56 protein-coding genes and 1 tRNA gene (1 of these 57 running past the window's edge) are annotated in these 55,994 nt (G+C 74.3%); 21 read left to right on the plus strand and 36 right to left on the minus strand.

All coding sequences use genetic code 11. From position 1 onward, the window contains the following. Together ABEA04_RS00005 and ABEA04_RS00010 are read left to right on the plus strand one after the other, a co-directional pair. A partial coding sequence (locus tag ABEA04_RS00005; protein ID WP_345455570.1) for an integrase core domain-containing protein occupies positions 1–132 on the plus strand: 132 nt, incomplete at its 5' end. Positions 133–153: 21 nt separating this feature from the next. After that, positions 154–708 carry a hypothetical protein gene (locus ABEA04_RS00010; protein WP_345452928.1) on the plus strand — a complete coding sequence of 185 codons (555 nt, stop codon included), beginning with the start codon at positions 154–156 and terminating at the stop codon, positions 706–708. On the opposite strand, the gene rplI is transcribed toward ABEA04_RS00010, so the two are convergent. The 4 genes from rplI to rpsF form a co-directional block, all read right to left on the minus strand. Next, the gene (gene rplI / locus ABEA04_RS00015) at positions 695–1,141 is read right to left on the minus strand and encodes a 50S ribosomal protein L9 (RefSeq protein WP_345452931.1); all 447 of its coding nucleotides are present in this window, start codon (positions 1,139–1,141) and stop codon (positions 695–697) included. The two genes, ABEA04_RS00010 and rplI, sit on opposite strands and share 14 nt — an antisense overlap. 14 nt (positions 1,142–1,155) lie before the next feature. Next, positions 1,156–1,392, minus strand: a complete 237-nt coding sequence (rpsR, locus tag ABEA04_RS00020) for a 30S ribosomal protein S18 (RefSeq protein WP_345452934.1) — start codon at positions 1,390–1,392, stop codon at positions 1,156–1,158. A gap of 88 nt (positions 1,393–1,480) precedes the next feature. Beyond that, positions 1,481–2,092, minus strand: coding sequence for a single-stranded DNA-binding protein (locus ABEA04_RS00025; RefSeq protein WP_345452937.1), 612 nt, complete (start codon positions 2,090–2,092; stop codon positions 1,481–1,483). A gap of 150 nt (positions 2,093–2,242) precedes the next feature. Beyond that, positions 2,243–2,545 (minus strand): 30S ribosomal protein S6, encoded by a 303-nt coding sequence (gene rpsF, locus ABEA04_RS00030; RefSeq protein ID WP_345452940.1) that lies wholly within the window; start codon positions 2,543–2,545, stop codon positions 2,243–2,245. Between the two features lie 237 nt (positions 2,546–2,782). On the opposite strand from rpsF, the gene ABEA04_RS00035 reads away from it, so the two are divergent. Beyond that, positions 2,783–3,745 carry a serine/threonine-protein kinase gene (locus ABEA04_RS00035; RefSeq protein WP_345452942.1) on the plus strand — a complete coding sequence of 321 codons (963 nt, stop codon included), beginning with the start codon at positions 2,783–2,785 and terminating at the stop codon, positions 3,743–3,745. 186 nt (positions 3,746–3,931) lie between these two features. Further along, the gene (locus ABEA04_RS00040; protein ID WP_345452944.1) at positions 3,932–4,456 is read left to right on the plus strand and encodes a hypothetical protein; all 525 of its coding nucleotides are present in this window, start codon (positions 3,932–3,934) and stop codon (positions 4,454–4,456) included. A 3-nt stretch (positions 4,457–4,459) separates the two neighbouring features. Here the strand turns inward: ABEA04_RS00040 and ABEA04_RS00045 are convergent, their stop codons facing one another. Then, on the minus strand, positions 4,460–6,763 hold the full coding sequence (locus ABEA04_RS00045) for an FHA domain-containing protein (protein ID WP_345452947.1): 2,304 nt from the start codon (positions 6,761–6,763) through the stop codon (positions 4,460–4,462). A 127-nt stretch (positions 6,764–6,890) separates the two neighbouring features. Between ABEA04_RS00045 and ABEA04_RS00050 the strand changes: the two genes are divergently transcribed. After that, the gene (locus ABEA04_RS00050) at positions 6,891–7,694 is read left to right on the plus strand and encodes a deoxyribonuclease IV (protein ID WP_345452950.1); all 804 of its coding nucleotides are present in this window, start codon (positions 6,891–6,893) and stop codon (positions 7,692–7,694) included. A 15-nt stretch (positions 7,695–7,709) separates the two neighbouring features. Here ABEA04_RS00050 and ABEA04_RS00055 read toward each other — a convergent pair whose 3' ends face one another. The 5 genes from ABEA04_RS00055 to ABEA04_RS00075 are packed head-to-tail and all read right to left on the minus strand — an operon-like array spanning position 7,710 to position 13,000. Continuing rightward, positions 7,710–8,942, minus strand: a complete 1,233-nt coding sequence (locus ABEA04_RS00055; protein ID WP_345452953.1) for an AAA family ATPase — start codon at positions 8,940–8,942, stop codon at positions 7,710–7,712. Positions 8,943–8,969: 27 nt separating this feature from the next. Continuing rightward, positions 8,970–10,037 carry a hypothetical protein gene (locus ABEA04_RS00060; RefSeq protein ID WP_345452955.1) on the minus strand — a complete coding sequence of 356 codons (1,068 nt, stop codon included), beginning with the start codon at positions 10,035–10,037 and terminating at the stop codon, positions 8,970–8,972. Between the two features lie 39 nt (positions 10,038–10,076). Further along, positions 10,077–11,168: a hypothetical protein gene (locus tag ABEA04_RS00065; RefSeq protein ID WP_345452958.1), complete on the minus strand. Its 1,092-nt coding sequence runs from the start codon at positions 11,166–11,168 to the stop codon at positions 10,077–10,079. Between the two features lie 18 nt (positions 11,169–11,186). Next, positions 11,187–12,074: an LLM class flavin-dependent oxidoreductase gene (locus ABEA04_RS00070; protein ID WP_345452961.1), complete on the minus strand. Its 888-nt coding sequence runs from the start codon at positions 12,072–12,074 to the stop codon at positions 11,187–11,189. Beyond that, positions 12,050–13,000: a hypothetical protein gene (locus tag ABEA04_RS00075; protein WP_345452964.1), complete on the minus strand. Its 951-nt coding sequence runs from the start codon at positions 12,998–13,000 to the stop codon at positions 12,050–12,052. The genes ABEA04_RS00070 and ABEA04_RS00075 overlap by 25 nt, the downstream gene beginning before the upstream one ends. 111 nt (positions 13,001–13,111) lie before the next feature. Here ABEA04_RS00075 and ABEA04_RS00080 point away from each other — a divergent pair, with 111 nt between their 5' ends. From ABEA04_RS00080 to ABEA04_RS00090, 3 genes are read left to right on the plus strand one after another with little or no spacing between them, the layout of a single operon-like run. Next, complete coding sequence (locus tag ABEA04_RS00080) at positions 13,112–14,350, plus strand: Tm-1-like ATP-binding domain-containing protein (protein ID WP_345452968.1); 1,239 nt, start codon at positions 13,112–13,114, stop codon at positions 14,348–14,350. Next, complete coding sequence (locus ABEA04_RS00085; protein ID WP_345452970.1) at positions 14,347–15,168, plus strand: phosphoenolpyruvate hydrolase family protein; 822 nt, start codon at positions 14,347–14,349, stop codon at positions 15,166–15,168. The genes ABEA04_RS00080 and ABEA04_RS00085 overlap by 4 nt, the downstream gene beginning before the upstream one ends. 38 nt (positions 15,169–15,206) lie before the next feature. After that, a complete protein-coding gene (locus ABEA04_RS00090) occupies positions 15,207–15,623 on the plus strand; it encodes a cupin domain-containing protein (protein ID WP_345452973.1) in 417 nt (138 codons plus the stop codon). A 12-nt stretch (positions 15,624–15,635) separates the two neighbouring features. On the opposite strand, the gene ABEA04_RS00095 is transcribed toward ABEA04_RS00090, so the two are convergent. Together ABEA04_RS00095 and ABEA04_RS00100 are read right to left on the minus strand one after the other, a co-directional pair. Continuing rightward, entirely contained in the window at positions 15,636–17,783 is a 2,148-nt protein-coding gene (locus ABEA04_RS00095) for a RecQ family ATP-dependent DNA helicase (RefSeq protein WP_345452976.1), read from the minus strand. Between the two features lie 65 nt (positions 17,784–17,848). After that, a complete protein-coding gene (locus ABEA04_RS00100) occupies positions 17,849–18,364 on the minus strand; it encodes a hypothetical protein (RefSeq protein WP_345452979.1) in 516 nt (171 codons plus the stop codon). A gap of 87 nt (positions 18,365–18,451) precedes the next feature. Here ABEA04_RS00100 and ABEA04_RS00105 point away from each other — a divergent pair, with 87 nt between their 5' ends. Beyond that, positions 18,452–18,664: a hypothetical protein gene (locus tag ABEA04_RS00105; RefSeq protein WP_345452981.1), complete on the plus strand. Its 213-nt coding sequence runs from the start codon at positions 18,452–18,454 to the stop codon at positions 18,662–18,664. Between the two features lie 36 nt (positions 18,665–18,700). Here the strand turns inward: ABEA04_RS00105 and ABEA04_RS00110 are convergent, their stop codons facing one another. Beyond that, positions 18,701–19,219 carry a hypothetical protein gene (locus ABEA04_RS00110; RefSeq protein ID WP_345452983.1) on the minus strand — a complete coding sequence of 173 codons (519 nt, stop codon included), beginning with the start codon at positions 19,217–19,219 and terminating at the stop codon, positions 18,701–18,703. Between the two features lie 37 nt (positions 19,220–19,256). Then, a complete protein-coding gene (locus ABEA04_RS00115) occupies positions 19,257–19,682 on the minus strand; it encodes a nuclear transport factor 2 family protein (RefSeq protein ID WP_345452986.1) in 426 nt (141 codons plus the stop codon). A gap of 101 nt (positions 19,683–19,783) precedes the next feature. Here ABEA04_RS00115 and ABEA04_RS00120 point away from each other — a divergent pair, with 101 nt between their 5' ends. Continuing rightward, entirely contained in the window at positions 19,784–20,428 is a 645-nt protein-coding gene (locus ABEA04_RS00120) for a hypothetical protein (RefSeq protein ID WP_345452989.1), read from the plus strand. Positions 20,429–20,453: 25 nt separating this feature from the next. Here the strand turns inward: ABEA04_RS00120 and ABEA04_RS00125 are convergent, their stop codons facing one another. From ABEA04_RS00125 to ABEA04_RS00160, 8 genes are all read right to left on the minus strand, one after another. After that, complete coding sequence (locus tag ABEA04_RS00125; RefSeq protein ID WP_345452992.1) at positions 20,454–21,602, minus strand: alkaline phosphatase family protein; 1,149 nt, start codon at positions 21,600–21,602, stop codon at positions 20,454–20,456. A gap of 40 nt (positions 21,603–21,642) precedes the next feature. Beyond that, positions 21,643–22,992 (minus strand): NAD-dependent malic enzyme, encoded by a 1,350-nt coding sequence (locus ABEA04_RS00130; protein WP_345455573.1) that lies wholly within the window; start codon positions 22,990–22,992, stop codon positions 21,643–21,645. 106 nt (positions 22,993–23,098) lie between these two features. Beyond that, entirely contained in the window at positions 23,099–23,581 is a 483-nt protein-coding gene (locus ABEA04_RS00135; protein ID WP_345452995.1) for an SRPBCC family protein, read from the minus strand. Between the two features lie 16 nt (positions 23,582–23,597). Continuing rightward, on the minus strand, positions 23,598–24,074 hold the full coding sequence (locus tag ABEA04_RS00140; protein WP_345452998.1) for a glutathione peroxidase: 477 nt from the start codon (positions 24,072–24,074) through the stop codon (positions 23,598–23,600). 25 nt (positions 24,075–24,099) lie between these two features. Beyond that, entirely contained in the window at positions 24,100–24,741 is a 642-nt protein-coding gene (locus ABEA04_RS00145) for a nitroreductase family protein (RefSeq protein ID WP_345453000.1), read from the minus strand. A gap of 4 nt (positions 24,742–24,745) precedes the next feature. Continuing rightward, entirely contained in the window at positions 24,746–25,747 is a 1,002-nt protein-coding gene (locus ABEA04_RS00150; protein ID WP_345453003.1) for an SDR family NAD(P)-dependent oxidoreductase, read from the minus strand. 219 nt (positions 25,748–25,966) lie between these two features. Further along, entirely contained in the window at positions 25,967–27,175 is a 1,209-nt protein-coding gene (locus ABEA04_RS00155) for a sensor histidine kinase (RefSeq protein WP_345453006.1), read from the minus strand. A gap of 112 nt (positions 27,176–27,287) precedes the next feature. Continuing rightward, a complete protein-coding gene (locus ABEA04_RS00160) occupies positions 27,288–28,643 on the minus strand; it encodes a DUF2254 domain-containing protein (protein ID WP_345453009.1) in 1,356 nt (451 codons plus the stop codon). Positions 28,644–28,800: 157 nt separating this feature from the next. On the opposite strand from ABEA04_RS00160, the gene ABEA04_RS00165 reads away from it, so the two are divergent. Further along, complete coding sequence (locus ABEA04_RS00165; protein WP_345453012.1) at positions 28,801–29,118, plus strand: sigma-70 family RNA polymerase sigma factor; 318 nt, start codon at positions 28,801–28,803, stop codon at positions 29,116–29,118. 143 nt (positions 29,119–29,261) lie between these two features. Here the strand turns inward: ABEA04_RS00165 and ABEA04_RS00170 are convergent, their stop codons facing one another. Continuing rightward, positions 29,262–29,954 (minus strand): hypothetical protein, encoded by a 693-nt coding sequence (locus tag ABEA04_RS00170; protein ID WP_345453015.1) that lies wholly within the window; start codon positions 29,952–29,954, stop codon positions 29,262–29,264. A 298-nt stretch (positions 29,955–30,252) separates the two neighbouring features. Further along, positions 30,253–30,338: transfer RNA gene (locus tag ABEA04_RS00175), tRNA-Leu, on the minus strand. Positions 30,339–30,619: 281 nt separating this feature from the next. On the opposite strand from ABEA04_RS00175, the gene ABEA04_RS00180 reads away from it, so the two are divergent. From ABEA04_RS00180 to pknB, 7 genes are all read left to right on the plus strand, one after another. Then, the gene (locus ABEA04_RS00180) at positions 30,620–31,372 is read left to right on the plus strand and encodes an FHA domain-containing protein (RefSeq protein WP_345453018.1); all 753 of its coding nucleotides are present in this window, start codon (positions 30,620–30,622) and stop codon (positions 31,370–31,372) included. Then, positions 31,365–31,856, plus strand: coding sequence for an FHA domain-containing protein FhaB/FipA (locus tag ABEA04_RS00185; protein WP_345453020.1), 492 nt, complete (start codon positions 31,365–31,367; stop codon positions 31,854–31,856). The genes ABEA04_RS00180 and ABEA04_RS00185 overlap by 8 nt, the downstream gene beginning before the upstream one ends. Further along, positions 31,853–33,451 (plus strand): PP2C family protein-serine/threonine phosphatase, encoded by a 1,599-nt coding sequence (locus tag ABEA04_RS00190; RefSeq protein ID WP_345453023.1) that lies wholly within the window; start codon positions 31,853–31,855, stop codon positions 33,449–33,451. The genes ABEA04_RS00185 and ABEA04_RS00190 overlap by 4 nt, the downstream gene beginning before the upstream one ends. 98 nt (positions 33,452–33,549) lie before the next feature. Beyond that, positions 33,550–34,929, plus strand: a complete 1,380-nt coding sequence (locus ABEA04_RS00195) for an FtsW/RodA/SpoVE family cell cycle protein (RefSeq protein ID WP_425576985.1) — start codon at positions 33,550–33,552, stop codon at positions 34,927–34,929. Next, a complete protein-coding gene (locus tag ABEA04_RS00200) occupies positions 34,926–36,398 on the plus strand; it encodes a peptidoglycan D,D-transpeptidase FtsI family protein (protein WP_345453029.1) in 1,473 nt (490 codons plus the stop codon). Before ABEA04_RS00195 ends, ABEA04_RS00200 begins: the two co-directional genes overlap by 4 nt. After that, positions 36,395–38,119 (plus strand): serine/threonine protein kinase, encoded by a 1,725-nt coding sequence (locus ABEA04_RS00205; RefSeq protein WP_345453031.1) that lies wholly within the window; start codon positions 36,395–36,397, stop codon positions 38,117–38,119. Before ABEA04_RS00200 ends, ABEA04_RS00205 begins: the two co-directional genes overlap by 4 nt. After that, the gene (pknB, locus tag ABEA04_RS00210; protein WP_345453034.1) at positions 38,116–39,966 is read left to right on the plus strand and encodes a Stk1 family PASTA domain-containing Ser/Thr kinase; all 1,851 of its coding nucleotides are present in this window, start codon (positions 38,116–38,118) and stop codon (positions 39,964–39,966) included. The genes ABEA04_RS00205 and pknB overlap by 4 nt, the downstream gene beginning before the upstream one ends. Before the next feature lie 28 nt (positions 39,967–39,994). On the opposite strand, the gene ABEA04_RS00215 is transcribed toward pknB, so the two are convergent. Continuing rightward, positions 39,995–40,798: a DUF881 domain-containing protein gene (locus ABEA04_RS00215; RefSeq protein ID WP_345453037.1), complete on the minus strand. Its 804-nt coding sequence runs from the start codon at positions 40,796–40,798 to the stop codon at positions 39,995–39,997. Positions 40,799–40,849: 51 nt separating this feature from the next. On the opposite strand from ABEA04_RS00215, the gene ABEA04_RS00220 reads away from it, so the two are divergent. Beyond that, the gene (locus tag ABEA04_RS00220) at positions 40,850–41,368 is read left to right on the plus strand and encodes a cell division protein CrgA (RefSeq protein ID WP_345453040.1); all 519 of its coding nucleotides are present in this window, start codon (positions 40,850–40,852) and stop codon (positions 41,366–41,368) included. A gap of 355 nt (positions 41,369–41,723) precedes the next feature. Here ABEA04_RS00220 and ABEA04_RS00225 read toward each other — a convergent pair whose 3' ends face one another. Next, positions 41,724–42,656: a rhomboid family intramembrane serine protease gene (locus ABEA04_RS00225; protein WP_345453043.1), complete on the minus strand. Its 933-nt coding sequence runs from the start codon at positions 42,654–42,656 to the stop codon at positions 41,724–41,726. Positions 42,657–42,659: 3 nt separating this feature from the next. Further along, complete coding sequence (locus tag ABEA04_RS00230) at positions 42,660–43,154, minus strand: peptidylprolyl isomerase (RefSeq protein WP_345453046.1); 495 nt, start codon at positions 43,152–43,154, stop codon at positions 42,660–42,662. A 237-nt stretch (positions 43,155–43,391) separates the two neighbouring features. On the opposite strand from ABEA04_RS00230, the gene ABEA04_RS00235 reads away from it, so the two are divergent. Further along, the gene (locus ABEA04_RS00235; protein WP_345453048.1) at positions 43,392–44,165 is read left to right on the plus strand and encodes a DLW-39 family protein; all 774 of its coding nucleotides are present in this window, start codon (positions 43,392–43,394) and stop codon (positions 44,163–44,165) included. A 20-nt stretch (positions 44,166–44,185) separates the two neighbouring features. On the opposite strand, the gene ABEA04_RS00240 is transcribed toward ABEA04_RS00235, so the two are convergent. The 9 genes from ABEA04_RS00240 to ABEA04_RS00280 all read right to left on the minus strand — a co-directional run bounded on the left by ABEA04_RS00240 (position 44,186) and on the right by ABEA04_RS00280 (position 53,714). Further along, the gene (locus ABEA04_RS00240; protein ID WP_345453051.1) at positions 44,186–45,223 is read right to left on the minus strand and encodes a 1-acyl-sn-glycerol-3-phosphate acyltransferase; all 1,038 of its coding nucleotides are present in this window, start codon (positions 45,221–45,223) and stop codon (positions 44,186–44,188) included. After that, positions 45,220–46,065, minus strand: a complete 846-nt coding sequence (locus ABEA04_RS00245; protein ID WP_345453054.1) for a patatin-like phospholipase family protein — start codon at positions 46,063–46,065, stop codon at positions 45,220–45,222. The genes ABEA04_RS00240 and ABEA04_RS00245 overlap by 4 nt, the downstream gene beginning before the upstream one ends. Before the next feature lie 50 nt (positions 46,066–46,115). After that, positions 46,116–46,451 carry a DUF3817 domain-containing protein gene (locus ABEA04_RS00250; protein WP_345453057.1) on the minus strand — a complete coding sequence of 112 codons (336 nt, stop codon included), beginning with the start codon at positions 46,449–46,451 and terminating at the stop codon, positions 46,116–46,118. Next, entirely contained in the window at positions 46,448–47,218 is a 771-nt protein-coding gene (locus ABEA04_RS00255; protein WP_345453060.1) for an SURF1 family protein, read from the minus strand. The genes ABEA04_RS00250 and ABEA04_RS00255 overlap by 4 nt, the downstream gene beginning before the upstream one ends. Positions 47,219–47,290: 72 nt before the next feature. After that, a complete protein-coding gene (locus ABEA04_RS00260) occupies positions 47,291–49,057 on the minus strand; it encodes a dipeptide ABC transporter ATP-binding protein (protein ID WP_345453063.1) in 1,767 nt (588 codons plus the stop codon). Next, a complete protein-coding gene (locus ABEA04_RS00265) occupies positions 49,054–49,908 on the minus strand; it encodes an ABC transporter permease (protein ID WP_345453066.1) in 855 nt (284 codons plus the stop codon). The genes ABEA04_RS00260 and ABEA04_RS00265 overlap by 4 nt, the downstream gene beginning before the upstream one ends. Next, positions 49,905–50,867 (minus strand): ABC transporter permease, encoded by a 963-nt coding sequence (locus ABEA04_RS00270; RefSeq protein WP_345453069.1) that lies wholly within the window; start codon positions 50,865–50,867, stop codon positions 49,905–49,907. The genes ABEA04_RS00265 and ABEA04_RS00270 overlap by 4 nt, the downstream gene beginning before the upstream one ends. Position 50,868: 1 nt before the next feature. Beyond that, on the minus strand, positions 50,869–52,473 hold the full coding sequence (locus ABEA04_RS00275; RefSeq protein WP_345453072.1) for an ABC transporter substrate-binding protein: 1,605 nt from the start codon (positions 52,471–52,473) through the stop codon (positions 50,869–50,871). A gap of 89 nt (positions 52,474–52,562) precedes the next feature. Beyond that, entirely contained in the window at positions 52,563–53,714 is a 1,152-nt protein-coding gene (locus ABEA04_RS00280; protein ID WP_345453075.1) for an ROK family protein, read from the minus strand. Positions 53,715–53,999: 285 nt separating this feature from the next. Here ABEA04_RS00280 and ABEA04_RS00285 point away from each other — a divergent pair, with 285 nt between their 5' ends. Then, positions 54,000–55,994, plus strand: partial view of an arylsulfatase gene (locus tag ABEA04_RS00285; RefSeq protein WP_345453077.1) — the 5' portion only. 273 nt of this gene lie beyond the right edge of the window; the window shows 1,995 of its 2,268 coding nt (coding positions 1–1,995); its start codon is at positions 54,000–54,002; its stop codon lies off the right edge, out of view.

Consider the following 55,994-nt stretch of genomic DNA (forward strand, 5'->3'; position numbering starts at 1 on the left):
ACGTCCGAAAACGCCCGCCGAGCAGCCCTGGCAGGATGGCTGCACCAGTACAACCACCACCGGCCCCACTCAGCCCTCGCAGGCCAACCACCCATCAACCGGTTGAACAACCTGGCTGGGCATCACACCTAGCCTGGGCCGGGTGAGGTGCCGGTGAGGCCGCTGCAGGCGATCGCGATGGGCGTCGTCGTGCTGCTGCTCGAGGCGCCGGCCGGCGGGTTCGACCTGCTGGCCGACCCGTTGGGGTGGCTGCTGGTGTTGCTGGGCGTGCGCGACCTGCCGCGCGCGATGCCGCTGCGGGGTGCACTCCGCGCCGTGAGCGTGGTGGCGGCCGTGGCGTCGGTGCCGCTGTGGTTGCCCGTGGTCGTCGAGGCGCTCGAGGACGCCGACGAGTCACTGGCCTGGGCGGCGAACCTGCCGCGCCTGGGGTTCTTCGTGGTGCTGGGCCTGGGCCTGGCCGGCGCCGCGACGGCGGCCGGCGACCGGGTGGCGGGCACCTGCTGGCGGGTCGTCGCCGGCGGTGGCCTGGTGGTGGTGCTGCTGCCCGCCCTGGTCTTCGGAGGGGGCCTGAACCAGCTCGACGACGCCGCCGGCGCGGCGGTGGCGCTCGTGCCGACGGTCGTCGTCGTGCTGGGCTTCTGGCACTCCGGGCGGAGGTGGGCCGGCGGTGAGCCGGCCCCCTCGCCGGACGACGTCAGCTCGGGATGACGTTGAGGGCGACGGTGGCCGCGACCTCGTCGTGCAGCCGCACGGTGACGGTGTGCGCCCCGAGCGTCTTGATCGGGTTGGTGACCACGATCGTGCGCTTGTCGACCTGCTCGCCGGCACGCTCGGTGAGCGCCTGGGCGATGTCGCCGACGGTGACGGCGCCGAACAGGCGGCCGCCGGCACCGGCGCGGACCTTGACGTCGACCGGCTCGCCCTCGAGCTTGGCCACGAGGGCCTCGGCGTGCGAGGCGTCGCGCACCGCGCGGCTCGCGCGGGCTGCCTTGATCGAGTCGACCTGCTTCTGACCGCCACGGGTCCAGCGGACCGCGACGTTGCGCGGGATCAGGTAGTTGCGGCCGTAGCCGTCCTTGACCTCGACGATGTCACCGGGCGAGCCGAGACCGTCGACCTCCTGGGTGAGGATGAGCTTCATGTTCGCGTCCTTCCTCAGCGACCGGCGGAGGTGTAGGGCAGCAGGGCGAGCTCGCGCGCGTTCTTGACCGCGATCGCGACGTCGCGCTGGTGCTGCACGCAGTTGCCGGTGACCCGACGCGCGCGGATCTTGCCGCGGTCGGAGATGAACTTGCGGAGCAGGTTGGTGTCCTTGTAGTCGACACCGGTCGCCTTCTCCTTGCAGAACTGGCAAACCTTCTTCTTCGGCTTGCGCATCACTGCCTTGGCCATTGTGGTGCTTCCCTTCTAGAAGCCCGGCCCGGCCACGAGGCCGGGACGGAATGGTGAGGTGGATGGTGGGTGGGTGAGGGGGGGACCCTCAGAAGGGCGGCTCGTCGGAGCCGACCCCGGGTGCGCCCCACGGGTCGTTGCCGGGACGCTGACCGCCCTGGCCGGCCTGGCCGCTCTGCGCGCCGCCGCCCTGACCGCCGCCCTGGGACGGCGCGGGGGTGGCCCACGGGTCGTCGGCGGGAGCACCGGACTGGCCGCCCTGCGACGACTGGCCGCCGCCGTAGCCGCCGCCCTGCGACGACTGGCCGCCGCCGTAGCCGCCGCCACCGCTGGTGCGGCCCGCGCGGGCCACCTTCGCGGTGGCCCAGCGGAGCGAGGGACCGATCTCGTCGACGTCGATCTCGAACGAGGTGCGCTTCTCGCCCTCACGGGTCTCCCACGTGCGGGCCCGCATGCGGCCCTGGACGATGACCCGCGCGCCCTTCTGGAGCGACTCGGCGACGTTCTCGGCCGCCTGGCGCCAGATGGAGCAGCGGAGGAACATCGCCTCGCCGTCCTCCCACTCGTTGGTCTGCTTGTTCAACGTGCGGGGGGTGGAGGCCACGGTGAAGTTGGCCACCGCCGCGCCGGAGGGGGTGAAGCGCAGCTCGGGGTCGTCGGTGAGGTTGCCGACCACGGTGATGACGGTCTCGCCTGCCATGTCAGGTTCTCCTGGAGGGTGCTGGGCCCGGGGACGCCGGGGATGTCGAGGTCATCGTGACCTGCGGCACCGACATCGCGCAGCGCCATCCACAGGCCGCCGGCGACGAGAGTCGCGAGCGGGCGTGGCGGGTGCGGGGCCCGGACGGGCTCAGACCGTGGCGGCCGGAGCGTCGGGACGGATGACCTTGGTGCGCAGCACGGTCTCGTTCAGACCGAGCTGGCGGTCGAGCTCCTTGACCGTGGCGGGCTCGGCACGCACGTTGAGGATCGCGTACACGCCCTCGGCGTGCTTCTGGATCTCGTAGGCGAGGCGACGACGGCCCCAGACCTCGAACTTCTCGACCGTGCCACCGTCCTTGGTGACGAGATCGGTGTAACGCTTGAGGGACGCCTCGACGGTCCGCTCCTCGACACTGGGGTCCAGGATGACCATCACTTCATAGCTACGCACAGCGCTGCTCCACCTCCTGTGGACTCGGCGGCCACGGCATCTCCGTGGCAGGAGGGCTATGCACGCCCCGGTGACCGGGGCACACGGCCCCGCTCGAGACCCGTCGGTGGGCCGCTCGCGAGGACAGGTCAGGCTAACAGGGGCCACCACGGCCCCCGAAATCCCGCGGGACGCCGTCCGGCCGGGGCCTGTGGACGACGCGACGCACGCGCGGCGCCGGCGTGGCAGCGTCGGGGCATGCCCGCCGTCCGCCCCCGCAGCGCCGCCCCGCCCGCGCCGGCCGCCGTCCTCACGCCGCTCGGGGGGCGCTACCAGCTGCTCGACCGCATCGGCGCGGGCGGCATGGGCACGGTGTGGCGGGCGTGGGACCTGCGCGAGCTGCGGTTCGTGGCCGTCAAGCTGCTCGACCGGCCCGACGCGCCGCGGCTGCTGCGGTTCGTGCAGGAGCAGGGCGTGCGCATCGACCACCCGCACGTCGCGGCCCCCACCGGCTGGTGCGCGGACGACGACCGCGTGGCCTTCGCGATGCCGCTGGCCCACGGCGGCTCGGTGGCCGACCTGCTGGCCGAGCACGGCGCGCTGCCAGCGGGCTACGTCGTCCGGCTGCTCGCCCAGCTGCTCGACGGGCTGGCGGCGGTGCACGCGGCCGGCGTCGTGCACCGCGACCTCAAGCCCGCCAACCTGCTGCTCAAGGCCACCGGTGACGGCCCGCCCCACCTGCGCATCGGCGACTTCGGGGTGGCGGCGCGGGTCGGCGGCGTGCCCGACGCGCCGGGCGACGTCGTCGGAACCGACGGCTACGCCGCGCCCGAGCAGCTGGCCGGCGCCGCGCCCGACCCGCGCCAGGACCTCTACGGCGTCGGGCTCACCGCGCGGGTCATGCTCGGGGTGCGGCCGCAGGGAGCGCTGGCCGCGCTCGTCGCCGACCTCTGCGCCGCCGAACCCGACCGGCGTCCGCGCAGCGCGGTGGCGGCCCGCGCCCGCCTGGCGCAGTGCGGGACCTGGCCCGGCGACGTCTTCCCCACCGTGCCCGACCGGCTCGCTCCCCTGGACGCCGCCCGCGTGCCGCTGCCGGCGGCGCGGCGCCACGCGCGGGCGCGGCCCGCCTCGCCGTGGCGCGAGCGCGCGCTGCTCGCCGCCGCCTTCGCGGGCTCGTGCGCGGCGTCCGGGGCGGCCGGCTGGCGGCTGCTCGGGGGGTGAGCCGTCGCGCGGGGAACGCACCCGGAGGGGTGTTCTCCCCTCGCCGGTGGTGCGGAGACTGGACCGATGTCCTCCGTCTCCCCCGACTCCACCTGGCGCGGCGCCGCCCTGGCGCTCGTGCTCGCGCTCCGGGTGCGCCTGCGCGCCGCGATGCTGCCGACCCGTCCGCCTCACTAGGTTGCCAGCATGCGCGCCCTCCCCGCCGCCCTGACCCTGCTCGCCGCCCTCGCCCTCTCCGGGTGCGGCGGGGACGACGACGAGGCCTCCGACCCGTCCGCCTCCGGCGCGGCGAGCGACGTCAACGACGACCAGGGGCCGGGTGACAACGGCGCCGGCGCCGGCGCGTGCCCGTTCCTCAGCGTCGAGGCCGTCAGCGAGGCCACCGGGGCCGACGCCGAGCTGGTGGCGGGCGGACCCGGGGGCTGCAGCTTCCGGGCCGGTGACGCCACCGTGCTGCTCAGCTTCGTGCCGATCACGGTCGACGCCGAGGAGTACGCCACCGGCACCCGCGACAACTGCGAGACCCCGGTGACCGACATCGAGGCCGGCGACATCGCCTTCACCTGCGTCGGCATCTCGCCGCAGGGCTTCGTCTTCTCCGGCGGCGACTCGGTCGTCGTCGACGTCACCGGCAACGCGTCGGACGACGACGCCCTGCGGGTCGCGGGCGACCTGCTGCCCGAGGTGCAGTTCCCCGTCGACGACGAGTGAGGCTCAGCGCAGCCTGACGGGGTTGCGCGCCGAGATCTCCTCGCCCTGGCCGAGCTGCATCACCGCGGTGATCTCGCTCTCGGACTCCTCGAGGGTGAACGGCGCCTGGATGCAGGTGGCCTCGGGCCCGCCGCCCCACGAGCCGGTGAGCGAGTCGATGCGCACGCCCTCGGCGTTGACGAAGTCGACCGAGATGGGCAGCCCGGACGGCGCGCCGCGCACGACGTACTCGGCGAAGAGCTGGTCGCCGGCCGCGACGCCGTCGACGGTCTGCGGGGACGACGGCGTGCTGCGGCCGTCGCACTCGCCCTCCTCGCCCTGCTTGGCCCAGCCCGCCGAGACCACCTGGCTGTCGCCGGTGACCGTCGGCGGCTCGGGCAGGTCGTCGAGGTAGGGCGAGACGTAGGAGGGGTCGCCGCCGGAGCGGGCGATGTCGATGACCTCGGACGCCAGGTTCACCGGGACGATGAGCGCCGAGCCCTGGGTGATGGCGCCGGCGTCCATCGAGGCGGCGGTGACGACCCGGGTGTTGAGGCCGATGATCTCGCCGTCCTCGTTGATCGAGGGGCCGCCGGAGTTGCCGGAGCCGAGGCGCACGTCGCTGTCGATGGCGCCGCGCTCGGTGCCGACGACGGGGTCGGCCTGGAAGGTGGCGACGACGCCCTCGGTGACGGTGAGCGGTCGGTCGCCCTGGGCGAGCACGTTGCCGATGGCGGGGTAGCCGAGGGCGATGATGCGGTCGCCGGTGCGCAGCTCGTCGCTGTCGCCGACGGGCAGCGGCTCGGGGAGATCGAGGTCGGCCGCCTCGACCGGCCGGCCCTCGGCGTCGGAGGCGATGCGCAGGACGGCGACGTCGAGGTAGCCGTCGGAGACGATCGGCTCGGCGCGGTAGGCGGCCGCGGCCGGGGCGCCGTCGTCGGAGCCGTTGGTGAGCGAGACGGTGAGGTAGGCGGGGTCGTCCTGCCCGGTGGTCTGGCCGGGGGCGTCGGGGTCGCCGACGTGCGCGTTGGTCAGGATCAGCCCGTCGTCGCTGATGATGCTGCCCGAGCCCGACCACAGCAGCCGGTCGGAGTCGTCGAAGGCCTGCAGCAGCACGGCGGCCGCCTTGGCGCGGTCGAGCGCGGCCTCGCGCTGGGCCGAGGGGTCGGTGGGGGCCGAGGTGCCCGAGCCGTCGCCGGCGGTCTCGGCGCCGTCGTCGTCGGTGAGCGCCCAGACGCCGACGCCGACACCGGCCAGCACCAGGACGGCGGCCGTGGCGGCGCCCACGAGCGCGAGCGTCCTGCGGCGCTTGCGGCGCGTGGCCGCGGCGATCGCCTCGCCGGCCGCCACCACGGGCACGACCTCGATCTCGTAGCCGGCCGTCGGGTGCCCGAGGCTGATGACGGTCGGCTCCTCGACGTGCACCTCGGTGACCGGCTCGTCGTCGACGAACGAGCCCGACGTGGAGCGGTCGACGTACCACCAGCCGTCGGGGCGGGGCTCAATGACCGCGTGGTGGCGCGAGACGGCGACGTCGTCGGTGACGATCTCGAGCGAGGGGTCGCGGCCGATGCGCGCCGCGCGGCCGGGCGGGAACCGCAGGTCGTCGTCGAGCCGGCGGCGCACCAGCAGGCCGGGCCCGGCGCCGGCGAAGCCGGGGGCCAGCGGGCCGGTGATCATCGTCGGCGTCTCGAGCGGGCTGCGCTCGCCGGCGGAGGTGAACGGCGCCGGCACGGGTGCGGGTCGGAACGCCCCGCCGGGCCCGGACGGACCGGACGGACCGGGCGGACCGGGCGGCACGGCGGGCGGGCCGGCGGCGTGGCCGGCGGGCGGGACGCCGGGGCCGACGGGCGCGACCGGCGGCGGGCCGGCCGGCGGCATCGCCGCCGCGTGACCCGGCGGCGGAGGCGTAGGGGCGAACGGGTTGGTCGGCGGGGGCGGCACGGGCGCCACCGCGAGGGAGGTGACCGGGGCGGGCACCGGGGGTGGGCCCGCAGGAGGCGGTGGCACGGCGGTGCCGAGCGGCGTCACGGTCACGGTGAGCACGAAGGCCTGGCCGCGGTCGCCGAAGCCGACGGTGGCGGTGCCGCGCAGGTCGGCGCGCTCGACGCGGCGTCCGTCGACCCAGGTGCCCTGGGCGCTGCCGAGGTCGACGATCTCCCAGCCCTCGCCGAGGGCGCGGATCTCGGCCTGGCGGCGCGAGACCGTGGGGTCGGGGACGACGACGTCGGCGGTGCGGTCGCGGCCGATGCGGAAGACCCGCGCCTGCTCGGCGGTCCAGACCTGCCGGCCGTGCTCGATGCGGATGCCGTGTGACGCGTTGGCCATCGTCGCTGGTCCTCCCTCGCCGGGCGGGGGAGCCGGCGTCCGGTGTCATGCCCGATGACCGGGGCGGCTACACCCTCCGCAGGTGGGCCCACCGGGGCTGTCGGTCGTGCTCCCTACAGTGTCTCCCATGGCTGCCTCCCCCCTCCGGTTCGGCGCCCACGTCGACCAGGTCGACCCGATCGCCGAGGCCCGCGCGCGGCAGGCGCCGCTGGTGCAGTTCTTCCTGGGCGACCCGCAGAGCTACGACGGTCCCGTGGTCGCCTACACCGGTGGGGCCGAGGCGCTGCGCGACGACGCCGCGGCCGCCGGCGTCGACCTCTACGTGCACGCGCCCTACCTGATCAACGTGGCCACCACGAACAACCGCATCCGCATCCCGAGCCGCAAGCTGCTGCAGCAGCACGTCGACGCGGCGGCGTCCATCGGCGCGAAGGGCCTGATCGTCCACGGCGGGCACGTCAACAAGTCCGACGACCCCGAGAAGGGGTTCGACAACTGGCGCAAGGCCATCGCGGCCACCGACCTGAAGCTGCCGCTGCTCATCGAGAACACCGCGGGCGGCGACAACGCCATGGCGCGCCACCTCGACCGCATCGGCCGGGTGTGGGAGGCCATCTCGACGGCCGAGGGCTTCGAGCAGGTCGGGTTCTGCCTCGACACCTGCCACGCCCACGCCGGCGGCATCGACCTCGTGGGCGTCGTCGAGGCCGTGCGCGCCATCACCGGCCGCATCGACCTCGTGCACTGCAACGACAGCCGCGACGACGCCGACTCCGGCGCCGACCGGCACGCCAACCTCGGCGCGGGCCGCATCGACGCCGAGCTGCTGGCGGCCGTGGTGCGCGAGGCCGACGCCCCGGTGGTGCTCGAGACGCCCGGCGGCGCGGCCGAGCACACCGCCGACCTCGCCTGGCTGCGCGAGCGGGTCTGAGCCCCGCCCGAGCGGTCAGCCGCCCGACTCGCGCCGCACGAACGCGGCGAACCCCGGCACGGTGAAGCGCAGCCGACCCCGCTCGGCCGCCTCGACCAGGCCCTTGTCGAGCAGGCTGCGGCGCGGCTCGCTGAGGTCGTTGCTGGTGACGCCGAGCCGCTCGGCGATGGCGGCCCGCCGCACCGGCTGCTCCGGCGCCTCGGGGCCGGACGACGTCGCGGCGGCGGTGGTGGCGGCGGCGTCGGCGGCCTCGCCGGTCAGCTCGGCCATGGCCACCAGCAGCCGCCGCTCGCCCGGCGAGGCGACCGACCAGCGGGCACGGAACATCGTGTCGAGCTCGGTGGCGACGCGGTCGCGTGCGTCGTCGAGCAGGACGGCGTCGAGCTCGCTGCCGTCGTCGGGCCGGCCGGCCTGCCACACCGCGTCGCCGTAGAGCTGCAGGAAGTAGGGGTAGCCGTCGGCGAGGGCCACGACCGCGTCGCGCAGCGCCGGTGACCACGTGACGCCGACCGCCCGCGCGGGGCCCTCCAGCACCTCGACGGCGTCGGAGGCCGCGAGCCGACGCAGGTGGCGGAAGGCGAACCGCTCGCTGAAGGTGACCGCGGCGGTGAGCACGTCGGGGGTGTTGGGCAGACCGGCGGCGAAGACGACGGCGGGCGGCTCGGGGGTGGCCTGCTGCAGCTCCTGCCAGGCGTAGGCGAAGGTGCGCAGGTCGGACCGCGGCGCCGCCTGGATCTCGTCGACCAGCAGCACCAGGCCGGCCGAGCCGCGTTCGCGCGCGGCGAGGGCGGCCGCCGAGACGAGGTCGGCGAAGGCGCTGGACGCCGCCCCGGTGCCGGCGTCGTCGGACGACGCGACGTCGAGCTCGACCCCCGCACTGGCCCCGACGGCGCCGAGCTCGAGGCTGAGCGACTGCACGCGGTCGCGCAGCCGCGAGCGCGGACCGACGTCGACGCCGATGCCGTCGAGGCCCCGGGTGATGGCGTGGCCGAGGGAGGCGACCAGGCTCTCGTCGCCGCGGGCGGTGACCCAGGCGACGACCGCGCCGGCCTCGGCCGCGGCGTCGCGGACCGCCTTGAGCAGCGAGGTCTTGCCGACCCCGCGCGAACCGACGTCGACCTGCACCCGACCCCGGAAGCGGCCGTAGGTGGCCATCAGCGCCAGGTCGGCCCGGGCGCGCTCGACCTGCTCGTGGCGCCCGACGAGGACGGGCGGTGCCTCACCGGGCGTGTAGGGCGACGGGATCATGATGCTTCCTGATGAAACGCTGATTCATCAACGATCATAAGCCGGAGGTCCGACAGGCTCACCGGACGGCGCGGCGAGGGCGGCGAGGGCGCCGAGGGCGGCGTCGGCGGCCCCGACCGCCGCGGGGACGACGCGGTCGGGGTCGACCCAGTCGGCGGCGTCGGTGCGCACCGGCTCGAGGTCGGCGAGGTCGCCGACGACGTCGACGCCGCTCGCCCGCACCTGGGCGAGCCAGGTCGCGGTGAGGGCGGCGACCCAGCCGTGGTGGGCGGGGTCGAGCCGGACCCGCGGCGAGTCACGCCCGGCCAGGCCGCGCCCGACGACGACGTCGCGCACCGTGGCGTGCCAGCGGCCGCCGCGGCGGGCGTCGTCCCCGAGCCGCTCGTTCAGGGCGCGGAGGAACTGCGCCTCGGGCAGGCCCACGGCGTCGTTGCTGCGCCGCGCCGGCCGCGGCGCCCAGGCGGGGTCGAGGCCCGCCGCGGCGGTGAAGCGCTGCCAGAGCAGGTCGCGGTCGGCGCCGGCGGGCGGCACCGTCACCAGGTGCACGCGCTCGGGGTGGCCGAGCACGCCGGCCCACCGGGCCAGCACGGTGGGCAGGTCGTAGGTGCGCAGCGGCTTGAGTCCGCCGTCGCGGGCGCGGGCGAGGTAGTCGCCGTAGGTGAGCGACTGGCCGTGCTTGAGGCCCTCGAGCCACCCCGAGACGAGCTGGCGGGCCAGGTCGCGGGCGGTGTAGACGACGTGCACCTCGGCACCGCCGGCCGCGAGGTCGCGCACCGCCCGGGCCGCGGTGGCGTCGGTGCAGCGCACGAGTGCCTCGTCGCTGACCACGCTCGTGCCGTCGTGGGTCGTCACCGCCTCGACCAGCCGCGGCCACCAGCCGTCGGTGTAGCGGCGCGGCCGTCCAAGTCGGACGCCGGTCAGGTCGAGGGCCGCGCGGAACGCCAGGCTCGCGGGGCCGTCGTCGGCCGGCGCCCGCGGCACCAGGACACCGTGCGCGGCGAGCGCGTCGGCGTTGCGATTCAGGCGGCTCTGCAGGTGCGTGGTGCCCGACTTCGGCGCGCCCACGTGCAGCACCACCCGCCGTCCGTCGTCCACGCCCCCATCCTCGCCGACCCGTCGCTTACAAGAGACGGGTCAGCGCCCGAGGTAGGACGGCGGGGGCGGGGTGCCGCCGGGCGGGGTGCCCGGGGACGAGCCGTAGGGCGGGGTGGACGGCGGGGACGGCGAGCCGTGGGGCGGGGTGTTCGGCGAGCCCGATCCGGTGGTGGAGGTACCGGTGGAGCCCGACGAGCCCGAGGAGCGGAGGCCGGCGAGACCGACGACGACGAGCACGACGCCGCCGACGCCGCCGAGGACCAGCGCCCACCAGGTGGGGTGCTCGACGGCGAGCAGCAGGGTCGCCGAGGGGACGACGGTCACCGTGATGGCGATGATCAGCACCTTGAAGCCCGGGTGGTCGCTCAGGTATCCGGCCACCAGCCACAGCACGACGAGCGCGGCGGAGGCGGCGAGGGTGACGTAGACGTCGTCGTCGAGGCCGCCGCCCCCGCCGAGGCCCGACCCGCCGAGCCCGCCGCCGAGGGCCAGGCCGATCGCGCCGAGCGGCAGCACGAAGGCGTAGAGGACGACGGCCCCCGCACCGGCGGTGACCGGGACGACGATGCGCGCCGGCGGCAGCATCCACGCCAGGGCGGTGACCACGACGACGAAGGCCGCGACGGCCAGCACGAACGAGGTCAGGCCGCTGCCGGAGGTGTCGGTGTCGAGGACGTCGCTCGCCGCCTGGCCGTAGAGCAGGGCGAGGCCGCCGGTGGCGGTGAGGGCCGGCGCCGCGCTGGGGGCGAGCACGTAGCCGAGCACGCCGCCGGCGGCGACGATCGCACCCGCGATGTAGGCGTAGTTCTCGGGGGCCTCGAAGTAGACGCCGACCACGATCGCCGCGGCCACGGAGCCGAAGCTGAGCGGCCACGCGGTGAGGTTGCGGGCGGCGTCGGCGTCCTTCACCAGCACCCGGGCGGCGAGCCCGACGGCGAGCAGGCCGACGGTGGCGGCGAGGCCGACGCCGAAGACGCTCCAGTCGAGCTCGTTGGTGGTGCGCGCCCGCAGCGACGAGACGGCGACCGCGGCGGAGAGGAGGGCACAGCCGAGGGCGACGAGCACGCTGTCGCGGCGCAGCCCGGACGGCCTCGGCTCCGTCACGGGGGTGTGCACCGGGGTGGTGGTCATGCCGCGAGGGTAGGGCGATCAGCGCATCGCGGGGAGCACCTCGCTCGCGACGCGCTCGAGCGTCGCCTCGTCGGCGGCGTAGGGGTCCTCGGGGCGCGGCCAGTGGGCGACGACGTCGGTGAACCCGAGCCCGGCCGCCCGACCGACCATCTCGGCGAACAGGTCGACGCTGGCCAGCGAGGTGCGCACGGTGCCGGGGTCCTGGTCGGGCAGGTAGCGCGCGGAGTCGAGCAGCAGGTAGCGCGGCAGGTCGGCGCGGCCGGCCTCGGCCTGCGCCGCCTCGAAGACCTCGGCCGACTCGGCCAGCCCCGCGAACCAGGCGTCGAGCGAGGCCGCCATCGGGCCGGTGGTGACCCACCCGTCGCCGACGGTGGCCGCGAACCGCACCGAGCGGGGTCCGTTGGCCGCCACCAGCAGCGGCGTGCGGCGCAGCGGCGGCAGGGTGCGGGCGTCGCGCACGGAGAACCAACGGCCCTCGCGGGTCACGTGGTCGTCGTCCCGCAGCGCCACGAGCGTCTCGACCAGCTCGCGGAAGCGGGCCGTGCGGTCGCCCAGGCTCAGCTCGTCGGCTCCGAGGACGGCGGAGTCGAGGTTGCCGCCGGTGCCCACGCCGAGCAGGAACCGGCCGTCGCTGATCGACTCCAGCGCCTGCGCGTCGCGGTGCAGCAGGTAGGGGTGGCGGAAGTTCGGCGAGCTCACCAGCGTGCCGAGCCCGATGGACGACGTCACCGCGGCCGCGGCGCCGAGCACCGGCGTCGAGGTGGTCCAGGGCGAGTCGGGCAGGCCGCCCCACACCAGGTGGTCGTAGGTCCAGGCGTGGTCGAAGCCGAGCTGCTCGGCCGCCTGCCACCTCGGCCGGGCCTCGGCCCACGGCTGGTCGGTCAGGATCGTGATGCCGAAGCGCATGGCGCCGAGGCTACGGGTGGCGGCCGCTCCCCTGCCGCGAGGAGGGCGGCGCCCGCGAGCGTCAGCGTCCAGGCCGCGACGGCGACGTGCGGCCACTCGGGAGCCGTGGCGCGGGTGAGGGCGAGCACGGACGCCGGGACGGCGGCGACGAGCGTCGCGAGCAGCAGCGCTCGCGGCGCCACCCCGCCGGTGCGGTGCCACGCGAGGACGAACGCGCCGGCCAGCGCCACTGCGGCGACCAGCACCGCGGCATCGAACCACGGCGTCGGGTCGTAGCCGACGAGCGTGCTGACCATGGAGCCGTCGGGACTGCAACCCACGTAGTTGACCGTGTTGGCGTACCACGGGCCGGCGACCGCCACCAGGGTCAGCGCACCCACGGCGGCCCCACCGAGCCAGGGCAGCGCTCGCGACGAGGGACGTGTCACGGCGACCAGCAGCGCGACAGGGGCCACCAGGCCGGCGTAGATCGAGAGCGACAGCCAGTCGATGCTCTCCTCGTCCCGGTGCAGCACCAGCCCGGTCTGCCAGGCCCGTCCTGCTGCGAGAGTGAGGACGACGAGACCGGCTCCGAGCGACTGAGCGAGGACGGCGGCCGTCGTCCGGGCCGGACCGCGCGCGAGTGCGACGGCGAGCGCCACGGCGGCACCGGCTCCGGTCAGGGAGGCACCGACCCCACCAAGCGGGCCTCCGACCAGCACGACGACGGTCAGGCCGCCGGCGACGGCCGTCCCGACCCGGCTCACCGTGTCGTCGCTCCGCAGGGCGTGCGCGGCCAGCAGCACCACCGCCAGGACCCCCGCGAGGAGCACGCCGCGATCGAGGCCGCCGGGGACGTCGGCATCGCAGTAGGCCCAGTGACGGCCGCCGGCCGCGGCGACGAGGGCGGCGGCGACCAGCAGGCCCTGACCGGCTCGCGTGCGCACGACCGCAGCGTAGGTGCCGTGCACGTCGTCCACCCCCGAACCCGCCCCCGAGCCGGCCTCACCTCGCCCTAGGGTGGCGAGGAGGACCGGACGCACCAGGGAGGACCGATCGTGGCCGTGCTCGTCGTGGGGACCCTGGACACCAAGGGCGCCGAGGTGGCGTTCGTGCGCGAGCGCCTCGAGCGCGACGGCGCCACCGTGCTGGTGATGGACGTCGGTGTGCTCGGCAGCAGCGACGTGCCGGCCGACCTCGGGGCGGCCGAGGTCGCCACCGCCGGCGGGGGCGACCTCGCCGCCCTGCGCGAGGCCGGCGACCGCGGCGCGGCGCTGCGCACGATGGCGCACGGCGCGGCGACGCTCACCGAGGGCCTCGTGGCGCGCGGCGAGGTGGACGGCGTCCTCGGGCTCGGCGGCAGCGGCGGGTCGTCGGTCGTCGCCGAGGTGGTGCGGGTGCTGCCGGTCGGGATGCCGAAGCTGCTCGTCTCGACCATGGCCAGCGGCGACGTGTCGGCCTACGTCGGTGAGAGCGACCTGACCCTCATGCACAGCGTGGTCGACCTCGCCGGGCTCAACGTGATCTCGCGCGCCGTGCTGCGCAACGCCGCGGCCGCCGTCGGCGCGATGGCCCGCGCCCACGCCGAGGCCCGCACCGAGGCGCCCGACCCCGGCGGCCGGCCGCTCGTCGCCGCCACGATGTTCGGCGTCACCACGCCCGCGGTCGAGACCGCCAAGGCCGAGCTCGAGTCGCTCGGCTACGACGTCGTCGTCTTCCACGCGACGGGCTCGGGCGGTCGGGCGATGGAGGCGCTGGTGCGCAGCGGGTTCTTCGCCGGCGTGCTCGACCTCACCACCACCGAGATCGCCGACGAGGTCGTCGGCGGCGTGCTCTCGGCCGGACCGGGCCGCCTCACCGGCGCCGCCGAGCTCGGCGTCCCGCAGGTGGTCAGCCTCGGCGCGGTCGACATGGTCAACTTCGGCCCGCGCGACTCGGTGCCCCCGCAGTTCGCCGACCGCACCCTGCTGGTGCACAACGACACCGTCACCCTGATGCGCACCACGCCCGACGAGGCCACCCGCATCGGCCGCACCATCGGCGAGCGGGTCGCGCGCAGCACCGGCCCCGTCGTCGCCTTCGTGCCCACCGGCGGCACCTCGGCCATCGACGTGCCCGACGGCCCGTTCTGGCACCCCGAGGCCGACACCGCCGCGGCCGCGGCGTTCCGCGAGGCGCTCGATGGCACCGTCGAGGTCGTCGACCTCGACGACGACGTCAACGCCCCTGCGTTCGCCCGCGCCATGGCGCAGCGGCTGCACGGCCTCATCTCAGGCACCGAAGGAGACACCCCGTGAACCGCACCGAGGCCCTCACCGCACTGCGCGGCCAGGTCGAGCAGGGCCTGCCCGTCGTCGGCGCCGGCGCCGGCACCGGGCTGTCGGCCAAGTCGGCCGAGGCCGGCGGCGCCGACCTGATCATCATCTACAACTCCGGGCGCTTCCGGATGGCCGGGCGCGGGTCGCTCGCCGGGATGATGCCGTACGGCGACGCCAACGCGATCGTGATGGAGATGGCCGCCGAGGTGCTGCCGGTGGTGCGGCGCACGCCGGTGCTGGCCGGCGTCTGCGGCACCGACCCGTTCCGGCTGATGCCGCAGTTCCTCGACGAGGTGGCGCGCACCGGGTTCGCCGGCGTGCAGAACTTCCCGACCGTCGGGCTCGTCGACGGCGTCTTCCGGGCCAACCTCGAGGAGACCGGCATGGGCTACGACCTCGAGGTCGAGATGATCCGGCTGGCCCACGAGCGCGACCTGCTCACCTCGCCCTACGTCTTCGACGTCGCGCAGGCGCAGTCGATGACCGAGGCCGGCGCCGACGTGCTCGTGCCGCACATGGGCCTGACCACCAAGGGCGCCATCGGCGCGACCACCGCCATCACGCTCGAGGAGTCGGTCGAGCGGGTGCAGGCGATGTGCGACGCCGCCCACGCGATCAACCCCGACGTGCTCGTGCTCTGCCACGGCGGCCCCATCGCCGAGCCGGACGACGTCCGCTTCGTGCTCGAGCGCACCACCGGTGTCGTCGGCTTCTTCGGCGCCTCGTCGATGGAGCGGCTGCCCACCGAGCGCGCGATCGCCGACCAGCTGCAGCAGTTCAAGGACCTCCCCGTCTGAGCCCCGGACCACCCGACCCCGCACCCGAGGAGACCCCGATGCACCGACGCCCGCTGGACCTGCCGACCATGGTGCTCGACTGGGGATCGATCACCTGGTTCGTCTCCCCGAGCACCGTGCCGGGGGCGACGTCGTCCTTCGGCGAGGTCGTCATCAACCCCACCAAGGGCCACGACCGCCACGAGCACCCCGACGCCGACGAGGTGCTCTACGTCGTCGAGGGCACCGGCCGGCAGACCGTCGGCGACGGCCCCGAGTTCGACATCGTGGCCGGCGACTCGATCTGGGTGCCGCGCGGCACGCTGCACTCCACCTTCAACACCGGGTGGCGCCAGCTGCGGCTGATCGCCACCTACACGCCCGGCGGCGAGGAGCAGGCCCTGCGCGGGCTGCCCGACTTCACCGAGCTGCCCGCGGGCGAGGTGCCGGTCTGGGAGCGGCCCACCGCCCCGTAGCCCCGGCGGCGCTCAGCGCTCGACGGCGAGCGTGAGCGGCAGGACGGCGTCGGCCCCGCGCTCGCGCAGCGCGACGGCCGCGCCGGTGAGCGTCCACCCGGTGACGACGAGGTCGTCGAGCAGCAGCAGGGTGCGGCCGGTGAGGTCGCCGCCTGGGACCTCGGCGTCGTCGAGCTGCAGCGAGAACCGCCGCCCGACGGTGGCGACGCGCTGGGCGGAGTTCATGGCGCCACGGCCGGGCTCGACGCCGGGGTCGACGATCGCGTAGCGCCCGACGAGCGGCTTCTTCAGGAACCGCGACAGGTTGGCGGCCAGGTCGTCGACCAGCGCCGGACGGGTCAGCGACTCGACCACCACGAGGCCGTCGACGCGGGGCCGCCAGTCCATCAGCACCTCGACCAGCGCGCGCGCGAGCGTGTCGGGCACCGGCTGGTCGCCCGCCCCGGGGGCGAACAGCGCCCGCAGCGCCGCGCCGTGCCCGAGGTCGGTGAGCCGGGCGACCGCGCGGCCCTCGTCGGCGCCGGTGATCCTGCCCTTGAGCCCGATGCCGATCGCGGCGAGGCCGGTGGGCCACATCTTGCGCGGCTCGACGACGACGCCGGGGCGGGCGAGCCGCTGCTCGGCCTCCTCGACCGCGGCGTCGGAGACCGCCGTGTCGAGGGTGAGCCCGCCGCAGTTGTCGCACCGCCCGCAGTCGGCGGCGGCGTCGGGCGAGGGGTCGTCGAGCTGCTGGCGCAGGAACCGCATGCGGCACCCGTCGGTGGCCAGGTAGTCGAGCATCGCCTGCTGCTCGCGCTCGCGGGCCTCGCGCACCCGGCGGTAGCGCTCCTCGTCGTAGCTCCACGGCTGACCGGTCGACTCCCAGCCGCCGCGCACCCGGCGCACTGCCCCGTCGACGTCGAGCACCTTGAGCATCTGCTCGAGGCGGGTGCGGCTCAGCTCGACCCGCGTCTCGAGCGCCGGCGTCGAGAGCGGACCGCCCTCGTCGTCGAGCACCGCGAGGGTCTCGCGCACCTGGACCTCGGGCGGGAAGCTCAGTGAGCCGAAGTAGGCCCAGATGTCGCGGTCTTCGGTGGCCGGCAGCAGCACCACCGTGGCTCCCTCGGGCGGCAGGCCGCTGCCGCGCCCCGCCCGGCCCACCTGCTGGTAGTAGGCCACCGGCGACTGCGGCGCGCCGAGGTTGACCACGAAGCCGAGGGTCGCGTCGAAGCCCATGCCGAGCGCGCTGGTGGCGATCAGCGCCTTCAGCCGCCCCGAGACCAGCGCCTCCTCGAGGGCCAGCCGCTCGGTGGGCTCGGTCTGCCCGGAGTAGGCGGCGACGTCGTGGCCGCGCGAGCGCAGGTAGTCGGCGACGTCGCGGGTGGCGGCCACGGTGAGGCAGTAGACGATGCCCGAGCCCTGCTGCTCGGCGAGGTGGTCGGCGAGCCAGGCCAGCCGCTGCTGCGCGGTGCGCAGCCGCACGACGCCGAGCCGCAGCGAGGCGCGGTCGAGCGAGCCGCGCAGCGTCTCGACCGGCTCGGAGGAGGCTGCCTGCAGCTGCTCGGCGACGTCGTGGGTGACCCGCTCGTTGGCCGTGGCCGTGGTGGCCAGCACCGGGATGCCGGCGGGCAGCTCGCCGAGCAGGGTGCGGATGCGGCGGTAGTCGGGCCGGAAGTCGTGGCCCCAGTCGCTGATGCAGTGCGCCTCGTCGACCACCAGCAGCCCGCAGGTGGCGGCCAGCCGCGGCAGCACCTCGTCGCGGAAGCCCGGGTTGTTGAGCCGCTCGGGGCTCACCAGCAGGACGTCGACCTCACCGTTCGCGATGGCGCGGTGCGACTCCTCCCACTGCTCGAGGTTGGTGGAGTTGATCGTGACCGCCCGCACGCCGGCGCGCTCGGCGGCGGCGATCTGGTTGCGCATCAGCGCCAGCAACGGCGAGATGATGACCGTCGGCCCGGCGCCCTGCGCGCGCAGCAGCAGCGTGGCCACGAAGTAGACCGCCGACTTGCCCCACCCGGTGCGCTGCACCACCAGCGCCCGGCGACGCTCGACGACCAGCGCCGCGATCGCCGTCCACTGGTCGTCGTGCAGGACGGCGTCGTCGCGCCCGACCAGCCGACGCAGGTGCTGCTCGGCGGCCTCGCGGACGTCGGCCTCGGGCAGGGTGGAGGTGCTGCTCATGCCCCCTGTCTAACAGCGGGCCACGACAGCGCGGGCGGCTCTCCACAGGCAGCCGCGGACGGCGGTCAGTCGCGGGGCAGCACGAGCCGCGGCGCCGTGAGGGCCAAGGCCAGGAAGAGCACCGCCCACAGCCCGGCGCCGAGGCCCAGCCCGGTCGAGGGCTCGTCGCCCGGCCCCACCGGCTCCATGATGCCGGCGCCCAGCGCCAGCAGCCCGGCGCCCGCGAGCAGCAGCACCATCGAGCCGTTGCGCAGGTAGCGGCTGACGCCGTCGTACTCCACACCCGCGGTGAGCCACGAGAGCGCGACGTAGGCGGCGCCGGCGATGCCGAGGGCGAGCACGACCACCCCGATCAGCGCGACGAGGTTCTCGCCGACGCCGCTCTGGTCGCTGAGCAGGGCGATCAACGCGCCCCAAGTGGAGAGGTACTCGTCGGAGCGGACGCCGTCCTCCAGCCGCTCGACCCACGCCATCGGCAGCGCCAAGCAGAGCACGACGCCGGCGAGGACGGCGAACCCGCGGGCGGCCCCCTCGGCGCGGTCGGCCAGCCGTTGCGCGTCGGTCCGCTCCATCCTCGCCATGCCGTGAACCTAACCGGAGCGGGGGCCGATCAGCCTCCCGTCACGTTTCCGGAAGGCTTCCGTAACCCCGGTGAGCAGAGTGGCGCCATGACCTCTCTCGGCACCATCGCGCAGACCCCGGCCCGTCCCGCCCGCCGCACCGCGGTGCGCCTCAGCGAGCTGCCGGCCACGGGCACCGGAACCCCCGGCGACCCGCCGGTCCTCTTCGTCACCAACGCCGTGCGCCCCCGCCCGAGCCTCGGACGTCGCAACGAGGCGCCGCGTCGTCCGGTGCTCTGCGCGGTGCTCGCGCCCCGGTAGGTCTCGAGCCGGGGCCGGCCGGGAACGGCGCCGCGGTCAGGCAGCCGGGCCGCGGTCGCGGACGTCGGCCACCGACGCCATCGCGGTGCGCAGCTCGGCGAGCCAGTCGCCCTCGTGCTGGCCGACCAGCCGCACGCACCACGCCAGCGCGTCGGAGCGCGAGCGGGCCACGCCGGCCTCGACCAGGGTGTCGAGCACCTGCCGCTGCGGCTGCCGCAGCCGGGTCATCACGGGCGCCGAGACGTGGGTCCACAGCTCCTCGTGGGCGCCGTCGCCGGAGCCGAGCCGCACGCCCCACGAGACCTTGCGCTCGAAGCGGTGCTCGGCCTCGCGGGCGATCGCCATGCGGGCCTCGCGGGTCTCCTCGCGGAACGCCCGCGCCCGGCCGGCCCGCGCCTCGGCCCGCTCGGCCTCGGACGCTGCGTCGCCGAGCGCCACGTCGGCCACCGTCACCACGACGGTGACCTCCTCGCGGTCGACCCCGACAGCGGGCGGCTCGACGGTCCACTCCTCGGGCAGCCGGCCGGTGAACCAGCCGCGCACCCTTTCCTGCATCTCAGTTGTAATCATGTAATCAACATTACTTTGCTGCTCAAGCGCCGAGCTCGGCCGCCATCCCCGCGATCACCGCCTCGAGCGCGCGCAGCGGTCGCACCATCACCGTGAACGACGTCAGCCGCCCGTCGGCGCCCCACCGCAGCTGGTCGATGCCGTGCACCTCCCGGCCACCGACCTCGCAGGCGAACTCGAGCACCGCGCTGCCGCCGTCCGGACCCTCGGCGTGCCACTCGTCGAGGTAGCGCAGCGTGGGGCCGAGCACGACCATCGCCGCGCGCAGGTAGGCGGTCGTGATCGCGCGACCCTCCTGCGGCGCGTGCACGGCCGGGGAGCGGAAGACGACGTCGTCGGCCAGCAGGTCGGCCAGCAGGACGTCGAGCTCGGCGGCCGTGGCGGGGTCGGCGGGGTCGGGTGCGGCGGCGATGCGGTGCCAGGCGGCGACCGGCGCGGGGATGGTCATCGCGCCAGTCAACCGCCTCCGACGGCGCCCGGCTCGGGCGAGACGGCACAATGGGCCGCGCCGAACCCGGCCCACCCCCTCTCCCGCCGCAGGAGCCACCCATGTCCGACCCCGCCACCGAGGCGCCCGAGCGGCCCTGGCCGGTGCGGGTGCTGCTGCGGTGGCGGGCGGTCCTGGTGCTGGTGCCGTTGCTCGCCGGGCTGCTGATCGCGGCCGCCGTCGGCGCGAACATGCTGCGGGCCGAGCCCGAGCGCGACGACACCGTTCCCGACGTCACCTGCTGGGACGGCGCGCAGCGCCCCGCCGCCGAGTGCACCGAGCCCACCGGCGTCGCCGGCCTGCGCTGGGTCTTCCCGTCGGTGGATCCCGACGAGTGCCGCCAGGTGCAGGCCCGCGGCAAGAACGCCGCGTCGGTGGTGCAGCTGGTCTGCCGCACCACCTTCGCCGCCCAGACGGTGCGCATCACCTACACCCGGCGGCCCTCGGCCGGCGCGTCGAAGGCGGCACTGCGCAAGAGCTTCGGCAACGCCGAGCCCTCCACCGCCGCCGGCGGCGACCGGCTCTCCTACCGGGCGCGCGACGGCGACGGTCTGCTCACGGCCCGCGTCGGGGTCACCTACGCCGACCACCCGTTCTCGGTGATCGTCGAGGCGCCCGACTCCGGCCTGCGCGACCGGGCGCTGCGCTCGCTCGTGCGCTTCCGCCCTGCCGACCAGGTGCGGGTGCGGCCCGAGACCGAGGCCTGAGACCCAGCCGGTCGTCGGCCGGTCGTCAGCCGGTCGTCAGCGGCATCAGCGCCGCCGCGTCGCAGCCCGCGTCGGGCACGGGCGGCAGCCGCAGCAGCGTGAGGGCGACGTCGGCGAGGTCGCAGCTGCGCACCGGCGGTCGCGCCGCGTCGTAGCCGGGTCGCCCCCGGCCGGGGTCGGCCAGGCCGGGCGACAGCTCGTACAGGTCGCCTGCGGGCACGCCGGGGCCGGCGACCACGAACGGGATCGTGTAGTTGACCGGGTCGGCGGGGTCGCGGTGACGTGACCCGCTGCCGCCGTGGTCGGCGGTCAGGACGACGGCGGTGCGGTCGCGCAGCGCGGGCACGTCGCCGACCACCCGCAGCAGCCGGCCGATCACGCGGTCGGCTTCGCGGACGGCGTCCAGGTAGGCCGGCGAGAGCCAGCCGGCGGCGTGCCCGGCCTCGTCGGGGCCGGCGAGGTGCACGAAGGTGACGGTGGGCTGCCGGCGCGCGAGGTCGCGCGTGGCGAGCCGGGCGAGCCGCTCGGTGTCGGGCTCGACCACGCTGCGGTCGACCGCGTCGGGCCACGACAGCGCGAAGATGCCGAGCTTGACCTTGCCGGTGAACACCGCGCTCGACCCGCCGGCCTCGTCGACCACGCTGAACAGCGAGGCGACCGGGCCGCCGGCGGCCACCTGCACCGTGCCGCGCAGGCGGTCGTCGTTCCAGTCGACGCCGTGCCCGCCGGCGGCCGGGTCGACCGGCCGGCCGGTGACCATGCCGACGTGGTTGGGCAGCGTCTGGGTCGACTCCAGCTCGGTGCGCGCGTTCAGCGTGCCCGCGCCCTCGCGCAGCAGCCGCCGCAGCGCGGGCACCTCGTCGGGGCCGAGCACGTCGAGGACGTCGGGGGTCAGCCCGTCGACCGAGATCGCCACGACGTGCTCGATGTCGGCGGGCTCGGCGGGGTCGGGGGACCTCGTCGGGTTCGCCGGATCGGTCGGCTCGGCGGGCTCGGTCGGCTCGGTCGGTCTCGTCGGCCCCGTCCGCTCGGGGGTCGCCGGCGCGGACGTCGCCGCCGTCCGGTCGGGCGCGCCGGAGGACGGCTCGGCCGGGCCGGCGCCGTCGTCCCCGCCGGAACAGCCCGCCAGCGCCAGGACGCCGGCCGCCACGAGCGCGACGGCGCGCCGGGTCATCGCCGGGTCATCGCCGGGTCATCGCTGGGTCATCGGCGGGTCAGCGCCCGCGGACGGCGGCGGCGACGGCCGTGGGCACGTCGGGGTGGAAGACGTTGGGGACGATGAAGCTGGGGTTGAGCTCGTCGTCCTTGACGACCAGGGCGATCGCCTCGGCCGCCCGCAGCAGCATGTCGACGGTGATCTCGTGGGCACGGGCGTCGAGCAGGCCGCGGAAGACGCCGGGGAAGGCGAGCACGTTGTTGATCTGGTTGGGGTAGTCCGACCGGCCGCTCGCGACCACCGCGGCGTAGCGCCCGGCCTCGCCGGGGTCGACCTCGGGGTCGGGGTTGGCGAGGGCGAAGACGACGGCGCGGTCGGCCATGTCGGCGATCCACTCCGGCTGCAGGATGCCGGGTGCGCTGACGCCGATGAAGACGTCGGCGCCGCCGTCGCTGGCCAGCGCGTCGTGCAGGCTGCCGGTGACGCCGCGGGGGTTGGTGACCTTGGCCAGCTCGTGCTGCGCCGGCGAGAGTCCCTCGCCGTCGGCGGTGAGGCAGCCGTCACGGTCGCAGACCACGACGTCGGTGACGCCGGCCGCGAGCAGCAGGGTGACGATCGCGGTGCCGGCGGCGCCCGCGCCCGCGACGACCACCCGCGCCTCGGCCAGCTGCTTGTGCACCACGCGCATCGCGTTGGTGAGCGCGGCCAGCACCACGATCGCCGTCCCGTGCTGGTCGTCGTGGAAGACGGGGATGTCGAGCCGCTCGCGCAGCCGCTGCTCGATCTCGAAGCAGCGGGGGGCGGCGATGTCCTCCAGGTTGATGCCGCCGAAGCCGGGGGCGATGAGCTCGACGGTGCGCACGATCTCGTCGGTGTCCTGGGTGTCGAGGCAGATCGGCCAGGCGTCGATGCCGGCGAACCGCTTGAACAGGGCCGCCTTGCCCTCCATGACCGGCAGCGCCGCCCCGGGGCCGATGTTGCCGAGCCCGAGCACCGCCGAGCCGTCGGTGACCACGGCCACCGAGTTGCCCTTGATCGTCAGCCGGCGCACGTCGTCCGGGTTCTCGTAGAGCGCCTGGCTGACCCGGCCGACGCCCGGGGTGTAGGCCATCGAGAGGTCGTCGCGGTTTTTCAGCGGCACCCGCGAGGCGACCTCGATCTTGCCGCCGATGTGCAGCAGGAAGGTGCGGTCGCTGACCTTGTAGACCTCCACGCCCTCGACGGCGTCGACCGCCTCCTCGAGCTGGTGGGCGTGGTCGGCGTCGCCGGCCGAGCAGGTGACGTCGAGGACGAGCCGGGTGTTGCTCGACTCGGCGACGTCGATCGCGGTGACGATGCCGCCGGCCTCGGCGATCGCGGTGGCCACCGAGCCGACCACGCGGTGGTCGGGCGCGGTGTGCAGGCGCATGGTGATCGAGTACGACGACGTGGTGGCGGTCCGGGGCACGGCCACACCCTGCCAGCCCGGCCCCGGCGACGACAGTCGCGCCGGTGACCCCCGGGTAACCGGCGGCTCAGCGGACGCCGAGGTGCGCGAGCAGGTTCTTGCTGAACCGGTCGCCCATGGTGGCGATGACGCCGCGCATCGTGCTGCGCACCGCCGGTCCGGAGACCCGCGGCAGCGGCAGGTCGATGCAGATCTCGAGGCTGATCTCGAGCATCACGGCCGGCTGGCCGGCGTCCTCGTGGTCGGTGAGGTTGTACCAGCCGTGGACGCCGGCCCGCTCCTTCGCGCCGGGAGGCGGGTCGTGGTCGAACTCGATGCGCTCGCCCTCCTTGAGCGTCATCCGCTCGGTGAAGGTGGCGGCGAACCCCTTGCCGAGCACGCTGAGGCCCGACATGTGCCAGACCCAGTGGTCGTCGCCGACCGGCTCGATGCGCTTGATGAAGGGGGTGAAGCGGGCGACGAGGTCGGGGTCGATCAGCACGTCCCAGACCTGGTCGCGCTCAACCGGCACGACCGCCCGGGCCGTGGTCGAGGAGGTGAAGGTGCTCACGGGGTGCTCGGCGCGGTCAGGCGGCGAGCGCCTTCTCGACGTCGGCGGCGAGGTCGGCGGGGTCGGTCTTGGGCGAGTAGCGGCCGACCACCTGGCCGTCCTTGCCCACGAGGAACTTGGTGAAGTTCCACGGGATGCGGCCCATCAGCCCCCGCTCCTCCTTCTTCAGCCATTTGTACAGCGGGTGGGCGTCCTTGCCGTTGACCTTGATCTTGCTGAACATCGGGAAGGAGACGCCGTAGTTCTTCTGGCAGAACGCGCCGACCTCGTCGTCGCTGCCGAGCTCCTGCTTGAACTGGTCGCTCGGGAAGCCGAGCACGGTGAAGCCCTGGTCGCCGAAGCGGTCGTAGAGCTGCTGGAGGCCGTCGAACTGGGGCGTGAAGCCGCACTTGGAGGCGGTGTTGACCACCAGCACGACCTGGCCGGCGTAGGCCGACAGGTCGACGTCGCGACCGTCGAGGCTGGTCGCACTGAAGTCCTGCAGGGAGGTCATGCCCCCGAGTCTGGCAAACCGCGCGTCACCCCTGCGGGTCAGCGCCCGTCATGCGGCCGGCGGTCCACGGCGCGTCCCACGGGGTGCCGAACGGGCCACCGGTCGCGACCTCCTCGAGCGGACGACGCACCCGCGGCCGCTGCTCGCGCTCGGCGTCGCGCTTGGGCACCTCGGCGGCGTCGCCCCGTGCGCCCACGGCGACGCCGGTCATCAGCCGGACGCCGTCGGGTACGCCGAGCGCGGCCGCCGCGGCGTCGGCGTCGAAGCCGGCGAACTGGTGGGCGTGCAGGCCCATCGCCCGCGCCTGCAGGGTCAGGTGCGCGACGGCCTGGCCGAGGTCGTGGTGGGCGTGGGGCGCGTGGGCGGTGTCCTTGAGCTCGTCGAGCCGGCACCCGGCGAGCACGACCAGCGAGGCCCGTGGCACCCACCCGGAGTTGCCGCGGGACAGGTGGGGCACGAGGGCGGCGTGGGCCGCGCTCCCCCGCGGCGCGACGACGAGCGCCCACGGCTGGGAGTTGCCACGGCTGGGGGCCCAGCGGGCGGCCTCGAGCAGCAGGGCGACGTCGTCGCGGCCGAGCGTGTGGGCGGGGTCGAAGACGCTGGGGCTCCAGCGGGAGCGCAGCGGCTCGGCCAGGCCCTCGGCGTCCGGGGTGGGGGCCTGGGTCACGAGCTCACGCGGGCCAGACCGTGCCGGTCGCGCCGGCCACGTAGTCGACGAAGTCCCGGCGCTGGTCGGGGTCGGTCGGCCGCTGCACGAGGAACGTGGTGGGTCGCGGGGCCCGGTCGTGCCAGAAGTGGTGGGTGCCGTCGGAGTCGGGACGGGCCGCCACCAGCCACACGGCGGTGTCGGCGCCGCCCTCGGCGTCGCGCAGCAGCGGGCCCATCACCTTGTCGAAGCCCGGGAGGCTGTCGGTGACACCGGGGGTCGCGGCCCAGCCGGGGTGACAGCTCTCGACCCGCACCTCGCCGCCGCGCAGCCGGTCGTTCCAGGCGTCGGCCAGCTCGACCTGCATGCGCTTGGTGCGGGCGTAGGCCCGGATGCCGCGGTAGCCCGCGGGTCCGCCGTCGCGGTACTCGATCGTCTCGGGCGTGGTGCGCAGGCCGGCGCTGTACATGCCGCCCGACGACATCCACACCACGCTGCCGCCCGCGCGGCCCAGCTGCGGCAGCAGGCGCTCGGTCATCAGGTGCGGGCCGAGCACGTGCACGGCCAGCGTCATCTCGTGGCCCTGCGGCGACTCGGTGCGCTCGTCGAGCATCACGCCGGCGTTGTGCACCAGGCCGCGCAGGCCGTCGCCCGACGCGTCGAGCCGGGCGGCGAGGTCGTCGCACCAGGCGCGGACGGCGTCGAGGTCGCCGACGTCGCAGACCTCCTCGACCAGCTCGGCGGTCGGCATCGCCGCGCGCACGTCGGCCAGCACCCGCGCGATCTTCTCCGGGTTGCGGCCCAGCACGTGCACGGTGGCGCCGAGGGAGGCGAAGGAGGTGACCATCGCCTCGCCCAGGCCGGACGTCGCCCCGGTGACGACGACCCGCTGACCGGCCAGGCTGCCGGGCTCGGGGTCGGCGGGCCACCAGCGGCGGCGCAGGGCCGGACCGAGCCTGGTGTAGCCGACCAGGGAGCGGTCGAGCACCGCGTCGAGGACGGGCAGGAGACGATCGTGGGAGGCCACGCGAGGAGCCTAGGAGCGGCCCCGCACCCCGTCGGGGTGAGGCACCCGGAGAGACCGTCCCCCGCTCTCCCCCCACGGTCGAACGGGGGACGGCCCGGGTCAGGCTATCGGACGCAGGCGAGCCCCGACGAGGTCAGACGCACGAAAGTGGACACTCGTGCGCTCTACTGCACAGTAACGTAGGTCACACGACCGGTTCGGCACCCTTACAAGCGAAGCCTAGTGGGGCGCGAGGGGGAGCGTGAACGCGACCGTGACGCCCGACGTCGGGCCGCCGTCGATCCAGATGCGACCCCCGTGCCACTCCACGATGCTGCGGCTGACGGCCAGGCCGATGCCCGAGCCGGTGACCGCGGTGGTCGACGAGCCGCGCGAGTGCAGGCTGAAGACCCGTTCGCGCTCGGCCGCCGGGATCGGCGGGCCGTCGTTCGCGACGCACACCGTGAGCGAGCCGTCGTCCGGCTCGCCGGCGTCGATGACCACCGTGAGGTGCCGCCCGGCGTCGCGGTACTTGACCGCGTTGGCCACCAGGGTGGTCAGCACGGTGCGCACGAGGTTGGGCTCGACGGCGACCGGAGGAGCCGCGGCCACGCCGGGGGCCACCTCGATGGTGACGTCGGGCAGCCGCAGCGAGGCGGGGAGGTCGCCGAGCGTCGCCTCGACCACCACGGCGAGCGCCACCGGGCGGCGCAGGGTGCTCTCACCGGCCCCGCCGTCCCCGTCGGCGCCACCGGTCTTGGTCACGGTGAGGGCGAGCAGCGCGTCGAGCAGGGTCGCCATGCGGTCGACCGAGCTCTCACCGCGCGCGGCGAGAGCGCGGACTTGGGAGAGGGCGGTGGCGTCGGGGGTCTCGAGCAGGTCGCGGATCAGCTCGAGACCGGCCCGCACCCCCGCGAGGGGCGTCTTGAGCTCGTGGCTGGCGATGGCGGCGAACGCCTCGAGGTCCTCGTTGGCCCGGGCGAGACGCTCGAGCGCGCCCTCGAGCCGGTCGCGGTCGCGGTGCTGGTCGGTGATGTCGAGGATCTGCGACACGAAGTGCATCGGCCGGCCGTCGGGGTGGCGCACCAGGGCCACCGACAGGTCGCCCCACACCAGGTCGCCGTTCGCGTGCACATAACGCTTCGTCGTCCGGTAGCCGTCGCGCCGCCCGGCCAGGCACTCCTCGAGCAGCTCCACGTCGGCCGCGAGGTCGTCGGGGTGGGTGATGTCCTGGAAGGTGCAGGCGTGCAGCTCGTCGGGCGACCGGCCGAGCATCAGGCACAGCGCCTCGTTGACCCGCGCCCACGACCCGTCGGGCAGCACGACCGCCATCCCGATCGGCGAGCGCTCGAAGGTGAGGTCCCACGCGCGGTCGGCCACGGGGTCCGGCGGCTGCGGCGGGTCGGGGACGAGCGCGGCCGGGGCCGTGAGGACAGGCTCGTCGATCACGTTCGCTCCCTCCCAGCAGAACCCGCCAAGGCTAGGGGCGGGCGCCGCTGGCGTCTCTCACCCTTCGGGGGCGCGGCGGCAGGGCCGGTGTGGCGGCCGCGCGCGGCCGCTGTCACCGACTCCGGTCGAGCTGCCGCCGGACGCGGGAGCCGAGGGCGTGGAGGACGGCGGTCTCGGCGTCGTCGAGGTCCCGCTGGCCGACCGTCCTCTCCAGACGCTCGAACTGGGTCCGGACGACGGGGCCGTGGCGCGGGGGTGCGCGATGAGCCAGGGCCTCGAGCAGCCGGTAGAGCGCTGCGAGGACGAGGGGGTCTGCAGCGCCGTAACGTCGCGGTTGGCCGATCGCCACCTCGAGGAGCTCGTCGAAGTCCGGCCGCGCGAGCACGAGGCGCACGGCGCCGGCGTCGTCGCGCACGAGACGTGGCCCTAGGTCGTGCTCGCTCAGGTCACACAACAGGGCGGCGAGGTGGCCGATGGCGTGAATCGCGGTCGTCGGGTCGTTGATCCCCGGTGACAGGGCCTTGTTGGCGACGTCGGTGAGCTGACGCAGGCCGAAGGAGATGTCCTGGGCGCCGGTCCTCTCAGGACCGCAGCGCACGGCGCGGTCGGTGGCTGCCGTGGCGATCTCGGCGAGCGCAACCACTCCGTCGGTGAGACTCTCGTCGGTCTCCCCCGGCCTCGTGATGGCCCGGTGTCGCCAGGCCCGGCCGACGGGGACGCCGCGCACGACCTGGTCGCCGGGTCGGACGTCGATCGCGATGACCGCGTCGGCCTCCACCGCCGCCCGCAGCAGCCTGCCCTCGGAGACCGAGGTGACCAGGCCCGAGCTCCCCGCCCGCAGCTCGACGGCGTCCCGCGGCGCCGGCGGGGCAGGCACCGCGGCGTCGTCCTTCTCGCCGAGCGTCGTGGCCACGGTTGCCGAGGCCTCCGCGTGCACGCTCTGCAGCATCGTCTCGACACGGATGGTGCGCGTCAGGTGAGCCAGGAACAGCACGAGCATGAAGACGCTGGCCACGACGAGGAGGAACGCCATCGTCACCGACAGCCGGGGCACGAACGCCGCGTCGGAGCCGTCCTCGGACCGGACCAGGCGCAGGACGGCGAGGGAGAACACGAAGGTCGCCAGGAACAGGGCGAGGGTCGCCTGCACGAACAGGTCCCGGGTGAAGGTGCGCAGCAGCCGAGGGGAGAACTGGCTGCTGGCCAGCTGGAGGGTCACCACGGTGAGCGAGAAGGTCAGTGACGTCACCGTGATGAGCGAGCTCGAGATCGCGTCGAGGACGGTCTGCGCAGCCCCCGGCCCGCCGTCGAAGACCACGGCCGAGAGCCACCGCGGCAGCCGGTCGTCGACCGCACGGTCGAGCCGCGGCAGCTGCACTCCCGCGACGATCGCGACCACGAGGGCCAGCGACGGGATCGGCCACAGCTGCGCGCGCAGCCAGTCCCAGCTCGATGCGGCGATCCTCATGGCCGGTCCCCTCGGTGTCTCGGCTCACCGTAGCGATCCCGGCGCGTGCGAGCGCCCCGGCCGGCTGCGCTCTCGCGGGAGCCGTCGGCGCGTCCGGTCTCACTCTGGCCGATGGGCTGATCCGGGACGCGCCGTCCACCCACTAACTTGCAGCGCAATGACCCCCACAGACCTCGCGGGGCTGCTCGACCGAGCAGCCCGGCACGACCGCGACGCGTTCGCGGCGTTCTACGACGACACGATCGACGCCGCGCACCTGCTGGCGCGCGCGGTCGCGACGAGCCCGGACGACGTCGACGGCATCGTGCGCAACGCCTACGCGCAGGCGTGGCGCGGCTGCGGCGGGTTCAGGTCGACCGACCTGAGCGCGCGCGCGTGGATGATGCGGCTCGTCCAGCTGAACGCGGCCACCGGTGCTCGTCGACGCAGCGCCGGCAGACCCGGCCGACGTCCTGGTCGGCAGCACCGACGGTGAGCTCGGGCCCGACGCCGACGACGGGACGGGTTCCGTGGGTGGGCCGACGAGTCGATGGCGTCCGACCCGTGGTGGGTCGGACGCCATCGTGAGCTCGTCGTCCGGGTCGGCCGGTCGATCACGCTGCTCGGTGTGGGCCTGCGTCAGATCCGGTTGACCGAGACCGACACGCCGGCGACCTCGCCGCGGGTGCTGGCCTCGCCGCCACGGCCGTTGGCGGTGGAGATCCCCTCGAGGGCGGCGTCGACGGTGAAGAAGCCGCTGGAGTCGTCGGGCACCTTGATGGTGAAGCTCGACGTGACGGCGCGGGGGTTGCCCGGCAGGTCACGGCGCTGGTTGAAGCTCAGGTTGCGACCACCCGAGTTCGACTTGAACTGCACGGTGGTGTGCAGGTCGAGGTCGGCCCGGCTGGAGTTGCGGTCACGCTCGACGCCGTGCGCGCCGCGGTAGCGCACCACGACGCGGTAGGTGCCGTCGGCGACCTGGTAGCGGCTGCGGACCGAGGCGTCGGCGCTGGCACGGGTCTGGTTGTCGGCCGCGTCGCTGCCACCCGGCAGGCCGGGAAGCCCCGGGATGCCCGGTGAGGTCTGCGCGTTGCCGCCGTCCGCGTCGGTGTGGACGGTGAGCCGGCCCTGGGCGGTGGCCCGCGAGCTCGCGTCGGCATCGCCCGCACCGTCGTGGGTGGAGCGGTTGGTGTCGGGGTCGCCGGTGGCGCGGGTCACGGCCTGCGCCTGACCCGCGGCGCCGAACACCATGGCGCCGGTGGTCGCACCTGCCGCGACGAGTGCGGCGGTGCCGCGAAGGGCCCGGCTGGTCCTGCTGGTCCTGCTGTTCATCAGGTAACTCCCAAGCTGTGGGGGTTGTGGTGTGAACATCCGTTGCTAGGACGTCTGGACAGGTAGTGGTCCGTCACGACCGCCGTCGCGGGTTGGTGGATGCGGCACTCGACCCTCGACTCACCCCCCGGGGCGACCCCGCCCGGGCCGCCGACGGGCGCCCGGCAGAGGCGGGCCAGGCCGGGTGCCTCGTGCGGGCACCAGGACGCCGAGCAGACCCCAGCGAGCGGACGAGCACCCCGTCGACCCGGGCGCGGATGGGCGGTCCGGCCGGATACGGCCTGACCTGGAGGTCGTGTGGTGCGAGAGGGGGGATTTGAACCCCCACGCCCTTTCGGACACTGGCACCTGAAGCCAGCGCGTCTGCCGTTCCGCCACTCTCGCAAGAAGCGGCGTCAGGCTATCCCAGCGCCGCGGCGGCACCCAAACCGGTAACCCCGGGCCCTCGCGGGCGTTGTGGGTCGGGGCGGCCGCCCGGGGGGACGCCGCCACGCCGGGCTGCACGGTGCACGGCGGTGGCGTCGCTACGATCGAGCCCAGCCTCCGGTCTGCGGACCGGTGGTCGGCATGCGGTCGCCCGCTCGCAGCAGCGGGACGTCGCCGGGTGCCGCGAGGCGGCCGGCGTGGCCGGGACGAGCGAGTGACGAGCAGAGGACGACGAGGAGGTGCGCGACGTGGGTGGCCTGCAGCGGTTCGAGCGACGCCTCGAGACGATGATCTCCGGCGTCTTCGCCAAGACGTTCCGCAGCGCCGTCCAGCCCGTCGAGATCGCCGCCGCGCTGCAGCGCGAGGCCGACAACAACGCCCAGATCCTCTCCCGCGACCGGCGCCTGGTGCCCAACGACTTCCACGTCGAGCTGTCCGGCACCGACCTGTCGCGCCTCGCGCCCTACGACTCCACGCTCGCGCGCGAGCTCTCCGACCAGCTGCAGCAGCACGCCGACACGCAGGGCTACGTCTTCCCGGGCCCGATCCGCATCGGCTTCGAGGCCGCCGACGACCTCTCCACGGGTCGCTTCCGCATCCGCAGCGAGGCGCAGGCCACCGTGCACGGCACCGCCTCGCCGCGCCAGGTCTCGCGGGCGCTCGCCGTCCTCGAGGTCAACGGCACGCGGCACCCGCTGCAGCCGCCCGGCCTGGTCGTGGGCCGCGGCAGCGACGCCGACCTGCGCATCGACGACCCCGGCATCAGCCGCCGCCACCTCGAGCTGATGGTCGTCGAGGACCGCTCCGGCGGGCACCCGCACGTCGAGGTGCACGACCTCGGCTCGACCAACGGCATCCTCGTCGACGGGCGCAAGGTGCCCCGCGCCAGCCTGCAGGAGGGCTCCGTCGTGCGACTGGGCAACACCACCTTGACCATCCGCTTCGTCACCGAGGCCGGGCAGTACGGGCAGTCGGGGGTGGCCGGTGTCTGAGCTGACCTTCTTCCTCATCCGCATCGCCTACCTGGCCATCCTCTGGATCTTCGTGCTGGCCGCGATCTCGGTCATCCGCTCCGACATGTTCGGCGCCCGGGTGCCCGAGTCGGCCCGCACCGCCGACGCCAAGCAGGGCAAGCAGGGCAAGGCGCCCAAGCAGCCCAAGCAGCGCGCGAGCAAGCGGCGTGGCGTCCCCACGCACGTGGCGGTCACCCAGGGCAGCAACGTCGGCGCCACCGCCACGCTCGACCGCGCGCCGATCCTCATCGGCCGCGGCAGCGACGCCGCCATCCGGCTCGACGACGACTACGTCTCCACCCGCCACGCCCGCATCGCCGCCTCCGGCGACCAGTGGTTCGTGGAGGACCTCGGCTCCACCAACGGCACCTACATCGGCAGCGTGCGCCTGACCCAGCCCACCACGATCACCCTCGGCACCGAGGTCCGCATCGGCAAGACGATCGTGGAGCTGCGCAAGTGAGGGACCGACACCGCGACCCGGAGCCGGACCCGGAGGGCACCGGGTCCGAGCCGGCGCCCGACACCGTGCCGAGCCTGCCCGTCGACCCGCTCGACGCCGACACCCAGCCCGGGGCCGGCGGGGGCCAGGGCGCCTCGCTGCGGCTGCTCTACTCCGCCATCTCCGACGTCGGCCGGGTGCGCAAGGACAACCAGGACTCCGGCTACGCCGGCCCGTGGCTGCTCAGCGTGTGCGACGGCGTCGGCGGCGCCGCCCGCGGCGACATCGCCTCCAGCGCGGCCATCTCGCAGGTGCGGCGCGGCGACGTCCCGCCCGACGGCGCCGAGTCGACGGTGCCGCTGCTCGACCGCGTCACGCACGTGCTGCACGACGCCCACGAGCAGATCGGCCGGCTCGTCGACGACGACCCCGCCCTGAACGGCACCAGCACCACCGCCACCGTCGCGCTCTTCGACGGACGCCGCGTCGGCATCGGGCACGTCGGTGACAGCCGGGCCTACCTGTTCCGCGACCGCGAGCTCTCGCAGCTGACCACCGACCACACCTTCGTGCAGAGCCTGATCGACGAGGGCCGCATCACCGAGGCCGAGGCCCGCACCCACCCCCACCGCAACCTGATCCTCAAGGCCCTGGACGGCGTCCACGAGGCCGAGCCCGACCTGTTCGTCCTCGAGCTGGTCGAGGGCGACCGGCTGCTGCTGTGCAGCGACGGCGCCAGCGGCGTCCTCGACGACGGCCGGCTCGCCGACATCCTCTCGATGGGCTCCCCCGACTTCGCCGCCGTCGAGCTGGTGCGCGCCAGCCTCGAGGCCGGCAGCTCCGACAACGTCACCTGCGTCGTGGCCGACGTCCTCAGCGAGGAGGCGGCCGCGGCCGACCCCGCCTTCACCGACCTCGAGCCGCTGCTGGTCGGGGCCGCCGCCGAGCTGAAGCGCCGGCTGCCGCGCGGGCTGTTCCGCGGCCACCGCTCCGGCGACACCGGCGAGCTCGAGCCGGTCGACGCCGACCTGCCCGACGAGGTGCCGTTCGCCATCCCCAGCGACCCGCTGGTGCCGCTCGACCCCGAGGCGGCGCGCTACGCCCCGCAGCCGCCGCCGCGCTACCGCTGGCTGCGGCGCGTGATGGCGCTGCTGATCGTGGTCGGCGTGCTGTGGATCGCCGCCGCCGTCACCTGGTCGCTGGTGCAGGACCAGTACTACCTCGGCGAGGAGGACGGCGTGGTGGTCATCTACCGCGGCATCGACGCCGACGTGCTCGGCATCGAGCTGTCGGAGGTCGTCGTGGTCACCACCGTCGAGGTCACCGACCTCGCGCCCTTCGACGCCGACGAGCTGCGCTCGGGCAAGTACCAGGCCGACACCCTCGACGGCGCCCGCGAGGACGTCGAGACCCTCGGCGGCAAGCGGATGACGTCCGACGAGCTCACCCGCCTCGAGCAGGAGGGCAGCGAGGACCCCTCCGACGCCACCGACCCGACCGACCCCACCGACCCGTCCGCGAGCCCGACCGGCACGCCCACGCCGTCCACCCCCTCCACCGGCACCACCGAGCCCACCGGCACCACCTCCACGTCGACCGCCGGACCCCAGGGCTGAGGTGAGCTGAGATGACCGTCCCCGCCGTGCCCCCGGGCGGCCCGCTGGCCGCGCCGTCCCAGTCGACCCAGGCCGGCCCCGCGAACCAGTCGGCGCTGATGGGCTTCGTGCACCGGCGCCGCCGGGGTGCCGAGCTGTTCCTGCTCCTGATCGCCCTCGCCGTCGGCGTCGGCGGCTACGCCGCGGTCGGCCTCGGCGTCGAGGACAAGATCCCGGCCGACATCGTGGCCTACGGCGGCTGGCTGGCCGCCCTCATGGTGGGCGCCCACGTCGCCGTCCGGCTGGTCGCGCCCTACGCCGACCCCGTGCTGCTGCCGGTCGTCGCCGCGCTCAACGGCCTCGGCCTGGCGCTGATCCACCGCATCGACCTGGCCAAGGACGCCACGTTCGCGCGCCAGCAGCTGACCTGGATGACGCTCGGCGTGCTGCTGTTCGTCGCCACCCTGGTGATCCTGCGCGACCACCGCGTGCTGGCCCGGTTCACCTACACCGCCGGCCTGCTCGCCATCGCGCTGCTGATCGCGCCGATGGCGCCCGGCCTGGGCTACGAGGTCAACGGCGCGCGCATCTGGATCGGCGTGGGCCCGTTCAACTTCCAGCCCGGCGAGGTCGCCAAGGTGCTGCTCGTGATCGCCTTCGCCGGCTACCTCGTGCTGCACCGCGACGCGCTCGCCCTGGCCGGACGCCGCGTGCTGTTCGTCGACCTGCCGCGCGGGCGCGACCTCGGCCCGATCCTCGTGATGTGGCTGATCAGCCTCGGCATCCTGGTCTTCCAGCGCGACCTCGGCTCGAGCCTGCTGTTCTTCGGCCTGTTCCTGCTGATGCTCTACGTGGCCACCGAGCGGGCCGGGTGGATCGTCGTCGGCGCCGGGCTGTTCGCGCTCGGCACCGTGGCCGGCTACCACTTCTTCGGTCACGTGCGGGTGCGCGTCAACACCTGGCTGCACCCCTTCGAGTACTACGACGGCCCGCCGGGCGCCAACAGCTACCAGCTCGTCGAGAGCCTGTTCGGCCTGGCGTGGGGCGGCGAGATCGGCCGGGGGCTCGGCCAGGGCGACCCCGCCCGGGTGCCCGAGGCGTCGTCCGACTTCATCATGGCCGCCCTCGGCGAAGAGCTCGGCCTCACCGGCGTCATCGCCGTGCTGCTGCTCTACGGCCTCATCGTCGAGCGGGCGCTGCGCGCGGCGCTGATCTCGCGCGACAACTTCGGCAAGCTGATGGCCACCGGCCTCGCCGGCATCTTCGCCCTGCAGCTGTTCGTGGTCGTCGGCGGCGTCACCCGGCTCATCCCGCTGACCGGCCTGACGACCTCGTTCCTGTCCTACGGAGGCTCCTCGCTGGTGGCCAGCTGGGTCGTGGTGGCCCTGCTGCTGCGCATCTCCGACCAGGCCCGGCGTCCGCTGCCCGACCTGACGCCCACGGCCGACGAGCCGCCCGACGACCAGGCCACCCAGGTGATCAAGGGGGTGGGCCGGTGAACACCCCGATCCGCCGCGTCTCGATCTTCTGCATGCTGCTGTTCCTCGCGCTGATGATCAACGCGACCTACTACATGTTCTTCGCCGCCGCCGACTACAACGACCGGCCCGAGAACCGTCGCGTCAAGGAGGCCGCCTACTCCAGCCAGCGCGGCGCCATCCTGGTGGGGCGCGACCCGATCGCCGAGAGCAAGCCGGTCGACGACGAGTACAACTACCTGCGCACCTACGACTTCCCGTTCATCTACGCCCCGATCACCGGCTACTTCTCCTTCGGCGAGAGCACCGGCATCGAGTCGTCGCAGAACGACATCCTCACCGGCGACGACCCCAAGCTGTTCATCCCGAGCCTGGTCGACCTGCTCAGCAACGAGCCGGCCTCGGGCGGCACCGTGCAGCTGACCATCGACCCCGACGCCCAGCGCGCGGCCTACGAGGGCCTGGCCGCGATCGGCGACGGCGTCGAGGGCGCCGTCGTGGCCATCGAGCCGTCCACCGGCAAGATCCTCGCGATGGTCTCGATCCCGACGTTCAACCCGAACAAGCTGTCGTCGCACGACTTCACCGAGCGCGACCAGACCTACGCCGACCTGCTCGACGACCCGCGCGACCCGCTGGTCAACCGGGCCATCTCGGTGCGCAACTTCCCAGGCTCGACCTTCAAGCTGATCACCGCCGCGGCCGCGCTCGAGTCGGGCAAGTACGTCGGCGCCGACGCGCTCGTGCCGGGCGGCCCGACCTTCCAGCTGCCGCAGACCACCGGCGCCACCGGCCAGGTCGACAACGAGGGACGCTCGCAGTGCGACCCGAAGGAGATCACGCTGCGCACGGCGATGGCCTTCTCCTGCAACACCACCTTCGCCCAGCTCGCCATCGAGGCGACCTCGGAGTCGATGTACGAGCAGGCCGAGCAGTTCGGCTTCAACTCCGACTACCTCGAGGACCTCGACGGGCAGGTGCAGTCCTACTTCCCGCCGAACATGGACCCGCCGCAGCTCGGGCAGTCGGGCATCGGCCAGTACGACGTGCAGGCCACGCCGCTGCAGATGGCGATGGTGGCGGGCGCGATCGCCAACGACGGCGTCGTGATGCGTCCCTACATCGTCAACGAGGTGCAGGCGCCCGACTACGACCCGCAGGTCACCGAGCCCGAGGAGCTCTCCGAGGCCGTCTCGCCCGAGACCGCCGCGGTGCTCACCGAGCTGATGGTCAGCACCGTCGACGAGGGAACGGCCAGCAACGCCTCCATCGACGGCATCGCCGTCGCCGGCAAGACCGGCACCGCCCAGCGCGGTGGACCCGACGACCCGCCGTACGCCTGGTTCGTCAGCTTCGCGCCGAGCCAGAACGCCGACGTGGCGGTGGCGGTCATGATCGAGGAGGCGCCCAACATCCCGCGCGGTGAGGTGGGTGGCAACGCCCTCGGCGCCCCGATCGCCAAGGCCGTGATGGAGGCAGTGATCGAATGAGCCAGGTCCCCCCCGGCGCCGGCTTCGCCGACGACGCCGAGCGCTTCCGCCTCGACTCCCGCATCGCCACCGGCGGCATGGGCGAGGTCTGGCGGGCCACCGACACGCTGCTGGGCCGCGAGGTCGCGGTCAAGCTGCTCAAGGCCGAGTACGCCGACGACCCCACCTTCCGCGCCCGCTTCGAGACCGAGGCCCGCAACGCCGCGGCGCTGCACCACCCCGGCGTCGCGGCGGTCTTCGACGTGGGCGAGCGCTCGGCCACCGACGGGTCGGGGCACCCGCGGCCGTTCCTGGTCATGGAGCTGGTCGAGGGCGAGCCGCTCTCGGCTCTGGTCGGCCCGAGCGGCGGCGGCCGTGAGCTCGACCCCGCCGTCGTCCGCGACCTGCTGGCGCAGGTGGGCGACGCGCTCGGGGCCGCGCACCGCGCCGGCATCGTGCACCGCGACGTCAAGCCGGCCAACCTGATCGTCACCCCGGCGCGCAAGGTCAAGGTCACCGACTTCGGCATCGCCCGGGCCGGCGACGCCGCCGGCATCACCCGCACCGGCGCGGTGATGGGCACCCCGCAGTACCTCTCGCCCGAGCAGGCCGAGGGCAAGCCGGCCACCGCGGCCTCCGACGTCTACGCGCTCGGCGTGGTCGCCTTCGAGTGCCTCACCGGACGCCGTCCGTTCGAGGCCGACTCGCCGGTCGCCACCGCGCTGGCGCACCTGCGCGAGCCGGTGCCCACGCTGCCGCCGCGCGTGCCGAGCGACCTCGCGGCCGTGGTGACCCGGGCGCTGTCGAAGGACCCCGCGGAGCGCTACCCCGACGGCGCCGCGTTCGCCGCCGCGCTGCGCGACCCCGCCACCGCGGCGATCGAGCGTCCCGCGCCGCGCCCGCCCGTCGTGCCTGCGGTGGCACCGGCCCCCGACCCCACCCGCACCCAGGTGCTCGGCGCGGTGCCGGCCGACGACGGCGTCACCACCGCGGTGACCACCACCTCGGGCCCCTACGACGACGACCGCGACCGTCGCCGCAACGTGCTGCCGATCGTGCTCGTCGTGCTGCTGCTCGTGGCGCTGGCGATCGTGCTGACGATGCTGCTCACCAGCGGCGACGACGACACCGAGCCGTCGTCCGACCAGACCTCGCAGACGCGTGAGCGGACGCCGCGCAGCAGCTCGGCCCCCGAGCCCAGCGAGTCGAGCGAGCCGACGTCGGAGGCCGCCGAGTTCGTCGAGATCGACCCCGACGACTACGTCGGCCGGCCGGTCGACGAGGTGGCGAACGAGCTCGCCGACCTCGGGCTGAACGTCGAGCAGAGCGCGCAGGACAACGACGACCCCGAGCAGAACGGCCTGGTCACCGGCATCGACCCCACCGGCAGCGTCGAGGTGGGCGACGGCATCACGGTCTTCTACGCCGGTGAGGCGCCCGAGGAGGAGCCGACCACCGAGGAGCCCCCGACCACCGAGGTGCCGCCCACCACCGAGGTGCCGCCGACCACGGAGGTGCCGCCGACCACCGAGGAGCCCCCGGCCGAGACGGGTGGCCCGGGTGGACCCGGTGGTCCGGGCGGCACCGGCCCCGGCGGCGAGGGGCCCCCGGGGCAGGCCGACGCCGAGGACCCCGCTGCCGAGCGGCCCGCCGACGGCCCGGGCGGCGCCCCGGTCGACGAGGACCCCGCCGCCGACCAGCCGGCGGCCGGCAACCCCACCACCGGGCAGGTCGCCTCGTGAGTGACACCGGCGCGCTCGGACCGAACGGACAGCCGCTGGTCGGCGGGCGCTACGAGCTCGGCGAGCTGCTCGGCCGTGGCGGCATGGCCGAGGTGCGCAAGGGCACCGACAGCCGCCTCGGCCGCATCGTGGCCGTCAAGCGGCTGCGCACCGACCTCGCCAGCGACGCCACCTTCCAGGCCCGCTTCCGTCGCGAGGCGCAGAGCTCGGCGTCGCTGAACCACCCCTCGATCGTCGCGGTCTACGACACCGGCGAGGAGCCCGCCACCGACGGGTCCGGCGTGGCGCAGCCCTACATCGTCATGGAGTTCGTCGCCGGCCGCACGCTGCGCGACATCCTGCGCGAGGGCCGCAAGATCCTGCCCGAGCGGGCGCTCGAGATCACCAGCGGCGTGCTGTCGGCGCTCGACTACAGCCACCGCGCCGGGATCATCCACCGCGACATCAAGCCCGGCAACGTGATGCTCACGCCGAGCGGCGACGTCAAGGTCATGGACTTCGGCATCGCCCGGGCGATGAGCGACGCGGCGGGCTCGATGACCCAGACCGCGGCCGTCGTCGGCACCGCGCAGTACCTCTCCCCCGAGCAGGCCCGCGGCGAGGCGGTCGACTCCCGCTCCGACGTCTACTCGGCCGGCTGCCTGCTCTACGAGCTGCTCACCGGACGCCCGCCGTTCGTGGGCGACAGCCCCGTCGCGGTGGCCTACCAGCACGTGCGCGAGCAGGCGTCGCCGCCGTCCGACCACGACACCGACCTGCCGGCCGAGGTCGACGCCATCGTGATGAAGTCGCTGGCCAAGCGGGTCGAGGACCGCTACCAGTCGGCGGGCGCGATGCGCACCGACATCGAGCGTTACCTCGCCGGCCGGCCGGTCGAGGCCGCCGTCCCGGTGCCGGCGCCCGAGCCGACGCCGCCGCCGGCCCCGCGCCCGCAGACCACGGTGACCCAGGTGCGGCGTCCCGAGCCCGCCCCGATGCCGCTGCCCGACGACGACCGCCCGCGCACCGCGCTGTGGGTGGTGCTCGGCCTGCTGCTCATCGGACTGCTCGTCGCGCTGTGGTTCCTGTTCCAGGACGACCTGTTCCCCGAGTCGCCGCAGCGCGCCGAGGTGCCCGACCTCGTCGGTGACGACCTCACCGCCGCCGAGCGGCAGATCGAGGCGGCCGGGCTCGAGCTCGGCGACGTCCGGCGCCGCAACAGCGACGACGTGCCGGTCAACGCCGTCATCAGCCAGACCCCCGGCCAGGAGGAGTTCGTCGACCCCGGCACCGAGGTCGACCTGATCGTCTCCTCGGGCCGCCCCCAGATCACGATCGAGGACGTCGTCGGGCTGCCGCTCAACGAGGCCAAGCGCACCCTGAAGCAACAGGGGCTGCGGGTGCAGGAGAAGGTGCGCGAGAGCGACGAGGACCTCAACGAGGTGCTCGAGCAGACCCCCGCCGCCGGCGAGCAGGTCGAGCGCAACACCCTCGTCACGCTGTTCTACTCCGACGGCCCCGAGGAGGTGCCGTTCGTCATCGGCGACAGCGAGGACGTCGCCCGCGCCAAGATCGAGGACCGCAACTTCGTCGTCGACGTGCGCGACGACACCGCCTCCACCGCGCCGGCCGGCGAGGTCACCGACCAAGTGCCCGAGGCCGGCGAGACGCCGTCCGAGGGGTCGACGGTCATCATCTTCGTCTCGCGCTACGTCGAGCCGACGCCCACGCCCACCACCTCGTCGCCGCCGACCTCGCCGTCCGGCAGCCCCTCGACCCCGGGCACGCCGGGCACGCCGACCACACCCGTGACGCCGCCGACCACGCCGGTGACGCCGTCGCGCAGCGAGGCGCCCCCCTCCCGTTGACGGTGCCGACCCGGGGGCCGGTCGTGACTCAGTCGACCTCGCCGCGCGGCTCGGCGACGCTGGTGTCGAGCGGCCCGTCGTAGGCGGGCGCGTCGACCTCGGCCTCGGGCGCGAGCTCCCAGCCGACGCCGATGTCGGGCTGCTCGGCGTCGCTGCGGAACGCGACGACGTCGCTGCTGGCGTCGAGGGCCGCGGCCAGCGTCTCGGGGTCGCCGACCGCCTCGATGCGGTAGGGCTGCGGGTAGGGCACGCCCTGCAGGGTCACGGCGCTGCCGGAGCACTGGATGCCGGTGGTGGTGACGATGCGCTGCCCCTGCACGGTCAGGGCCTGCGCCCCGCCGGCCCACAGGGCGTTGACGACGGCCTGGATGTCCTGCTGGTGCACCACGAGGCGGTTGAGCCGCTTCTGGTCGAAGTCGGGGTTGTCGAGGGCCTCCTCGAGCACGTCGTCCGGGGCGTCGGAGAGCACGATGGACAGGCCGGTGCCGGTGACCGGCTCGAGCCCGGCCGGACCCCGCAGCGCCTCGGCCCGGCGCTGCGCCTCGCGCACCTGGTCGTCCTCGACGCTGCCGGCCAGGACGTCGACCTGCAGCCGCAGCTGGGTGGCCTCGGCCTGCAGCCGCTCGTAGGCCTCGGCGTCGTTCTGGGTGACGGTGGCAAGGTCGCTGTAGCGGCCCGGACGCAGGTCGGTGCCGTCGCTGTTGTCGTAGCTGACGACGAACAGGCTGCCGCACAGCAGGACGACGACCGGCGTCCCGAAGCGCCACAGGCCGCGCCGCGGAGGCGGCGCGTCGCCGGCGGGGGCGACGTCGATCACGTCGGTCTCGGTCACGCCGACTAAGGTAGCCCGCGACCTGCCGACCCACCTGCACGAAGGACCACTGTGGCCAAGCTGAAGCCGAAGCAGCGCGAGACGTTCGACCCCGACCGCGGGCCGATCATGAGCGCGCGGTTCGCGATCGCACTGGTGCTCATGGTGCTCGGCATCGCGTGGATCGTCTTCTACTACGTGCAGGTGCGCCCCGCCGGCGGCTTCGACAGCAGCGGCGTCCCGCTCACCGGCGACAACCTGCCCTCGGTCGACGAGAACGGCGACCCGGTCAAGGGCAGCCCGGCGATCCTGTTCGACCTCGCCGGCTGGAACTACCTGATCGGCTTCGGCCTCTTCTTCCTCGGCCTGATCGTCGCGGCCCACCCCGCCACCCCGCTCGGCCGCGGCCGCGGCGTGGTGGTCGGCATGCTCGGCTGCTTCCTGCTCGGCCTGGCCTGGATCTGCATCTTCTACGCCATCGCCCAGGACACCTCGCGGCTGCCGGTCTTCAACGACCTTGACCAGAAGAACCTCTTCGTCGGCATCGCCTTCATGGCCGTCGGCTTCACCTTCGCCACACGCTGGGAGTAGCCGACCCCCGACCTCCTCGGACCGCCCCACGCGAACGCTGCGTGGGGCGGTTCGTGCGTTGAGCGGGCCCACTGACCCTGAGCCCGTCGACGGGACGCCGGGCGCGGACCCTCGCGTGCCCTCACGCTGGTCGAGGTGCGAGGCCGGCCACGGCCGAGCCTCGAGACCCCGGGACCACGGACCTCAAGCCCGGCGTAAGGCACCTGCGCTGCCGACTCCACAGGCTTCTCCACACCTGTGGGGAACTACACCGCTGTAGTTATCCACCGCGTTCTCCACACGTGTGGAGAACTACACCGGTGTGGTTGTCCACCGGGAAGTCCACAGGTGTGGATTCCCGCGACTCGGCCCGGCCTCAGGCGAGGGCGGCGGAGCGGGCGATGACGGCGAGGGCGATGACGCCGAGCAGGCCGAGGAGGGCGAGCCACTGCACCGTCGACCGGCGGGGGCCGCGGGGGGCGTAGACGAGGACGGCGGTCACCAGCGCGCCGCCGACCAGGCCGCCGAGGTGGCCCTGCCAGGAGATGTTGGGGATGGTGAAGGTGATGACCGCGTTGACGGCCAGCAGGCCGAGCACGGCGCGCATGTCGCCGCCGACCTTGTAGACGATGACCGCCAGCGCGCCGAAGAGGCCGAAGATCGCGCCCGAGGCGCCGAGGGTGAAGTCACCGGGCCCGGAGAACCAGTAGACGACGGTCGAGCCGCTGAGGGCCGAGAGCAGGTAGACGGCCAGGAAGCGCGTCCGTCCGAGCACCGCCTCGACCTGGGGGCCCAGCACGAACAGCGAGAGCATGTTGGCCGCGATGTGCCAGATCTCGACGTGCAGGAAGGCGTTGGTGATCAGCTCCCAGTAGCCGCCGTCGGAGACGCCCGGGATCCAGCGGCCGTCGGGGAACTCGCACGGGCCCGAGCGGCCGCCGTAGTAGTAGAAGCTGCCGGGGTCGGCCTTCGACTCACACGCCCCGGTGCCCCACAGCCCCAGGGGGCTGACGAGCGGGCTGGTGCGCCATCCGGTGAACAGCACCGCGACGTAGACCGCGAGGTTCATGCCGATCAGCACGAACGAGGTCAGCGCCGGGTTGGCCGAGCGGGCGCCGCCGTAGGGGGCCTGGGCCTGCCGGGTGGTGCGGGCGCCCTCGCTCACGCACGTCGGGCACTGGAACCCGACGGCGGCGTCGCGCATGCAGTCGGGGCAGATCGGCCGGCTGCAGCGCTGGCACCGGATGTTCGCCTCACGGCCGGGGTGGCGATAGCAGACCGACACCCCGGCCGCGGGCGACTCGGACATCGCTCAGACGCCGACGAGCTCGACGGACTCGACGACCACCGGCTCGACCGGGCGGTCGCCCGCACCCGTGGGCGTGGCGGCGATGGCGTCGACGACGTCGCGCGAGGCCTGGTCGGCCACCTCGCCGAAGATCGTGTGCTTGCGGTTCAGCCACGGCGTCGCGCCGACGGTGATGAAGAACTGCGAGCCGTTGGTGCCCGGGCCGGCGTTGGCCATGGCGAGCAGGTAGGGCTTGTCGAAGACGAGCTCGGGGTGGATCTCGTCCTTGAACGTGTAGCCCGGGCCGCCGGTGCCGGTGCCCTGCGGGCAGCCGCCCTGGATCATGAAGCCCGAGATGACGCGGTGGAAGGTGAGGCCGTCGTAGAAGCGGCCGCGGTCGCCCTTCTCGCCGTTCGCGAGACCGGTGAAGTTCGCCACCGTCTCGGGCGCGTGGTTGGGGAAGAGGTCGAGCGTGATGTCGCCCCGGTTGGTCTTGAGGATCGCCTGCTGGTCGGCCATGGCTCGCGTTCGACTGCCTTTCACGACGGGGGACGCCGACCCGTCGGGTCGGCGCGGAAACGCCCCGATCCTCCCACGCGGGTCCTCACCCGCCCCGGGGTGGCCGCGCCACCACCAGCGTGGTTGGCTGGCCGGACGAGGCCGTCGTGGCGCAGCGTGGCGCCGTCCGGCCACCCCCACGCGGCACAGATCCGGCCGTGCACCACCGCCCCCAATGCCACAGGAAGGAAGGCCCCGATGGGACTTCGTAGGAAGAAGTCGCTGGTCGAGCAGGCTCGGGAGCAGGCCGGCGACTACCTCGACGCCGCCCGCCCCCACGTCGAGTCGGCCCTGGAGTCGGCGAAGGACTTCGTGCACGACAAGGCCGTCCCGGCCCTGGTCGACGCGAAGGACAAGGCCGTCCCGGTGATCGTCGAGGCCAAGAACAAGGCCGTCGAGACCGCGACGCCCGTCGTCAGCGACGCCCGCGCCAAGGCCGCCCCGCTGGTGGCGACCGGTGCGGCGTTCGCCTCCGAGAAGGCGAGCACCGCCCGCGAGGCCGCCGTCGAGCGGGCGAGCAGCGTCCGCGAGCTGGCCGCCGAGAAGGCGAGCGCCGCCCGCGAGGCCGCCGCCGAGCAGGCCGTCTCGGCCCGTGAGGCCGCCGACGCGAAGGTCGCGCAGCTGAAGGGCGAGAAGCCGAAGAAGGGTGGCCGGCTGAAGAAGCTGGTGCTGTTCGCGGCCCTCGCCGGCGTGGTCGCCGTCGTCGCCAAGCGTCTGCAGGGCGGCAGCAAGCAGAGCGACAACTGGCAGTCGTCCTACAAGCCGACGCCGGCGCCGACGTCCACCTCGACCGCCTCGAGCGCGGCCGCGACGCCGTCGGCCCCGCAGGCCGGCCTCGCCGACACCGACGACACCGGCGGCGCCGCGCCGGGCGAGGCGATCTCCGACGAGGTCGAGGCGCCGCACCCGGTCACCACGCCCGACGAGCCCGCCGAGGTCGTCGACGTCGACCCCGACGACGACCGCCGCTGAGCCCAGCACCACCCGGCGCGTCAGCGCCTCGAGCCGCCCCGAGGGATCTCCTCGGGGCGGTTCTCGTTCACCCAGTGATCGATCCGCTCCCACCAGTCGAAGAGCCAGTCGATGCGCTCCTCGCGGCCGGTGGGGATCTCCTCGGCCGGCACCTGCCACCAGCGCATCGTGATCCGCTTGTCCATGGGCAGCGCCCGCCACAGGTCGCGCACCGAGACCAGGTGGTCGAGGCCGGTGTGGGCCACCAGGACGACGTCGGCCTCGGGGGCGGCGTCGAGCGCCGCGAGCAGCCCGCCCGGTCGGGGCGGCAGCACGTGCGTCATCCGCTCGGCGCGGCGGGCCATCGTCTCCAGCCCGAGGCGGTGCAGCCGCGCGATGGCACGCTCGCGGCGCTGGGCGGTGAAGTTGCCGCCCTCGGGGAAGATCACGAACGCGTCGTCCTCGTCGAGGCCGACGGCGAGGTCGTGGATGAGGGTCTCGAGGTCGGCCCCGGGGCCGGGGTTGGTGCTGATGAAGCGCGCCGGCACCCGGTTGAGCAGCACGTCGATGGCGGGGTCCCACGCCAGGGTGCTCTTGAGGACGACGCGCGGCTCGCGGCTGTACCAGTGCATCAACGCGTGCACGAGCGTGAAGGAGTCGCCGGGCCCGGCGTGCCGGCACGCCACCACGAGCGGCTTGCCGGGGTGGGCGTCGGGGTCGGGGCCGTCGGTGGCGATGCTCAGCCGCAGCACCCGCTGCGCCTCGCGGAAGAAGACCCACATCACGCCCTGCACGAGGTCGTAGTGCAGCCGCTCCCAGTAGGGCGTGCGCACCCGCAGCCCGAAGCCGCTGGCGAGCCACCAGCCGAAGAGGATCAGCAGCATCAGCACCTCGGCGACGAGGTAGACCACCACCACCCACAGCAGCCGCAGCGCCCGCCAGTGACCCGGCACGACCGGCGACAGCGCGGCGGCGACCAGCAGCCACAGCGGCAGCGTCGCCAGCAGCGCCACCACGAGGACGACGGTCAGCGGCGCCAGCACCACCCGGCGCAGCAGGCGCAGCAGCACCCGGCTCACGGCGTCCCGCCGTCGGCCCCGTCGAGGCCGTCGAGGTACTCCCGGCTGGCCCGGTAGGTCGCCTCGATGCGGCGCCCGACACTGGCGAAGTCGCGGGAGGCGCGGAGGGTGTCGTCGCGCGCCGAGGTGCCGCGGGCGGGCAGCACGTGGCACTCGACGTGGTCGGGCAGCTCGGCCAGCTCGCGCACGAACCGGTGCCGGCGGGCGATCTCGAAGGCCACCCGCGCCACCTCCCACGGACGGCGCGGCGGCTTCAGCGGCCGGTCGAAGCGACCCACCTGCAGCACGAAGACGCGGGTGGCGCCGAGCTCGACGGCGCGGCCGAGCGGGATCGAGTTGACGATGCCGCCGTCGAGGTAGTGCTCGCCGTCGACCTCGGCCGGCGGCAGCAGGCCCGGGACGGCGGCGCTGGCCACCACCGCGTCCACGACCCGGCCGCTGGTGAACCAGTGCTCGGAGGAGGTCTCGACGTGCGCCGCGCACACCTCGAACCGCACCGGCAGGTCGGCGAAGGCCAGGTCGCCGAGCTCGTCGTCCAGGCGTCGCTGGAGCGGTCCGGCGTCGTAGAGGTGGGTGCCGCTGGTGACCGCGGTGCGCACCGTGCGGATCGGCCCGCCGCCCAGCACGTCACGCCCGGAGCCCGCGACGTCGCGCCACAGGCCGGTGAGCCGGTCGGCCACCGACAGCCGGGGCTCACGGGCCACGAAGGCGCCGTTGACGGCGCCGATGCTGGTGCCGAGCACGAGGTCGGGGCGCACGCCGCGCTCGAGCAGCGCGCGCAGCATGCCGACCTCGACCGCGCCGAGCACCCCGCCGCCCCCGAGGACGAAGGCGGTCGTCACGCGGTCGTCACAGGGTCGTCACAGGGTCGGCCCCGGTCGCCCACGCCGGCCTAGGTGCTCGCGAGCTCGGGGTCCTCGGCCCGCGCGCGCTGCGCGACCTTCCGCTCGACCCAGAAGATCAGCAGCGGGACGAGACCCGCGACGAGGGCGAGCACGGTGAACTGCGGCGTCCAGCCGAGGCGACGCGAGAGCAGGAAGGCGACGACGACGTAGATCATGAAGACCCAGCCGTGCACGACCCACAGGAAGCTGATGTCGGACCCGAGCTGCTGGAGCGTGGAGCCGTCCTCGAGCAGGTACTTCAGCGGCAGCGCGACGAGCGCGCAGACGGCGAGCAGCACCCCGACGACGTAGGCCAGGCCGCGGTAGGCGTGGTACAGGGTCACGCTCCCGACGCTACCCGGTCGTCGTCGGCGACGGCCCCGTCGGGCGGCGTCGGGCCCGGCCGGGAGTCCTGCACGAACCGCCACCAGATGAACACGGCGAACCCGGCGAAGACCCACCACTCCAGCGCGTAGAGCAGGTTGCGCAGGGCGGTGAAGCGGCCGACGTCGGGCAGCTGCTCGAGGTCGGCCGGGGCGAGGCCCTCTTCGGGCTGCTCGGCCACCGCGTAGCCGTTGTAGAGGTCGACGTCGACCCGCTGCACGAGGTCGGCCACCCGCAGCTGCGGGAAGACGTCGTCAGTGGGGTCGTCGTCGGGGGCGCCGGTGCCCTCCGAGGGCTGCAGCCACCCGGTGACCTCGCCCTGTCCGGTCGGCGCCGGCGGCACGTCGTCGGTGCTCGCCGTCCACCCGCGGACGACGGGCACCGCCGCGGCGTCGGCGCCACCGGTGGTCAGCGGGGTGACGACCCAGTAGCCCTCGACGTCGTCGCGCGAACGTCCCGAGACCAGCACGGTGCCCTCGGGCAGCCAGGTGCCGGAGAAGGTGACCGGCTGACCCACCACGGCCTGCGGGAACGGGTCGTCGGGGCCGAGCACGTCGGCCAGCGGCCGCGGGGCGGTCTCGGTGAGGTCGGCGGCCTCGGCCGCGCGCTGGTCCTGCCACGAGCCGTACTGCCAGAGGCCGAGGCCGCCCGCGACCGCGAGGGCGGCCAGCAGCAGCAGGTGGGCGCCGAGCAGCCGGGGACTGACCAGCCACGCCCGCTCCCTCACCCCTCCAGGGTACGGAGCGAGCCGGCGGGGGCCGGCCGGTCCCCGCCTGCCCGGTCGCCGCTCAGTCGCCGCTCAGGAGGCGCGCGCCCGGCGCGAGGCCGGTGCGGGCGTCGTCCGCGCGGACGTCGGCACCACCGGCTCGGGCACCGCCTCGATCAGCCGCCGCGTGTAGTCGGCCTGCGGCCGGTCGAAGACGTCGGCGGTGGCCCCCACCTCGACCAGCCGACCCGCCCGCAGCACCGCGACCCGGTCGCTGACCTGCCGCACCACCGCGAGGTCGTGGCTGATGAAGACGCAGGCGAAGCCCAGCTGGGTCTGCAGCTCGTCGAACAGGCGCAGCACCTCGGCCTGGATCGAGACGTCGAGCGCGCTGGTGGGCTCGTCGGCGATCAGCAGCGTCGGCTCGAGCGCGAGCGCCCGGGCCAGGGCCACCCGCTGCCGCTGGCCGCCGGAGAGCTCGCGTGGCTTGCGCCCGGCGTACGACGCCGGCAGCCGCACCGACTCGAGCAGCTCGGCCACCCGGGCCGCGCGCGCGGCGCGGTCGCCCACGCCGTGCAGCTCGAGCGGCTCGGCGACGCTCTGGCCCACCGAGAGCAGCGGGTCGAGCGAGGCGGCGGGGTCCTGCGGCACGAAGGCGAGGCGCCGTCGCAGCTCGCGCAGCGCCCGGCGGTCGAGGGCGGCGACGTCGGCGCCGGCCACCCGCACCCGGCCCGCCGCGAGCGGCACCAGGCCCGCCGCGGCCCGCCCGAGCGTCGTCTTGCCCGAGCCCGACTCGCCGACCAGGCCCAGCACCTCGCCGGGTGCCACCTGCAGGTCGACGCCGGTCAGGGCCTGGAACGGCTCGCCACCGCGTCGAGCAGGCGCGAACACGACGTCGGCTCCCTCGAAGACGACGGCCGGCACCTGCTCCCCCGACGGCTCCGACGGCCCCGACGGCCCCGACGGCTCGGCCGCCTTCACCAGCCTCGGCTCGGCCCCCGTCGCGTCGTCCGCCGGTCGCAGCCGCGGGACGGCGGCGAGCAGCTGGCGCGTGTAGGCGTGCTGCGGGCGCTCGAACACGTCGGCGATCGGCCCGTCCTCGACGACGTCGCCGAGCCGCAGCACGATCACCCGGCTCGCCATCTGCGCCACCACGCCCATGTTGTGGGTGATGAGCAGGATGGCGGTGCCGGTGCGCTGGTTGACCCGGCGGAGCAGGGCGAGGATCTCGGCCTGCACGGTGACGTCGAGGGCGGTCGTCGGCTCGTCGGCCAGCAGCAGCGCGGGCTCGTTGGCCAGCGCCAGCGCCAGGACGACGCGCTGCTTCTGCCCGCCCGAGAGCTGGTGCGGGTAGTAGCCCAGCCGCTTCTCGGGGTCGGGGATCTCGACCTCGCGCAGCAGCTCGAGGGCGCGCTGCCGGGCCGCGGCCCGGCCGAGCCCCGAGCGGTGCGCGCGCAGGGCCTCGCGCAGCTGCCAGCCCACAGTGCGCACCGGGTTGAGGGCGGTCTGCGGCTCCTGGAAGACCATCGCGACGCTCGCGCCGCGCAGGTCGCGCAGCCGGGCGTCGGGCAGCCCGAGCACCTCGCGGCCGCGTACCCGGATCGAGCCGGACGCCCGGGCGCCGCGCGGCAGCAGGCCGAGCACGGCGCGCGCCGTCATCGACTTGCCGGAGCCCGACTCGCCGACCAGGGCGACGATCTCGCCCTCGGCCATCGCGAAGCCGATGTCGTTGACCGCGGGACGCGGGTGCGCGAAGTCGACGTGCAGGCCGTCGATCTCTAGCAGCGGCAGCGGAAGCGGCTCGCCCGCCGGGGTCGCGGCGGCCGCCGGCGCGGGCCGGGCGGTGCGGACGTCGCTCATGCCCGCCTCCCCGCCGCCAGCGCCTGCGAGATGAGCAGGAAGCCGAGCACCAGCATCGAGACCACCACGAGCGGCCCGACGACGAACGTGGGACTCTGCCACACGTTGCGGATGCCGTCGCGGATCAGGCTGCCCAGCGACGGGTCGGGCGGGCGGACCCCGAGCCCGAGGAAGCTCAGGGCCCCCTCGATGAACACGGCGACGGACATCGACACCCCCAGCTGGACGGTCAGCGGCTCGAGCGAGTTGGGCAGCATGTGGCGCCGCATCAGCCACCAGGTGCCGGCGCCCATGACCCGGGAGGACTCCACGTAGGGCAGGGCGCGGATGGTGAGCAGCGAGGTGCGGACCAGCCGGCCGAAGACGGGCACCTCGGCCAGCGCGATCACCACGGCGACCGTGACGACGCCGGGGCCCATGACAGCGGTGACGCCGATGCCCAGGATCAGCACCGGGAACGCCAGGACGACGTCGAAGAGCCGTTGGGCGAGCGTGTCGGCCAGGCCGTTCATGGTGGTGGCGACGCCGACCGCGATCCCGACGACGGCGCCGACGGGCACCGCCACGAAGACCACGATCAGGTCGACCCGGATGCCGAACAGCACCCTCGACCAGATGTCGCGGTTGACCTCGTCGGTGCCGAGCAGGTGCGCCCCGCCCGGCCCGACCAGGTTGGCCCCCTCGATCTGCTCGTTGGCCCCGAACGGGGCGATCAGTGGCGCCAGCAGCCCGGCGGCGACCACGACGGTCACCAGCACCAGGCCGAGCAGGCCGCGGCCGTGCAGCAGGACGCCGCGGCGCCAGGTGCGGCCGGTGGTGCCCTCGGCGGGCTCGACCTCGGCGACGGTCATGCGGCGGCACCTCCCAGGCGGATGCGCGGGTCGAGCCAGGCGTTGGCGACGTCGGTGAGCAGCTGGGTGACCACGAAGACCAGCACCGAGAGCATCATCAGCACCTGCACGAGCGGGTAGTCGCGCCCGGAGATGCCGCTCTCGATGAGCAGGCCGAGGCCCGGCCAGGCGAAGACCGCCTCGACGATGACGGCCCCGCCGAGCAGGGCGCCGACCTGCACGCCGAGCACCGTCACCGCCGAGGGGAGCGCGTTGGGCAGCGCCTGGGTCAGCACGATGCGGCGCCGCGAGATGCCGAGCGCCTGCGCCGTGGTGACGTAGGGCGCCTCGAGCTGGGTGCGCAGCGACTCGGTGAGGAACCGGGTCAGCGCCGCCCCCGCGGGCAGGCCGAGGCAGAGGGCCGGCATCAGCAGGTACTGCACGGCCAGGTCGGGCCTGCTCGCGAAGCCTTCGGGCGGCGTCCCGCCGGCGGGCAGCACGCGGTAGACCACCGCGAGCAGCACGATCAGCAGGGTGCCGGTGACGAAGGTCGGCAGCGCGACCGCGATGGTGTTGAAGCCCGACAGCACGGCCTCGAGCCACCGCCGGTTGGCCAGCACCCCGCCGATGCTCAGCGCGAGGGCCATCAGGACGGCGACCAGCAGCGCCGCCAGGGTCAGCACGATCGTGTTGGTGAGCCCGTCGCGCACCAGCGAGGCGTTGTCGACGCCGAGCACGTAGGAGCGGCCGAGGTCGAAGCGCACCAGGTCGCCCAGCCAGGCGACGTACTGGTGGAGGATCGGCTGGTCGAGGCCCAGCTCGGCCCGCACCGCGTCGACCGCCTCGGGGCTCGCGTCGGGGCCGGCCAGGGTGACCGCGGGGTCACCCGGGATGAGCCGCAGCACCGCGAAGACGAGCACCGAGGCCGCGAAGAGGACGAACAGGGCCGACGGCAGCCGCCCCGCGAGGTAGCGCGCCACCTCAGCTCGACAGCCAGGTCTTGGCCAGCACCGGCTCGCTGCGCTTGCTCCAGGTGAAGTCGTGGACGTCGTTGCTCGTGACGGCCTGGAACGTGGTGGTGCTCAGCTCGATGAGGAACAGGTTCTCGAGCAGGTCATCGCTCAGCTTGGCGTAGGCCTCGACGGCCTCGGGGCTGCTCGGGTCGACCTGCTCCCAGGCGGCGACGGCGTCGGCCTTGTAGGTGTCGTCGACGAAGTTCGAGGAGTTCTTCTCGGCGTTGAACGGGTAGGCCGTCACCGCCAGCGTCGAGGGCGTGTACTGCGCGTAGGCGTGGTCGAGGATCCACAGGCCCGGGAACGTGCCGCCGATCAGCTTCTCGATGTGGTCGGGCTGCTCGTTGGGCTGCAGCGTCACCTCGATGCCGATCTCGGCCAGGTTGTCCTGCACGATCTGGGCGATCGCCTCGTGGTTGGCGAGCGCGGTGGAGTACTCCAGCGGCAGGGTCGGGATGTCGCCGACCTCGGCCACCAGCTCCTTGGCCCGGGCGACGTCACGGCTGTAGGTGGCGTCCTTCTCGGCGTCGTAGGCCGGGGAGTACTCGGGCCACGGCAGCGAGATCGGCCGGCCGACGCCGCGGTAGACCTCCTCGACTATGCGCTCCTTGTCGACCGCGAGGGCGATCGCCTGGCGCACCCGCACGTCCTTCAGCGCGGGGTTGGTGACGTTGGTGCCGACGTAGGTGTGCCGCTCGGAGCCCTCGAACGGGTGCACCGTGAAGCCGCCCGCCTCACCCAGCGACTCGGCGTCGCGGTTGGTCATGCCGAGGATGGTGTCGAGCTGGCCGGAGCGCAGCTGCGAGACCACCGACTGCGCGTCGGGGACGATGTTGATCTGCACGCCGTCGAGGTAGGGGGCGCCGTCCCAGTAGTCGTCGTTGCGGTTCAGCACGATCTTCGAGCCCGGCGTCCAGCTCTCGAAGGTGAACGGGCCGGTGCCGACGTAGGTCTGGCCGGTGGCGTCGGCGTCGAAGGACTCCTCGTCGATGATCGGCATCACGTCGAAGAGGTCGAGCAGGTTGCTGATGGGGCGGTCGAACGACAGCACGATCTTGTTCGGGTCGGAGGTGTCGAACCCGGTGACCGCGGCCGCCGTGCGCTGGAACTGCACCGTCCACGTGGGGTCGGCCCAGGTCTCGATGCTGAACCGGACGTCGTCGGAGGTGAAGTCGCTGCCGTCGTGGAAGGTGACGTCGTCGCGCAGGTCGACGGTGACCTCGCGGCCGTCCTCGGAGGTCTCCCACGCGGTGGCCAGGCGCGGCTGCGGGTCGAGGCTGTCGAGCGGATAGTCGATCAGGCTGTCGTAGACCTGCCCGACCAGCACGTCGGTGGTCTGGCTGGAGTTGGTGAACAGGCCGGCCGGCACCAGGTCGGACGTCGTGCCGACCTGCAGCACGCCGCCGGACTGCGGCTCGCCGCCGGCGGCGTCGTCACCGCCGCCGCCGCTCTGGGCCTCGACGGCCGACTCGCAGCCGGTGGCGACGAGGGCCAGGGCGGCCAGGGCGGCCAGGGCCGCCGTGACGCGCGAGGCGGTGGAGCGCCTGCGGCGCACGCTGGGAGGGGTGGTCATGGGTGTCTCCGGTCTTCGGGGTGGTGGTCGGGTGGTCTGGTGGCGGGGTGGCCGCGGGTGCGGCCGGTGCTCGGGTCGCCGTCCGCGCGTCAGCGCGACAGCGACCCGCGGTCTTCGGTGGCGTCGTCGAGCCCGATCTCGGCGAGGGCGGACTGGGGGTCGTCGTAGACGCGGCGGAGCGCGACCGTGCCGGCGGCGACGGCCTGGATCTCGCCGCTGACGCGGGTGAAGGCGACGTCGATGTCGCCGGGGGTGGCGCTGTGGCGAGCGAAGCTGGTGCGCACGACGTCGAGCGCCGGCGGGTAGGCGGTGAAGCCCTGGCCGCACAGCACGACGCGGTCGGGGTTGAGCATGTCGCGCACGGCCGCCGTGACGCGGCCGAGCACGGCGGCCCGCTCGCAGAGCACCTGGTGCGCGACGTCGTCACCGGCCACGGCGGCGTCGATGACGGGCCGCACGCCGGTGGCGGCCGCGCGGGCGACGGCGTACTCGCTGGCGACCGCCTCGAGGCAGCCGGTCTGGCCGCAGTGGCAGCGTGCGGTGCCGCCGGCCGGGAAGTGGCTCAGCCGGCCGGCGCGCGCGATCTCCATGCCCCACGGCCGCTCGTTGGCCATGACGAAGCCGACGGTGTCGCGCGCGTAGACGTAGAGCGTGGAGCCGGGAAGGTCGTCGGGGCGGGCGATGTACTCCGCCGCCGCGATGGCCGGCACCAGCTCCCACGACTCGACCTCGAGCCCCAGGGTGCCCTCGAGCGCGGCGGTGAGCTCGTCGCGGTCGAGGTCGACGTCGCCCCAAGGCGCCACCAGCCCGGCGCTGAGCGCGATGCGGGTGGAGTGGGTGGCGAGCAGCCGGGTGAGCCCGGTCGCCGCGGCGACGGCGAACGAGGCGGCGTCGTGCCCGCGCGGGTCGAGCACCGCGCTGGCGATGACGCGGCCGCGCAGGTCGCCGAGGGCGAGGGTGGCGGCGCGGCGTCCGACGTGCACGCCGAGGGTGACGTAGCGGGCGTCGTCCAGGTCGACCGGCACGTTGGGCCGGCCCACGCTGCCCTCGGGCACGAGGTCGGGGCGCTCGCGCAGGAGTCCCTGCTCGGCGAGCGCGGTGACCGTGCGGCCGACCGTCGAGACGCTGAGGCCGGTCTTGCGGGCCAGCTCGTCACGGGTGAGCGCGCCCGAGCGGCGCACGTGGGTGAGGATGCGGCTGGACGGAGCACCGAACGGGCCCAGTGCGAGCACCAGCATCATCGGACCTGCCCCTAACTGTAGTAATCAAGGTTTGTTTGTTGCTTTGCCCGAGATTGGGAGCAGTGAACACCATCGGGGCGTCGGGGCCGAACACCGACCCGCCGTTGTCGTCACGGTGCGAGAAACGGTTGCCGTTCCCGCGCCCCCGACCCCACGCTGCGTCGACCGCGCCGTACCGGCCCGGTCCACGGCGCCGCCCGGTCCGCCCGCTCGGGGGCGGACCGCGCCGCCGTCCCCCTCTCTCCAGCCGTCACCCCGTCGTCGTCGCCCCAGGAGGCCCTCGTCGTGTCGCGTCACCAGCTCACCGCCGGCTCGGGCCACCGCGCCCCGTCCGGCGCCCCGAACGTGCTCGTCGTGATGCTCGACGACATGGGCTTCGGCGCCTCGTCGGCGTTCGGCGGCCCCTGCCGGATGCCGACGGCCGAGCGGCTCGCCGAGAACGGCCTGCGCTACAGCCGCTTCCACACCACCGCGCTGTGCTCACCGACCCGCAGCGCGCTGCTGACCGGTCGCAACCACCACAGCGTCGGCATGGGCACCGTCACCAACCTCGCCACCGACGAGCCCGGCTACGACGCGATGCGCTCGCCGTCGAAGGCCACGCTGGCGCGCACCCTCAACCTCAACGGCTACGCCACCGGCGCCTTCGGCAAGATGCACCAGACGCCGAACGCCGAGGTGACGCCCGCCGGCCCCTTCACCCACTGGCCCACCAACGAGGGCTTCGAGAAGTTCTACGGCTTCCTGGGCGGCGAGACCGACCAGTTCGTGCCCAACCTCATCAGCGGCACGACCTACATCGACCCGCCCGCCACCGAGGCCGAGGGCTACCACGTCTCGGAGGACCTCGTCGACCAGGCCGCCGCCTGGATCCGCGGCGTCCGCACCTTCGACGCCGACCGGCCGTGGTTCGCCTACCTGCCCTTCGGCGCCACCCACGCGCCGTTCCACGTGCCGCGCGACCGGCGCGAGGACTACCGCGGCGAGTTCGCCCACGGTTGGGACGAGCAGCGCGAGCGCACGCTGGCCCGCCAGAAGCAGCTCGGCCTCGTGCCGGACGACGCCGAGCTGGCCCCGTGGGCCGAGGGTGCGCCGCACTGGGACGAGCTGAGCGACGACGACCGCACCGTGGCCGAGCGGCTGATGGAGATGTACGCCGCCTTCGCCGAGCACACCGACGCCCAGGTGGGGCGCCTCGTCGACGAGCTCGAGCGCCTCGGCGAGCTCGACAACACGCTGGTCTACTACATCCTCGGCGACAACGGCGCCTCGGCCGAGGGCGGCATCGAGGGCACGCTCAACGAGATGCTGCGGCTCAACGGGCTGCCCGACACCACCGAGCGCATCCTCGAGCAGCTCGACGACATCGGCGGCCCCACGACCTACCCGCACTACAACGTGGGCTGGGCGCTCGCGATGGACACGCCCTACCAGTGGGCCAAGCAGGTGGCCTCGCACTACGGCGGCACCCGCAACGGCCTGGTCGTGCACTGGCCCGCGGGCATCGTCGAGCGCGGCGAGGTGCGCCACCAGTGGCACCACGTCATCGACGTCGCCCCGACCATCCTCGAGGTCGCCGGGCTGCCCCACCCGACGTCGGTCGACGGCGTCGAGCAGGACCCGATCCAGGGCACCTCGATGCTGCCGAGCCTCACCGACGGCGCCTCGCCCGAGGTGCACACCACCCAGTACTTCGAGATGCACGGCAACCGCGGCGTCTACCACGAGGGCTGGACGGCGGTCACCAAGCACCGCACCCCCTGGACCGTCGGCCAGATCGAGATGCCGGCCTTCGAGGACGACCGCTGGGAGCTCTACGACACCACCAGCGACTGGACCCAGGCGCGCGACATCGCCGCCGAGCACCCCGAGCGGCTCGCCGAGCTGCAGGCGCTCTTCCTCGCCGAGGCGCAGAAGTACGACGTCCTGCCGCTCGACGACCGCTTCCTCGAGCGGCTCATCCCCGAGCTGAGCGGACGCCGTCTCGCCCCGAGCACCATGACGCTCGACCGCAGCATGGGCCGGCTCGCCGAGGACGCCGTCCCCAACGTCAAGAACACCTCGTGGCGCATCAGCGCCGACGTCGAGCCCGACACCGACACCAGCGACGGCGTGCTCGTCGCGCAGGGCGGGCAGTTCGGCGGCTGGTCGGTCTTCCTCGTCGAGGGCCGCCCGGTCTACGCCCACAACTACCTGGGGGTCGAGACCGTGCACGTCGAGGGCCCGGACGTCGTCCCCGCCGGCCGGCACCGCGTCGAGGTCGCCTTCGCCTACGACGGC

Origin of the sequence: Nocardioides marinquilinus (genome assembly GCF_039543705.1) — a bacterium.
Taxonomy (GTDB): domain Bacteria; phylum Actinomycetota; class Actinomycetes; order Propionibacteriales; family Nocardioidaceae; genus Nocardioides; species Nocardioides marinquilinus.

Bases quoted from the DNA above. Each gene is read 5' to 3' on its own strand.
- ABEA04_RS00195 (WP_425576985.1), top strand. From the start codon at position 33,550: ATGGGCTTCGTGCACCGGCGCCGCCGGGGTGCCGAGCTGTTCCTGCTC.
- ABEA04_RS00065 (WP_345452958.1), bottom strand. From the start codon at position 11,168: ATGACCACCACCCCGGTGCACACCCCCGTGACGGAGCCGAGGCCGTCC.
- ABEA04_RS00100 (WP_345452979.1), bottom strand. From the start codon at position 18,364: ATGGCGAGGATGGAGCGGACCGACGCGCAACGGCTGGCCGACCGCGCC.
- ABEA04_RS00165 (WP_345453012.1), top strand. From the start codon at position 28,801: ATGACCCCCACAGACCTCGCGGGGCTGCTCGACCGAGCAGCCCGGCAC.
- ABEA04_RS00225 (WP_345453043.1), bottom strand. From the start codon at position 42,656: ATGTCCGAGTCGCCCGCGGCCGGGGTGTCGGTCTGCTATCGCCACCCC.
- ABEA04_RS00105 (WP_345452981.1), top strand. From the start codon at position 18,452: ATGACCTCTCTCGGCACCATCGCGCAGACCCCGGCCCGTCCCGCCCGC.
- ABEA04_RS00040 (WP_345452944.1), top strand. From the start codon at position 3,932: ATGCGCGCCCTCCCCGCCGCCCTGACCCTGCTCGCCGCCCTCGCCCTC.
- ABEA04_RS00265 (WP_345453066.1), bottom strand. From the start codon at position 49,908: ATGACCGTCGCCGAGGTCGAGCCCGCCGAGGGCACCACCGGCCGCACC.
- ABEA04_RS00035 (WP_345452942.1), top strand. From the start codon at position 2,783: ATGCCCGCCGTCCGCCCCCGCAGCGCCGCCCCGCCCGCGCCGGCCGCC.
- ABEA04_RS00045 (WP_345452947.1), bottom strand. From the start codon at position 6,763: ATGGCCAACGCGTCACACGGCATCCGCATCGAGCACGGCCGGCAGGTC.
- ABEA04_RS00090 (WP_345452973.1), top strand. From the start codon at position 15,207: ATGCACCGACGCCCGCTGGACCTGCCGACCATGGTGCTCGACTGGGGA.
- ABEA04_RS00140 (WP_345452998.1), bottom strand. From the start codon at position 24,074: ATGACCTCCCTGCAGGACTTCAGTGCGACCAGCCTCGACGGTCGCGAC.
- ABEA04_RS00120 (WP_345452989.1), top strand. From the start codon at position 19,784: ATGTCCGACCCCGCCACCGAGGCGCCCGAGCGGCCCTGGCCGGTGCGG.
- ABEA04_RS00280 (WP_345453075.1), bottom strand. From the start codon at position 53,714: ATGATGCTGGTGCTCGCACTGGGCCCGTTCGGTGCTCCGTCCAGCCGC.
- rpsR (WP_345452934.1), bottom strand. From the start codon at position 1,392: ATGGCCAAGGCAGTGATGCGCAAGCCGAAGAAGAAGGTTTGCCAGTTC.
- ABEA04_RS00230 (WP_345453046.1), bottom strand. From the start codon at position 43,154: ATGGCCGACCAGCAGGCGATCCTCAAGACCAACCGGGGCGACATCACG.
- ABEA04_RS00095 (WP_345452976.1), bottom strand. From the start codon at position 17,783: ATGAGCAGCACCTCCACCCTGCCCGAGGCCGACGTCCGCGAGGCCGCC.
- rplI (WP_345452931.1), bottom strand. From the start codon at position 1,141: ATGAAGCTCATCCTCACCCAGGAGGTCGACGGTCTCGGCTCGCCCGGT.
- ABEA04_RS00115 (WP_345452986.1), bottom strand. From the start codon at position 19,682: ATGACCATCCCCGCGCCGGTCGCCGCCTGGCACCGCATCGCCGCCGCA.
- ABEA04_RS00170 (WP_345453015.1), bottom strand. From the start codon at position 29,954: ATGAACAGCAGGACCAGCAGGACCAGCCGGGCCCTTCGCGGCACCGCC.
- ABEA04_RS00205 (WP_345453031.1), top strand. From the start codon at position 36,395: ATGAGCCAGGTCCCCCCCGGCGCCGGCTTCGCCGACGACGCCGAGCGC.
- ABEA04_RS00235 (WP_345453048.1), top strand. From the start codon at position 43,392: ATGGGACTTCGTAGGAAGAAGTCGCTGGTCGAGCAGGCTCGGGAGCAG.
- ABEA04_RS00125 (WP_345452992.1), bottom strand. From the start codon at position 21,602: ATGACCCGGCGCGCCGTCGCGCTCGTGGCGGCCGGCGTCCTGGCGCTG.
- ABEA04_RS00110 (WP_345452983.1), bottom strand. From the start codon at position 19,219: ATGCAGGAAAGGGTGCGCGGCTGGTTCACCGGCCGGCTGCCCGAGGAG.
- ABEA04_RS00275 (WP_345453072.1), bottom strand. From the start codon at position 52,473: ATGACCACCCCTCCCAGCGTGCGCCGCAGGCGCTCCACCGCCTCGCGC.
- ABEA04_RS00055 (WP_345452953.1), bottom strand. From the start codon at position 8,942: ATGATCCCGTCGCCCTACACGCCCGGTGAGGCACCGCCCGTCCTCGTC.
- ABEA04_RS00130 (WP_345455573.1), bottom strand. From the start codon at position 22,992: ATGCGCCTGCACACCGCGCCCGACCACCGCGTGGTCGGCTCGGTGGCC.
- ABEA04_RS00160 (WP_345453009.1), bottom strand. From the start codon at position 28,643: ATGAGGATCGCCGCATCGAGCTGGGACTGGCTGCGCGCGCAGCTGTGG.
- ABEA04_RS00050 (WP_345452950.1), top strand. From the start codon at position 6,891: ATGGCTGCCTCCCCCCTCCGGTTCGGCGCCCACGTCGACCAGGTCGAC.
- ABEA04_RS00025 (WP_345452937.1), bottom strand. From the start codon at position 2,092: ATGGCAGGCGAGACCGTCATCACCGTGGTCGGCAACCTCACCGACGAC.
- ABEA04_RS00260 (WP_345453063.1), bottom strand. From the start codon at position 49,057: ATGAGCGACGTCCGCACCGCCCGGCCCGCGCCGGCGGCCGCCGCGACC.
- ABEA04_RS00070 (WP_345452961.1), bottom strand. From the start codon at position 12,074: ATGCGCTTCGGCATCACGATCCTGACCGACCAGCCGTGGGCCGAGGCC.